50 protein-coding genes, 1 tRNA gene and 1 pseudogene are annotated in these 48,077 nt (G+C 67.1%); 28 read left to right on the forward strand and 24 right to left on the reverse strand.

The window, feature by feature from the left end; genetic code table 11:
* From E3T42_RS05920 to E3T42_RS05960, 10 genes are all read right to left on the reverse strand, one after another.
* A partial coding sequence (locus E3T42_RS05920) for an SRPBCC family protein (protein ID WP_134402647.1) occupies positions 1-559 on the reverse strand: 559 nt, incomplete at its 3' end.
* Entirely contained in the window at positions 559-1,449 is an 891-nt protein-coding gene (locus E3T42_RS05925; protein WP_160141127.1) for a VWA domain-containing protein, read from the reverse strand. The genes E3T42_RS05920 and E3T42_RS05925, both read right to left, overlap by 1 nt.
* A gap of 383 nt (positions 1,450-1,832) precedes the next feature.
* Positions 1,833-2,756, reverse strand: a complete 924-nt coding sequence (locus E3T42_RS05930; RefSeq protein ID WP_134402649.1) for a MoxR family ATPase — start codon at positions 2,754-2,756, stop codon at positions 1,833-1,835.
* Entirely contained in the window at positions 2,753-3,361 is a 609-nt protein-coding gene (locus E3T42_RS05935) for an NTP transferase domain-containing protein (RefSeq protein ID WP_134402650.1), read from the reverse strand. Before E3T42_RS05935 ends, E3T42_RS05930 begins: the two co-directional genes overlap by 4 nt.
* Positions 3,345-4,274 carry an XdhC family protein gene (locus E3T42_RS05940; protein ID WP_241975867.1) on the reverse strand — a complete coding sequence of 310 codons (930 nt, stop codon included), beginning with the start codon at positions 4,272-4,274 and terminating at the stop codon, positions 3,345-3,347. The genes E3T42_RS05935 and E3T42_RS05940 overlap by 17 nt, the downstream gene beginning before the upstream one ends.
* A 9-nt stretch (positions 4,275-4,283) precedes the next feature.
* Positions 4,284-5,417: a molybdopterin cofactor-binding domain-containing protein gene (locus E3T42_RS17250; protein ID WP_241975868.1), complete on the reverse strand. Its 1,134-nt coding sequence runs from the start codon at positions 5,415-5,417 to the stop codon at positions 4,284-4,286.
* A complete protein-coding gene (locus E3T42_RS17255; RefSeq protein WP_241975869.1) occupies positions 5,353-6,285 on the reverse strand; it encodes a molybdopterin cofactor-binding domain-containing protein in 933 nt (310 codons plus the stop codon). Before E3T42_RS17255 ends, E3T42_RS17250 begins: the two co-directional genes overlap by 65 nt.
* On the reverse strand, positions 6,282-6,779 hold the full coding sequence (locus E3T42_RS05950; RefSeq protein WP_134402652.1) for a (2Fe-2S)-binding protein: 498 nt from the start codon (positions 6,777-6,779) through the stop codon (positions 6,282-6,284). Before E3T42_RS05950 ends, E3T42_RS17255 begins: the two co-directional genes overlap by 4 nt.
* Before the next feature lie 5 nt (positions 6,780-6,784).
* The gene (locus tag E3T42_RS05955; RefSeq protein WP_134402653.1) at positions 6,785-7,663 is read right to left on the reverse strand and encodes a xanthine dehydrogenase family protein subunit M; all 879 of its coding nucleotides are present in this window, start codon (positions 7,661-7,663) and stop codon (positions 6,785-6,787) included.
* Positions 7,664-7,937: 274 nt separating this feature from the next.
* Positions 7,938-8,576 (reverse strand): TetR/AcrR family transcriptional regulator, encoded by a 639-nt coding sequence (locus tag E3T42_RS05960; protein WP_134367213.1) that lies wholly within the window; start codon positions 8,574-8,576, stop codon positions 7,938-7,940.
* 94 nt (positions 8,577-8,670) lie between these two features.
* Here E3T42_RS05960 and E3T42_RS05965 point away from each other — a divergent pair, with 94 nt between their 5' ends.
* The 3 genes from E3T42_RS05965 to E3T42_RS05975 all read left to right on the forward strand — a co-directional run bounded on the left by E3T42_RS05965 (position 8,671) and on the right by E3T42_RS05975 (position 11,319).
* Positions 8,671-9,663 (forward strand): nitrilase-related carbon-nitrogen hydrolase, encoded by a 993-nt coding sequence (locus E3T42_RS05965; protein WP_134367211.1) that lies wholly within the window; start codon positions 8,671-8,673, stop codon positions 9,661-9,663.
* Complete coding sequence (locus E3T42_RS05970; RefSeq protein ID WP_134402654.1) at positions 9,660-10,685, forward strand: agmatine/peptidylarginine deiminase; 1,026 nt, start codon at positions 9,660-9,662, stop codon at positions 10,683-10,685. Before E3T42_RS05965 ends, E3T42_RS05970 begins: the two co-directional genes overlap by 4 nt.
* A 133-nt stretch (positions 10,686-10,818) precedes the next feature.
* A complete protein-coding gene (locus tag E3T42_RS05975) occupies positions 10,819-11,319 on the forward strand; it encodes a CarD family transcriptional regulator (RefSeq protein WP_134367207.1) in 501 nt (166 codons plus the stop codon).
* A gap of 107 nt (positions 11,320-11,426) precedes the next feature.
* Here E3T42_RS05975 and E3T42_RS05980 read toward each other — a convergent pair.
* Positions 11,427-12,349, reverse strand: a pseudogene (locus E3T42_RS05980) (5'-3' exonuclease H3TH domain-containing protein).
* 193 nt (positions 12,350-12,542) lie between these two features.
* Between E3T42_RS05980 and E3T42_RS05985 the strand changes: the two are divergent.
* Both E3T42_RS05985 and E3T42_RS05990 read left to right on the forward strand, forming a co-directional pair.
* On the forward strand, positions 12,543-12,662 hold the full coding sequence (locus tag E3T42_RS05985; protein WP_134367205.1) for a VOC family protein: 120 nt from the start codon (positions 12,543-12,545) through the stop codon (positions 12,660-12,662).
* 114 nt (positions 12,663-12,776) lie between these two features.
* Positions 12,777-12,977: a hypothetical protein gene (locus E3T42_RS05990; RefSeq protein WP_134367203.1), complete on the forward strand. Its 201-nt coding sequence runs from the start codon at positions 12,777-12,779 to the stop codon at positions 12,975-12,977.
* Between the two features lie 327 nt (positions 12,978-13,304).
* Here the strand turns inward: E3T42_RS05990 and E3T42_RS05995 are convergent, their stop codons facing one another.
* Positions 13,305-14,918 carry an isocitrate lyase gene (locus tag E3T42_RS05995; RefSeq protein WP_134367201.1) on the reverse strand — a complete coding sequence of 538 codons (1,614 nt, stop codon included), beginning with the start codon at positions 14,916-14,918 and terminating at the stop codon, positions 13,305-13,307.
* A 308-nt stretch (positions 14,919-15,226) separates the two neighbouring features.
* Between E3T42_RS05995 and E3T42_RS06000 the strand changes: the two genes are divergently transcribed.
* The 3 genes from E3T42_RS06000 to E3T42_RS06010 all read left to right on the forward strand — a co-directional run bounded on the left by E3T42_RS06000 (position 15,227) and on the right by E3T42_RS06010 (position 17,867).
* The gene (locus E3T42_RS06000; protein ID WP_134367199.1) at positions 15,227-16,141 is read left to right on the forward strand and encodes a VOC family protein; all 915 of its coding nucleotides are present in this window, start codon (positions 15,227-15,229) and stop codon (positions 16,139-16,141) included.
* A gap of 17 nt (positions 16,142-16,158) precedes the next feature.
* On the forward strand, positions 16,159-16,800 hold the full coding sequence (locus tag E3T42_RS06005) for an alpha/beta hydrolase (protein ID WP_166787174.1): 642 nt from the start codon (positions 16,159-16,161) through the stop codon (positions 16,798-16,800).
* Between the two features lie 758 nt (positions 16,801-17,558).
* The gene (locus E3T42_RS06010; protein WP_134367195.1) at positions 17,559-17,867 is read left to right on the forward strand and encodes a hypothetical protein; all 309 of its coding nucleotides are present in this window, start codon (positions 17,559-17,561) and stop codon (positions 17,865-17,867) included.
* Positions 17,868-18,129: 262 nt separating this feature from the next.
* On the opposite strand, the gene E3T42_RS06015 is transcribed toward E3T42_RS06010, so the two are convergent.
* Positions 18,130-18,212 (reverse strand) — tRNA-Leu (locus E3T42_RS06015).
* Between the two features lie 116 nt (positions 18,213-18,328).
* Here E3T42_RS06015 and E3T42_RS06020 point away from each other — a divergent pair.
* Genes E3T42_RS06020 through mshC form a run of 3 tightly spaced genes read left to right on the forward strand, consistent with a single transcriptional unit; the run spans position 18,329 to position 21,786 of the window.
* Positions 18,329-19,654, forward strand: coding sequence for a M20/M25/M40 family metallo-hydrolase (locus tag E3T42_RS06020; RefSeq protein WP_134402655.1), 1,326 nt, complete (start codon positions 18,329-18,331; stop codon positions 19,652-19,654).
* A gap of 19 nt (positions 19,655-19,673) precedes the next feature.
* Positions 19,674-20,528 carry an undecaprenyl-diphosphate phosphatase gene (locus E3T42_RS06025; protein ID WP_134367191.1) on the forward strand — a complete coding sequence of 285 codons (855 nt, stop codon included), beginning with the start codon at positions 19,674-19,676 and terminating at the stop codon, positions 20,526-20,528.
* 13 nt (positions 20,529-20,541) lie between these two features.
* A complete protein-coding gene (mshC, locus tag E3T42_RS06030) occupies positions 20,542-21,786 on the forward strand; it encodes a cysteine--1-D-myo-inosityl 2-amino-2-deoxy-alpha-D-glucopyranoside ligase (RefSeq protein WP_134367189.1) in 1,245 nt (414 codons plus the stop codon).
* A gap of 54 nt (positions 21,787-21,840) precedes the next feature.
* Here mshC and E3T42_RS06035 read toward each other — a convergent pair whose 3' ends face one another.
* Positions 21,841-22,794: a proteasome assembly chaperone family protein gene (locus tag E3T42_RS06035; RefSeq protein ID WP_134367188.1), complete on the reverse strand. Its 954-nt coding sequence runs from the start codon at positions 22,792-22,794 to the stop codon at positions 21,841-21,843.
* An 84-nt stretch (positions 22,795-22,878) separates the two neighbouring features.
* On the opposite strand from E3T42_RS06035, the gene E3T42_RS06040 reads away from it, so the two are divergent.
* From E3T42_RS06040 to lnt, 10 genes are all read left to right on the forward strand, one after another.
* Entirely contained in the window at positions 22,879-23,598 is a 720-nt protein-coding gene (locus tag E3T42_RS06040; protein WP_255572859.1) for an HAD family phosphatase, read from the forward strand.
* 26 nt (positions 23,599-23,624) lie between these two features.
* A complete protein-coding gene (locus E3T42_RS06045; RefSeq protein ID WP_134367186.1) occupies positions 23,625-24,689 on the forward strand; it encodes a tRNA (adenine-N1)-methyltransferase in 1,065 nt (354 codons plus the stop codon).
* Between the two features lie 82 nt (positions 24,690-24,771).
* Positions 24,772-25,737, forward strand: coding sequence for an FKBP-type peptidyl-prolyl cis-trans isomerase (locus E3T42_RS06050; RefSeq protein ID WP_134367185.1), 966 nt, complete (start codon positions 24,772-24,774; stop codon positions 25,735-25,737).
* 35 nt (positions 25,738-25,772) lie between these two features.
* Entirely contained in the window at positions 25,773-26,867 is a 1,095-nt protein-coding gene (locus E3T42_RS06055) for a YafY family protein (RefSeq protein WP_134367183.1), read from the forward strand.
* Positions 26,864-27,898, forward strand: coding sequence for a YafY family protein (locus E3T42_RS06060; protein WP_134367181.1), 1,035 nt, complete (start codon positions 26,864-26,866; stop codon positions 27,896-27,898). Before E3T42_RS06055 ends, E3T42_RS06060 begins: the two co-directional genes overlap by 4 nt.
* Positions 27,898-28,242 carry a hypothetical protein gene (locus E3T42_RS06065; protein WP_134367179.1) on the forward strand — a complete coding sequence of 115 codons (345 nt, stop codon included), beginning with the start codon at positions 27,898-27,900 and terminating at the stop codon, positions 28,240-28,242. The genes E3T42_RS06060 and E3T42_RS06065 overlap by 1 nt, the downstream gene beginning before the upstream one ends.
* On the forward strand, positions 28,235-28,456 hold the full coding sequence (tatA, locus tag E3T42_RS06070) for a twin-arginine translocase TatA/TatE family subunit (protein ID WP_134367177.1): 222 nt from the start codon (positions 28,235-28,237) through the stop codon (positions 28,454-28,456). Before E3T42_RS06065 ends, tatA begins: the two co-directional genes overlap by 8 nt.
* Positions 28,457-28,501: 45 nt before the next feature.
* Entirely contained in the window at positions 28,502-29,254 is a 753-nt protein-coding gene (gene tatC, locus E3T42_RS06075; protein WP_134402665.1) for a twin-arginine translocase subunit TatC, read from the forward strand.
* Positions 29,255-29,285: 31 nt separating this feature from the next.
* A complete protein-coding gene (locus tag E3T42_RS06080) occupies positions 29,286-31,745 on the forward strand; it encodes an RNA helicase (RefSeq protein WP_134367175.1) in 2,460 nt (819 codons plus the stop codon).
* A gap of 9 nt (positions 31,746-31,754) precedes the next feature.
* The gene (gene lnt, locus E3T42_RS06085; protein ID WP_134402656.1) at positions 31,755-33,344 is read left to right on the forward strand and encodes an apolipoprotein N-acyltransferase; all 1,590 of its coding nucleotides are present in this window, start codon (positions 31,755-31,757) and stop codon (positions 33,342-33,344) included.
* A gap of 22 nt (positions 33,345-33,366) precedes the next feature.
* Here lnt and E3T42_RS06090 read toward each other — a convergent pair whose 3' ends face one another.
* The 4 genes from E3T42_RS06090 to E3T42_RS06105 all read right to left on the reverse strand — a co-directional run bounded on the left by E3T42_RS06090 (position 33,367) and on the right by E3T42_RS06105 (position 36,026).
* Positions 33,367-33,732, reverse strand: coding sequence for an RNA polymerase-binding protein RbpA (locus E3T42_RS06090; protein ID WP_134367171.1), 366 nt, complete (start codon positions 33,730-33,732; stop codon positions 33,367-33,369).
* 90 nt (positions 33,733-33,822) lie between these two features.
* Positions 33,823-34,587, reverse strand: a complete 765-nt coding sequence (locus E3T42_RS06095; RefSeq protein WP_134367169.1) for a glycerophosphodiester phosphodiesterase family protein — start codon at positions 34,585-34,587, stop codon at positions 33,823-33,825.
* Between the two features lie 9 nt (positions 34,588-34,596).
* Positions 34,597-35,556 (reverse strand): SPFH domain-containing protein, encoded by a 960-nt coding sequence (locus E3T42_RS06100; protein WP_134402657.1) that lies wholly within the window; start codon positions 35,554-35,556, stop codon positions 34,597-34,599.
* On the reverse strand, positions 35,553-36,026 hold the full coding sequence (locus E3T42_RS06105; protein ID WP_134367165.1) for an NfeD family protein: 474 nt from the start codon (positions 36,024-36,026) through the stop codon (positions 35,553-35,555). Before E3T42_RS06105 ends, E3T42_RS06100 begins: the two co-directional genes overlap by 4 nt.
* 115 nt (positions 36,027-36,141) lie before the next feature.
* On the opposite strand from E3T42_RS06105, the gene E3T42_RS06110 reads away from it, so the two are divergent.
* Positions 36,142-36,942 carry an SDR family oxidoreductase gene (locus E3T42_RS06110; RefSeq protein WP_134367163.1) on the forward strand — a complete coding sequence of 267 codons (801 nt, stop codon included), beginning with the start codon at positions 36,142-36,144 and terminating at the stop codon, positions 36,940-36,942.
* On the opposite strand, the gene E3T42_RS06115 is transcribed toward E3T42_RS06110, so the two are convergent.
* Positions 36,928-37,542, reverse strand: a complete 615-nt coding sequence (locus E3T42_RS06115) for an HdeD family acid-resistance protein (protein WP_134367161.1) — start codon at positions 37,540-37,542, stop codon at positions 36,928-36,930. The two genes, E3T42_RS06110 and E3T42_RS06115, sit on opposite strands and share 15 nt — an antisense overlap.
* A 524-nt stretch (positions 37,543-38,066) precedes the next feature.
* Between E3T42_RS06115 and E3T42_RS06120 the strand changes: the two genes are divergently transcribed.
* Positions 38,067-39,179 (forward strand): site-specific integrase, encoded by a 1,113-nt coding sequence (locus E3T42_RS06120; protein WP_134402658.1) that lies wholly within the window; start codon positions 38,067-38,069, stop codon positions 39,177-39,179.
* Positions 39,176-39,520 carry a helix-turn-helix transcriptional regulator gene (locus E3T42_RS06125; RefSeq protein ID WP_134402659.1) on the forward strand — a complete coding sequence of 115 codons (345 nt, stop codon included), beginning with the start codon at positions 39,176-39,178 and terminating at the stop codon, positions 39,518-39,520. Before E3T42_RS06120 ends, E3T42_RS06125 begins: the two co-directional genes overlap by 4 nt.
* Before the next feature lie 169 nt (positions 39,521-39,689).
* Here E3T42_RS06125 and E3T42_RS06130 read toward each other — a convergent pair whose 3' ends face one another.
* Positions 39,690-40,001 carry a hypothetical protein gene (locus tag E3T42_RS06130; protein WP_134402660.1) on the reverse strand — a complete coding sequence of 104 codons (312 nt, stop codon included), beginning with the start codon at positions 39,999-40,001 and terminating at the stop codon, positions 39,690-39,692.
* Positions 40,002-40,130: 129 nt separating this feature from the next.
* On the opposite strand from E3T42_RS06130, the gene E3T42_RS06135 reads away from it, so the two are divergent.
* Both E3T42_RS06135 and E3T42_RS06140 read left to right on the forward strand, forming a co-directional pair.
* Positions 40,131-41,027: a hypothetical protein gene (locus E3T42_RS06135; RefSeq protein ID WP_134402661.1), complete on the forward strand. Its 897-nt coding sequence runs from the start codon at positions 40,131-40,133 to the stop codon at positions 41,025-41,027.
* Between the two features lie 566 nt (positions 41,028-41,593).
* Positions 41,594-42,295, forward strand: coding sequence for a hypothetical protein (locus E3T42_RS06140; RefSeq protein WP_134367157.1), 702 nt, complete (start codon positions 41,594-41,596; stop codon positions 42,293-42,295).
* Positions 42,296-42,304: 9 nt separating this feature from the next.
* Here the strand turns inward: E3T42_RS06140 and E3T42_RS06145 are convergent, their stop codons facing one another.
* The 4 genes from E3T42_RS06145 to dhaK all read right to left on the reverse strand — a co-directional run bounded on the left by E3T42_RS06145 (position 42,305) and on the right by dhaK (position 46,861).
* Positions 42,305-44,323, reverse strand: coding sequence for a bifunctional diguanylate cyclase/phosphodiesterase (locus E3T42_RS06145; RefSeq protein WP_134402662.1), 2,019 nt, complete (start codon positions 44,321-44,323; stop codon positions 42,305-42,307).
* 200 nt (positions 44,324-44,523) lie between these two features.
* Positions 44,524-45,216 (reverse strand): dihydroxyacetone kinase phosphoryl donor subunit DhaM, encoded by a 693-nt coding sequence (gene dhaM / locus E3T42_RS06150; RefSeq protein ID WP_370261864.1) that lies wholly within the window; start codon positions 45,214-45,216, stop codon positions 44,524-44,526.
* Positions 45,213-45,848, reverse strand: coding sequence for a dihydroxyacetone kinase subunit DhaL (gene dhaL, locus E3T42_RS06155; RefSeq protein WP_134367153.1), 636 nt, complete (start codon positions 45,846-45,848; stop codon positions 45,213-45,215). The genes dhaM and dhaL overlap by 4 nt, the downstream gene beginning before the upstream one ends.
* Before the next feature lie 11 nt (positions 45,849-45,859).
* A complete protein-coding gene (dhaK, locus tag E3T42_RS06160) occupies positions 45,860-46,861 on the reverse strand; it encodes a dihydroxyacetone kinase subunit DhaK (protein WP_134367151.1) in 1,002 nt (333 codons plus the stop codon).
* 225 nt (positions 46,862-47,086) lie between these two features.
* On the opposite strand from dhaK, the gene E3T42_RS06165 reads away from it, so the two are divergent.
* Positions 47,087-47,851, forward strand: coding sequence for an MIP/aquaporin family protein (locus E3T42_RS06165; protein WP_134402663.1), 765 nt, complete (start codon positions 47,087-47,089; stop codon positions 47,849-47,851).
* Between the two features lie 118 nt (positions 47,852-47,969).
* The coding region (locus E3T42_RS06170; RefSeq protein WP_134402664.1) for an FGGY family carbohydrate kinase at positions 47,970-48,077 on the forward strand (108 nt) is incomplete at its 3' end.

Below are 48,077 nucleotides of genomic sequence, written 5' to 3' on the forward strand. Positions count from 1 at the left end.
CTGCCAGGGGCGTCGCCGCGGGGGGCGCGGCGGGTGCGGCGGCTGGCGGTGCGGCGGGCGGCTGCTCCGTGCTCGTCCCGCCCTCGCCGGCCTTGCCCGCGACCGCCGCGGGACCTTCGCCGACCATCGCCTGGAGGTTCTCCGCGAACAGGGCCATCATCTGGTCGGTGACGCTGCCGATGGTGCTCCGGCCCATGGCGGCGACCTTGCCGGACAGCGCGGCGTCCTCGCTGACCGTGCCCTTGGTCATCCCCGATTCTTCGACCAGGCTGAGGGTGGCCGTGCCCTGCGAGGTGCCCTGGCCGCGGGTCTCCTGCGCGCGCCCCTCGAACACCGCACGGTGGGCCGTCGCATCCCGCTCGAGGACGGTCATCTGCCCCTTGTACTGCATGGTCACCGGACCCAGCTTCACTTTCATACCGACCTGATAGGCGTCATCCGACAGCTTGTTCAGCACCTGCGCCCCCGGGACGCAGCCGGCGACACGTTCGAAGTCCATCAGAGTCTTCCACACCTGGTCGATGGGTGCGACGACGGAAAAAGTGCTGTCTATTTGCATTATCGTGTCCTCTGATTCTCGGGTGGGCGATTCTGGAATGGCTGATTCTGGACTGGCGCCGAGCGGTCGGCGCGGATATCCGCCGCCACTTCTGTCAGCGCCGCGTAGCTGTGCCCGCTGACGAACGCGTCGACGTAGGGCAGCGCCGCCGCCATGCCGCCCACCGCCGGCTGGTGGTCCCGGGCCACCTTCCGGGGGTTGACCCAGACGATGCGGTGGGCCAGGCGAGGCAGGCGTGCCATCTGGGCGCCCACCATCTCCGGCTCGTCCATCGCCCAGCCGTCGGAGATGACCACGACGACGGCTCCGCGGGCGAGGCCGCGCCGGCCGTGCTCGTCGACGAAGCGGCGGAGGCTCTCCGCCAGACGCGTGCCGCCGGCCCAGTCGTCGACCGAGGCGGCGGCGCGTGCCAGCGCCTGGTCCGGGTTCTGCACCGCCAGCTGTCGGGTGAGCCGGGTCAGCCGGGTCGAGAAGACGAAGGCCTCGGCCTGGGCGCCTGAGACGGCGCCCTGCAGCAGCGAGAGGAACACCCTCGTGTACGGTTCCATCGACCCGGACACGTCGCAGAGGAGGATCAGGCGTCGCAGGCGGGTGCGGCGGCGCCGGTAGACGAGCCGGAGGGGCTCGCCGCCGGTGCGCTGCGCCGCGCGGACAGTACGCCGCAGGTCCAGCCGTGGGGTGGTCGTCGAGGTCTTCCGGACGCGGCGGCTGACCCGTTCCGGCGTGGACAGCCTGATTCGCCGCACGAGCGTGCGGATCTGGGCCACCTCGTCGGGGGCCAGTTCCGCGAAGGACGTGTCGTGCAGTCGCTGCTCGGCCGACGCCACCATCAGCACCGACTCCCGCTCCGGCGCCTCGTCGTTCTCGGGGCCGTCCCCGGCGGGAGCCATCGCAGGCTCCTTCCGCTCCGTCTCCCGGCCGGCCGATTCGGTCGGCCGCTGGTCCGCCGGGGGTGGGGCGGGTACGAGGTTCGCCCCCGATCCCCGGGGGTGCGTTCTGGTCTCCGCGGCTGTCGGCCGGATCGAGCCGGCCGCCGAAGACGGCGTCGAAGACCCGGTCGAACACAGGCAGCTGCTCCCGGGAGGAGACGAGCACCACCCGGCAGGTCCAATACAACGCGTCGCGATCGGAGTGCGGAAGGAGGCGGAGGGCCTCGGCCAGGCGGGCGGCACGATCCGGGGAGCCCGGAAGCCCGGCGCGTCGAAGCACCGTGGTGAAGCCCGTGGCCAGGGCTGCGGCCTCGACGCTGGAACGCCCGGCGCGGGCATCCGTTTCAGTCATGTTCGCCCCCCAGCACCCAGGCGGCGCCGCGGCCGACGGCCAGGTCGAGGTCGTCGCGGTTCTTGAGGATGGACCCCCAGGTCTGGTCCACATGCCCGGCTTCGAGCGTCTCCACCCCGAGCACCGTCAACGCGGACACCCAGTCGATGGCCTCGGCGATGCCGGGCGGTTTCGCGAGGTCCAGCGACCGCAGCCGGGTGACGGCCGAGGCTGCCTGCAGGGCGATCGGCCCGGCGCTGTCCGGCACCCGACGGCGCACGATCTCGGCGATGCGCTGGGGGGTGGGGTAATCGATCCAGTGATACAGGCAGCGCCGGGTCAGGGCATCGTGCAGGTCGCGTGTGCGGTTGGAGGTCAGGATGACGATCGGCGGATGCGTGGCCCGCACCGTTCCGAGCTCGGGGATGGTGACGGCCGCCTCGGCCAGCAGCTCGAAGGTGAACGCTTCGAATTCGGCGTCGGCACGGTCGATCTCGTCGAGGAGGAGCATCGCGGGGCGGGGCCCGCGGTGCTCGAGCGCCTGCAGGAGGGGGTGGCGGAGCAGGTACTCGGGGCCGAACAGTTCCGTCTCGTCCAGGTCGGCCTGACGGGCCTCGGCCAGCCTGATGCCCAGCAGCTGGCGCGGGTAGTTCCACTCGTACAGAGCTTCCCCCGCGTCGATCCCTTCGTAGCACTGCAACCGGAACAGGGGCGTGTCCAGCACCCGGGCCAGCGCCTTGGCCGCCTCGGTCTTGCCGACCCCCGGCTCCCCCTCGAGCAGGATCGGCTGGGGCAGGCGCACAGCGAGGAACAACGCCGTGGCCAGCCCGTCGTCGGCCAGGTAGTCGACCCCGTCCAGGGCGGTCAGCAGGCTGGGGACGTCGGGGATCAGCCGCCGGACGTCGTCCTCGGCTCCCGACCGCGCCGCGCCGCTCATCGCGTTCGTTCCCGTTCGGCGAGCGCCCGCTCGTAGTCGGCCTCCGTGTCGATGTCCGGCGGGATCGGTCCGGGCACGACCACCTCCGCCACCTCCGGCGCACGCTGGTCGAGGAGTTTCCAGACCGCCTTGTCGCCGTGCGGCGTGGCCAGGTCCGGCAGCATCGACCGGGCGAAGGCGAACGGATGCCCCACGCCGTCGTCGTAGCGGCAGACGGCGAGGGGCGCGTCACCGCGTCCGTCCAGGAGCGCGCGGACGGCCTCGGGGCGCACCCCGGGCTGATCTCCGAGCAGGAGCACGAGCACGTCGGTCTCCGAGTGCAGCGCCGGGATGGCCGCCGCGATCGAGGACGAGCATCCGGTGCCGAATGCGGGGTTGTCGACCAGGTCGCAGCCTCGGGTGTCGACCCGGCGTCGCACCTGGTCCCCGGCCCCGCCGAGCGTTACGACAATCTGGTCGAAGCCGCAGGCGCGACTCGTGTCGAGTACGGCGTCGAGGACGACCCCGTCGCCGAAGGGGAGGAGCTGCTTGGGTCTGCCCATTCGGCGTGACGCCCCGGCCGCCAGGACGAGTCCGGCGGTGCGCGGTTCACGATGCGTTCGCATACCGCTCCGGATCGGCCAGGAAGGTGCGCCGGCAGGACTCCGAACAGAAGTGGAAGGTCGCCCCGGCGAATTCGGCTGAGGGTGTGGTGTCGCCGACGGTCACGCTCATCCCGCAAACTGGGTCGATCGCGGCCGGGGCGGTGTCTGCGGCGGGGACGCCGTTCGCCGCCTCGGTTTCCGCGGGGTGGGCAGCCGCTCGTTCGGCGACCAGTTGCGCCAGGATCGACAGGGCGATCTCGGCGGGGGAGCGGGCCCCCAGTTGCAGGCCGGCGGGGCTAAGCACGCGGGCGCGCTGCTCGTCGGTGACGTTCAGGGAAGCGAGCACGGCGGCGCCCCGTGCGTGACTGGCGACGAGACCGACGTACGGCACGCCGGCACGCAGGGCGGCCTCGAGGGCAGGCTCCTCGTCCCGCCCGTGCGACGCCACGATGAGCGCGGCATCGTTGGGCCGCGGCTCGATGTCCGCAGAGGCGGCAAGTCCCGCGACGAGTTGCAGGTGCAGGCCGAGCGGCCCGCCCAGCGCCACCAGCGCGTGGGCGATCGGTGTCGAGCCGACGACGAGCACGCGCGGCGACGGCACCGACGGTTGGAGGAAGATCTCGACGGCCCCGCCGCTGAGGCACGGGTTGGACACCTGCACGGCGCCCTCCTCTTGCCGATGGGACGGTTCGCCCGCGACCACCCGGAGCAGGATCGGCTCCCGGGTGGCCAGGCTCTTCAAACCGTATTCGCGCACCGATGACTGCACGCAGGCCCCGCCGACGAACCCCTCCAGCGTTCCGTCCGAAAGCAGCAGGCCCGTGTCCCCGGCCTGGGCGCTCGTCGGATGCTGGGCTCGCACCACGGTGGCGCGCACGAAGGGTTCGCGGCGGCCGGTGAGTTCCTGCGCCCTGGTCGCGAGCGCCTCTCCCATCGCCGACATTTAGATCGGCGGTCGTGGCCGGCCCTGCATGGCCTCCCAGACTCGGGCCGGGGTGCACGGCATGTCCATGTGGGTGATCCCGAAGGGCGCGAGGGCATCGACGACCGCGTTCACGATGGCCGGCGGGGAGCCGACCGTCGCGGATTCGCCGATTCCCTTGGCGCCGATCGGGTGGTGCGGCGACGGGGTCACCGTGAAGCCGGTCTCCCATTCCAGGTCCTCCGGTCTTGTCTCAAGCATGGCCGCGGCGATGAATTTCGCCTTCTCACTCACTTTGCGGGCGACCAGCGCCACGGCCGCGCCGCTGACCGGAGGCGATCGGCTGCCGTAGGTGCCCAGCCCGAACGGCGTCTGGTCGGTGTCGCCGTGAACGACGTCCATATCTTCCGCCGGGATGCCGAGTTCCTCCGCCACAATCTGGGCGAAGGTCGTCTCGTGCCCCTGGCCCTGGCCCTGGCTCTGGCTCTGCACCGAGATGCGCACGACGGCCTTGCCGGTGGGGTGGATGCGCAGCTCAGCCCCGTCGGCCATGCCGAGGCCCACGATGTCCATGTGCTTGCGCGGACCGGCGCCGACGGTCTCGGTTAAGAACGAGATGCCGATCCCCATCAGCTCGCCGCGATCCCGTTTCTCCCGCTGCTCGCGCCGCAGGTCGTCGTAGCCGGCCATCTGCATCGACTTCCGCAGCGCCTGCTCGTAATTGCCGGAGTCGTACTCCCAACCGGTCTTGTTCTTGTACGGGAATTGCTCCGGCTTGATCAGGTTCTTCAGCCGCAACCGGGCGGGGTCCATGTCCAGTTTCCGGGCGAGCATGTCGACGAGCCGTTCGACCAGGTAGACCGCCTCCGTCACCCGGAAGGAGCAGGCGTAGGCGACGCCGCCCGGGGCCTTGTTCGTGTACACCCCGGTCACCTTGCAGTGCGCGGCCTGCAGGTCGTAGCTGCCGGTGAAGATGTGGAAGAAGCCCGCGGGGTACTTCGACGGCTGCGCCGTGGCGTTGAAGGCTCCGTGGTCGGCCAGCACGCTCGACCGCACGGCGAGGATCCTGCCGTCCTTCGTGGCGGCGATCTCACCCTGCATGATGTAGTCGCGGGCGAACGAGGTGGACATCAGGTTCTCGGACCGGTCCTCCATCCACTTCACCGGCCGGCCGGCCGGTGACGATGGATCCGACGACGGCGAGGATGTACCCGGGGTGGATTCCGACCTTGTTCCCGAAGCCGCCGCCGATGTCCGGTGAGACGACGCGGATCTTGTGCTCGGGGATCCCGGATACGATCGCGAACAGCGTGCGGTGGGCATGCGGCGCCTGGCTGGTCTCGTAGAGCGTGAGTGCGCCTTCGATCGGTTCGTAGTCCGCGACCGCCCCGCACGTTTCCATCGGCGCCGGGTGCACCCGGGGATAGACCATCTCCTGGGAGACGACGACGTCCGCCGAGGCGAACACCGCGTCGGTCTCGGCCGCGTCGCCCGCCTCCCAATCGAAGATGTGGTTGTCGGTGCGTCCCTCGATGTCATCCCGGATGACGGGCGCGTCGGGGTCCAGGGCCTTGCGAACGTCGATCACCGGGCGGAGCACGTCGTAGTCGACCTCGATCAGTTCGAGCGCGTCACGGGCGGCGTAGCGGTCCTCCGCGACGACGAACGCCACCTCCTGACCCTGGAAGCGCACCTTGTCGGTGGCGAGCACGGCCTGCACGTCGGCGGACAGGGTCGGCGCCCAGGCGAGCTTGAGTCCGAGCAGGTCCTGGCCGGTGATCACGGCCACCACGCCCGGGTGGGCGAGCGCCGCACTCGTGTCGATCGAGACGATGCGCGCGTGCGCGACGGGGGAGCGCAGGATGGCCCCGTGCAACATCCCGGGCAGCACGATGTCGTCGACGTAGTGTCCTTTGCCGCGCACGAAGCGCGGATCTTCCTTGCGCTGGATGCGGCCGTAGCCGATGGGCCGGTCGTCGTCACCGGCGGCCGGGTTCGCGGCGCGTTCCTCGATGATGCTCATGCGGTCACCTCTTCTCCAGCGGTTTCTTCCTGGGTCGCCGGGTGTTGCGCGGCCCACTGCACGGAGCGAACGATGGTCGCATATCCGGTGCAGCGGCACATCTGGCCGGAGATCGCCTCGCGGATCTCGCCCTCATCCGGATGCGGGTTGTTGTCGAGCAGGGCGCGGGCCGTGAGCATCATCCCCGGCGTGCAGAACCCGCACTGCAGGCCGTGCTCCTCCATGAATCCCTGTTGCACCGGGTCGAGGGTGGCGCCGGAGGCGAGGCCCTCGACGGTCGTGATGGAGTGGCCGTCGGCCATCGCCGCGAGCACCGTGCAGGACTTCACTGACTGGCCGTCCATCAGTACGACGCAGGTGCCGCAGTTGGAGGTGTCGCACCCCCGGTGCGAGCCCGTCAACCGCAACACGTCGCGGATGAAGTGCACGAGCAGCACGCGCGGCTCGGCCTCCTCGGTGATGTCCTTGCCATTGACGGTCATGCTGATCTGCATCGACTTCAGCCTTCCTGTGTTTCGGTTGCGCGCGCGGTCGCACGTCGCAGGACCCGGCGAGTGAGTTCGTCGGCGAGGTGCCGCTTGTAGTCGACCGGACCGCGCTGGTCGGCAACGGGATCGCTGGCCAGGGCGGCAAGCCGGCCGGCCTCCACGAAGAGGTCTTCCCCGGGATGCCGGCCCCGGAGCACGGCCTCGGCTTCGGTGGCTGTTCCCACGATGCCCACGGCGGTGAGCCCGATCCTGACATCGTCGATCGTGCCGTCGGCGGCCAGTGTGACGGATGCCCCGGCGGCCACGACGGCCCAGTCGCCGACTCGGCGTTCGACCTTCTCATAGGCGCTGCCCGAACGCGCGCGGATCGGAATCCGCACTTCGCACAGCAGCTCGTTGTGGGCGACGGCCGTCTCGTACGGTCCGCGGTGGAACTCGCTCATGCTGAGCAGGCGCTCGCCCGCGGGACCGCGGACGACCGCCTGCGCTCCGAGCACCTTGCACACGGTGGAGAGGTCCTTGGCCGGATCGGCCTGGCACAGGGAACCACCGATGGTTCCGCGGTTTCGCACGGTGGGATCGGCGATCACCCGCTCGGCGTCGCCGACGATCGGGAAGAGCCGGGCGATCTCGGCGGACTCGAGAAGCGTTGAGTGCCGGGTCATCGCCCCGATGCGGAGGGTGTCCCCGTCCCGGAGCACGAAGTCGAGTTCGAACACATCGTTGATGTCGACCAGGCACTCGGGCCTGGCCAGCCGAAGCTTCATCATCGGGAGCAGGCTGTGCCCGCCCGCGACGACCCGGGACTCCGGGCCGTGACGTTCGAGGAGGGCGAAAGCATTGTCGACGGTGCTGGCGCGCACGTAGTCGAAGGGAGCCGGGATTTGCACGATTGCCTCCACGTCGAAAGGTGCCTGACCGCAGCGTCAGACACGAATTGAGTCACACATTGCTCCGGGGCAATGCGGTTGTCAACGCGCGTCGCGGGCCGGCCGAGACCCGGAATCGGCTCGTGTCGGGGCGCTCAGAACGGCGGGCCGAAGTGCCGTGGTAACCGCACGAAAGAAGCCCCGGCGAAAATGCCGGGGCTTCGTGCACTGTCTCAACCAGCGCTCGTCCGGTATCAGCAAGGCCGATCCCGGAAGTCTGAGAGTCAGCCTACCGTCAGAGGACCGACCCGTCTGCCGGACCGAGGGCCCCGGAAGGCAAACCCAACTCGTGTTCGGCGACCGTTCGCACGAGTCCGCGCAGCCGTTTTGCGTCGCCGTACCGCACGATCGCGTGTGCGTTCAGCCCGTCGATGATCGCCAACAGCTGCCAGGCCACCGCATCCGGGTCGGCGGTCCGGAACTCCCCACGGGCGCAGCCGGTGGTCAGCAGTCCGGACAGGAAAGCCTGCCAGGCATCCATTTGCACGCCGACCTCAGCCGCCAGCGAGGCGTGGCGACGGCCGAGGCTCCAGGCGTCGAGCCAGACGGCGGTCACAGCGCTGCGTTCGGGACCGAGCAGCGTGTTGATCAGGGCCTGAAGCGTCGCCACCGACGTCTCGCAGGGCGCGAGCTCTTCGGCGACTTCCCCGATCTCGGCCGCGACGATCGCCCCGAATGTCGCCGCGACGAGAACGTCCATGCTCGGCTGGTAGTGGCTGACCAGGGCGGGAGTCACCCCGATCCGGGATGCGACCCCGCGCAGCGTGATGGCCGACAGGCCCTCGACGAGGGCGATCTCCCTCGCGGTGCGGGCGATCTCCGCCGCACGCTCGACCGGCGCCTTCCGGCGGGATGTGCTCTGAACGGTTGACATGAATCCACAGTCTATATATCTTTAGTCATCGTCTATTGATCAGTTGATCAATCAATTGGTGGATCCACACCTAACCTCACCAGGGAGACCCCTCATGCGCCTGATCCTTGCCCCCGGCATCGCCGAACCACTGACCCGCATCACGGACCAGGTCGGCCCGCCCCTCCGGGTCGGACTCGTGCAGCACCGCTGGCACGCCGATGAGGCCGAGCTGCGCGCGGAACTGGCCGAGGGCATCCGTGTGGCCGCCGCCCAGGGGGCCCGGGTCGTCTTCCTGCCCGAATTGACCCTGCGAAAGTACCCCGGCAACGCCCGGGCGGAGGGGGTGCCGAAACGCGGCGCCGAAGACCTGCTGACCGGGCCGACCTTCGCGCTCGCGGCCGAGCAGGCGCGGGTGCACGGGGTCGTCGTGCACGCGTCGCTGTATGAGAAGCCGGCCACGGACGACGCCCCGGACGACCCGCGCGGCTACAACACCGCGATCATGGTGTCGCCCGGCGGGCAGCTGATCGGCCGCACCCGAAAACTGCACATCCCGGTCACCGAGGGCTACTACGAGGACACCTGGTTCCGGCCGGGCCCGGCCGAGGAGGCGTATCCCGTGTACGCGCCGGAGGAGCTGGACGGCGCGCGGATCGGGCTGCCCACCTGCTGGGACGAGTGGTTCCCCGAGGTGTCCCGGCTCTACGGCCTCGCCGGAGCCCAGCTTCTCGTGTACCCCACCGCGATCGGCTCCGAGCCGGGCTTCCCGGCCCTCGACACCCAGCCCATCTGGCAGCAGGTCATCGTCGCCAACGGCATCACCAGCGGGCTGTTCATGGTGGTGCCCAACCGTCACGGCGACGAGGGCGACCTGACCTTCTACGGCTCCTCCTTCATTTCCGACCCCTACGGGCGGGTGCTCGTGCAGGCTCCCCGCGACGAATCCGCGGTGCTCGTCGCCGACCTGGACCTGGCCCAGCGGGAGGAGTGGCTCGCACTGTTCCCCTTTCTCGCCACCCGCCGCCCCGACAGCTATGCGGGGCTCACGGTTCCGGTCGACGCCGGGCATCCGTTCGGGGCGAGCAGCGCCGTGGCGCGCTCATGAGCTGGCGGATGCCGGCGGAGACCGCACCCCAGGACCGCGTGTGGATGGCGTTCCCGGTGGCGGGATACACCCTGGGTGACGGCCCGGAATCAGCCGACGAGGCACGCCGCAGCTGGGCCGCCGTCGCCCACGCGGTGCTCGAATTCGAGCCCGTCACCATGGTCGTCGACCCGTCCGAGCGCGCGTTGGCCGGTCGGTACCTGTCGTCGGAGGTGGAGATCATCGAGGCGCCGCTCGACGACGCCTGGATGCGTGACATCGGCCCGAGCTTCGTTCTGGGCGACGACGGCCGGCTCGGCGCCGTGGACTGGACGTTCAACGGCTGGGGCGCCCAGGACTGGGCGACCTGGGACAACGACGCCGGGATCGGGAGGCGGGTCACGACGGCCGCCGGGGCGACCGCGATCTCCTCGGTGCTCGTGAACGAGGGCGGCGGCATCCACGTCGACGGTGAGGGGACCGTGCTGGCCACCCTCAGCGTTCAACTGGACCCCGGCCGCAACCCCTATGCCGACCGGGCCCGGGTCGAGGCCGAATTCGCCCGCACCATCGGGGCCACCCGCGTGGTCTGGCTGCCCCGCGGGCTGACCCGCGACCAGGAGCGGTATGGCACCCGGGGCCACGTGGATATGGTCGCCGCCATCCCGTCACCGGGCACGGTGCTGGTGCACGCCCAGAACGACCCGGCCCACCCCGACTACGCCGTGACCCGGGAGCTCCGTGCCCTGCTCGCCGCATCGACGGATGCCGCGGGCCGGGCCTTCACCCTCGTCGACCTGCCGGCCCCGGCCGCCCTCACCGACGGCGACGGCTTCGTCGACTACAACTACGTGAACCATCTCGTCGTCAACGGCGGTGTGATCGCCTGCTCGTTCGGGGAGGAGACGGCCGACCGGGCCGCACGGGAGATCCTGGCCTCGGTGTACCCGGGCCGCACGGTCGTCTCCGTCGAAGCGCGGCCGTTGTTCGCCCGTGGCGGCGGCATCCACTGCATCACCCAGCAGCAACCCTCCGCACGCTAGTCTCCCGGCGCTTCGAGCTGCCCGCGGTGCGTCAGGACGGCGTCTGTGAACTGACCGAGTGGCGTAAGGCAGATGTTCAGGGGACTGTGGCAACATTGACAGGTTGGCCACAGCGCTACCGAATCGAGGAAGTTTGAAGTTCATCGTCGGGGAAACCCTCGTCTACCCGCACCACGGTGCGGTCACCCTTACCGAACTCTCCACCATAACCCTGAAAGGCGTCGAGCAACCGGCGATGACGCTCCGCGTTCACTCGTCGCAGCTCACCATTCAGCTGCCGATCGCGAACGCCGCACTCGTTGGAGTCCGCGACGTCATCGACGCTGCCGGGCTGGAAGAGGTGTACAAGGTTCTGCGGGACCCGTTCACCGAAGAAGCCACGAACTGGAGCCGCCGTTTCAAGGCCAACCAGGAAAAGATGGCCAGCGACAGCGTGACCCGCGTCGCCGAGGTCGTCCGCGACCTGTGGCGCCGGGAACAGGACGGCGGCGTATCCGCCGGTGAGAAGCGGATGCTCGCCAAGTCCCGTCAGCTGCTGGAATCCGAGCTGGCACTGGCGCTCGGCACGTCCCCGGAGGACACCGTGGTGGCGTTGAACGAGGTGCTCTCCGGAGCCCTCACCGAGGTCGCCTAGACCTTTCAGGATTCGCCGAACCGTGAGTTAACCCCCTGAACGGTCGTGAAAAGGGGTCGGAGCTCACGGTTCGGCGTGCTTAACGGGGCCTGGTCGGCGGTCGAGGCTTACCCGGCCAGTGCGGCCAGGGCGTCTTGCGCGCGCGTCATCGAGGCGCCGAGCCCCCAGAGGGCAGACAGCCGGTCCAGTTCGGCGGCCTGTTCCCGGCTGCTGACCCGGATGCGCGCATCGAACGGGGTCAGGGGGAGGTCTCGCACCACCTTGACCACCGCCGGGGCGACGCTCAGATAGTCGCCCGCGGCGGCGATCCTGGCGCGCACGGGCGGTGCCATCCCGGACCTCGGTCTGCCGCTGCAGCGACGATGCCGTCAAGGGTCCCGTAGGAGGACAACAGCGTGGCCGCCGTCTTCTCGCCCACGCCGGGCACCCCGGGAAGCCCGTCCGAGGGGTCTTCGCGCAGCGCCGCGAAATCGGCGTACTGCATCGGGGCGACCCCGTACCGGGCCGTGAGCGCGGCATCCGTCAGGACCTCGAGCCGGGCCATGCCGCGACCGGTGTAGATCATCCGCACGTCGCGGGTGTCATCGACCAGCTGGAACAGGTCGCGGTCACCCGTGACGACATCGACGGGAATCCGGGAGTGCGATACCAGTGTGCCGATGACGTCGTCTGCCTCGTGGTGCGGGGAACCGACCACCGGCACGCCGAGTGCGCCCAGTACTTCGCGAATGACCGGTACCTGAGGTATCAGCAGGTCGGGGACTTCCTCGAGCAGAGGACCTCCCCCCGCCGGCTGCACCCCGGCGACCCGGTGGGTCTTGTACGTCGGGATGAGATCAACGCGCCACTGCGGACGCCAGTCGTCGTCCCAGCAGGCCACGATTTCGCTTGGCCGGAACTCGGACGCGAGTCGTGCGATGATGTCGAGCAGACCCCGGACGGCGTTCACCGGTATCCCGTTCGGTGCCCGCACGGTGTCGGGCAGGGCGCGAAACGCCCGAAAGTACAGTGCGGCGGTGTCGAGGAGCATCCCGCGCTCGCGTGGAGCGGTCACGGCGGCATCCTCCCACAGTCGGAACGAAATCGTGCGGCGGCTCAGCTCGGCGACTCTGATCGGCGGCGAATCTGCGCGGATCGGCCGAGGGCAATGCCAGGCTGTACTCGCGTGCGGCAGCTGGAGCGTCGCACTACGGCAGATTTCATCGTGAAAGAAGAAGTGCACTGTGGACATGCGACTCGAACTGGTTCCGTTGCCCCCGACGGACGTGGACGGCATCCGCTACGCCTATTTCAGCGATCCTGACGGCAACCCCAGGGCGCGGCCGCAGCTCGCCCGACGATGAGACCGCGCGTCCGAGCGCTGTCCTGACATCGCCTCGAAGGGGTGTCGGGCCGTGCACACTCCGGCTACCGTTGTGCCCAGCAGTCAGGCGCACCTCGCGGAAACGGAGGATCAGATGAGTACGGATGGTCGTGCACGGGTGATCGTACGAGACGGACCCTGGGGCTTTGCCTTTCTCTTGGCGTATATCGGGGCCGCCATCTACTTCGTCTCTGTCTCGGACGGCTCGTTCTGGGGCGTCATCCTCGGACTGTTGCAGGCGATCGTCTGGCCCGTCTACGTCGTCTACCACGTACTTGTTCTGATCGGGGCCTGACAATTCCCATCTCGGGTGCTCCCTCTACAGCGTGTCGCACGACCAGATCACGTTGATGGCGCCGAGTCTGCAGCGCGCCGAGGACGAGTGCACGATCACGGACGTGTTCGAGGACCTCAAGCGCTGCCTTCGATTGCGGTACGAGACGCGTGATCGTTCCCGCCGGCCCGACCCGGTACCCTGATCGAGATCGAGGCGGGAGCTGCGATCCCTGGTTCCCCATCCCGGCTCGGGTGACCGGGTGACAGCAAACGAAGAAGCCCCAGTCGCAGGACTGGGGCTTCTTCGTTGTCACTTCGACTGCTCAGTCGAGTAGTGGCTGCTGAGTCAGTGGCTCAGGGCCGGTTCCTCGAACTGGTTCATCGTGTTGTTCTTGCCACCGGCCTTCAGCGCGGCCTCGCCGGCGAAGTACTCCTTGTGGTTGTCACCGAGGTCGGATCCAGACATGTTCTGGTGCTTGACCGTTGCGATTCCCTCGCGGATTTCGCGACGCTGCACGCCCTTCACGTAGGCCAGCATGCCCTGGTCGGCGAAGTAGCCCTTGGCCAGATCATCGGTGGAGAGTGCTGCCGTGTGGTACGTCGGCAGGGTGATGAGGTGGTGGAAGATGCCGGCCTCGGCAGAGCCGTCGCGCTGGAACGTGCGGATGCTCTCGTCGGCGATCTGGGCGAGCTCGGTCTCGTCGTAGGCGACGCTCATGAGCTTGGCCCGGTCGTAGGCCGACACGTCCTTGCCCTCGGCGAGGAGGTTGTCGTACGCCTGCTGGCGGAAGTTGAGGGTCCAGTTGAACGACGGGCTGTTGTTGTAGACCAGCTTGGCGTTCGGGATCACCTTACGAACTTCGTTCATCATTCCGGCGATCTGGGCGACGTGCGGCTTCTCGGTCTCGATCCAGAGCAGGTCAGCGCCGTTCTGCAGCGAGGTGATGCTGTCGAGCACGCACCGGGCCTCGCCGGTGCCTTGGCGGAACTGGAACAGGTTGCTGGCCAGACGCTTGGGGCGCAGCAGCTTCCCGTCGCGCTTGATGACGACGTCCCCGTTGCCCAGGTCGGCCTCGGTTATCTCGTCGACGTCGAGGTAGGAGTTGTACTGGTCGCCGAGGTCACCGGGCTGGTACGTCACAGCGAGCTTCTGCGTCAGGCCGGCACCGAGCGAGTCGGTGCGCGAGACGATGATGCCGTTGTCGATGCCCAGCTCGAGGAACGCGTACCGCACGGCGTTGATCTTCGCGATGAAGTCCTCGTGCGGGACGGTGACTTTGCCGTCCTGGTGGCCGCACTGCTTCTCGTCCGAGACCTGGTTCTCGATCTGGATCGCGCAGGCACCGGCCTCGATCATCTTCTTGGCCAGCAGGTACGTCGCCTCGGGGTTGCCGAAGCCGGCGTCGATGTCGGCGATGATCGGCACCACGTGGGTCTCGTAGTTGTCGATCTGGTCCTGAATGGCCGCGATCTTGGCGTCGTCACCGGCGCCGCGGGCCCCATCCAGGGCGGTGAAGAGCAGGTCCAGCTCGCGGGCGTCGGCCTGGCGGAGGAAGGTGTAGAGCTCCTCCACGAGGGCGGGAACGGCCGTCTTCTCGTGCATGGACTGGTCGGGCAGCGGGCCGAACTCGCTCCGCAGGGCGGCTACCATCCAGCCGGAGAGGTACAGGTAGCGCTTGTTCGTGGTCTTCAGGTGCTTCTTGATCGAGATCATCTTCTGCTGGCCGATGAAGCCGTGCCAGACGCCGAGGGACTGCGTGTAGACGGAGGAGTCCGCGTCGTATTCCTCCATGTCTTTGCGCATGATGTCGGCGGTGTACTGGGCGATCTCGAGGCCGGTCTTGAACCGGTTCTGGGCGCGCATCCGCGCAACGGATTCGGGGTTGATGGCATCCCAGCTGCTTCCGAACGCATTCTTGAGGGCTTCGACTGCCTCGGTGTCGTCTTGATAGATGGTCATGTGCATTCCTTCGACGTTGAATTGTGCAGAGCACTGGTCGGCTGTATCGGCGGCCCGATATTGGCTGCTACATGAAGACTGCGGCAATAGCAACAGGTCTTCGTCAAGATTCGGAACAGAACTTTTGCGTTTCTTCTTCGACTGAGAAGAAAAGCGCCGAAAGTCGCCCCATTGGGCAATCTGAGGCCTCTGCCGCGTTTGAGACCCCATCCGAACCGGTGAAGTACTTGAACCTACAAGTAAACCCTGTTAGGTTGAAGCTACAAGTAATTTGCGGGCACGCTCGCATCGATAGACAGGACGCCATCATGACCGTTTCACTTGACGACCGCCTTCTCGCCCCCGAGACCTCGATGGGCGCGGTGACCCTGCGGGTCGCCGACCTCGAGGGGATGTCGAGCTACTACTCACGGGCCTTCGCGATGGAGCCCGTGGCGGAGCGCACCCGGGACCGCGAGGTGCACCGCGTTCTCGGCCGCGGGCTCACGCCGCTCGTGCGCCTGGTCCACACCCCGGATCTGCCCGGTGTCGACCCGCGTCAGGCAGGCCTGTTTCACACCGCCTTCCTCTTCGAGAGCCCCGCCAGTCTCGCCGCGACCGTCTACCGGGCGACGCAGGACCCGCGCAGCCGATTCGTGGGATCGAGTGACCACCTTGTCAGCGAGGCATTCTACTTCACCGACCCCGAGGGCAACGGCGTCGAGCTGTACGTCGACAGGGACCGCGACCAGTGGGTTCGCCACGGCAACGAGATCCGGATGGCCACCGAGTATCTCGACCCCAACGTCTATCTGAAGAGACACCTGACCGAGGAGACGCTGGATGCCGCCGTGTCGCAGGCGGGCACGGTGGGACACGTACACCTGCAGGTGGGGGATCTGCACACCGCCCGCGCCTTCTACGTCGACGCGCTCGGCTTTGAGACGACCCAGACCGAGTACCCCGGGGCGCTCTTCGCGTCGGCGGGCGGCTACCACCACCACATCGCGATGAACGTCTGGAACAGCCGCGGCTCGGGACCGCGCGCGGCCGGCCTCGGACTCGGCGACGTGGCGGTGACCGTTCCGGACACCGCGGATCTGGAGTCCCTCACGGCCCGTCTGCGGGCCCGATCGATCCCGTTCGGCAGCAACGGTCGTTCCGTGACCGTCACCGACCCGTGGGGCACACACGTCACCGTCGCGCTGCCCGACCTGACCACCGACGAGTTGATGGCCCGGTGATCAGTCCGCTGCGTGACGTGCGCTCACCCGGATGGCCCGCCCACGCCACCGCCGAATCCGCCGTCGCTCTCCTGCTGCACGGCTTCGGCTCGAATGAGCGCGACCTGACCGGCCTCATCCCGGCGCTCTGCCTGCGACTGCCGTGGGCGTCCCTGCGCGCGCCGGTCGAACTGGGATCCGGCGGCGCAGCGTGGTTCACGATCACCACGCCGGGAAGCCCCGAGCCTCAACCCGTGGCTGACGCAACGGACGCGATCTGGGCCTGGGTCGACACACATGTGGATGCCCGCACCCGGGTGATCCCCATCGGTTTCTCCCAGGGCGGCCTGATGGCCAGCCAGCTCCTGCGAACACGACCCGAGCGCATACTCGCCACGGTCGTGCTCGGCGGATTCGTGCTGGGGGCAGCACAGCCAGGCGACGGTATCCTCGCAGCGATCCTGCCGCCCGTGTTCTGGGGGCGCGGCGCCCTGGATCGAGTCATCGCGGAACCTGCGATCGCGCGCACGACCGCTTACCTGCCGCGTCACTCGTCCCTCGTGGAACGAGTGTACCCGGGGCTGGCGCACGGCATCGATGGCGCCGAGATCGGCGACGTGCGAGAGTTCCTCACCACCCACGTCGGCGGAGGCGCCGTCAGCCCGCGCGCCCCTGACTGAAGGCCACGAGGCGCGACTGCATCTCACCGTCGGGGGTTGCGACCGGCACCTTCCTATTGTTGCGCAGGGCCCTGGCGACGTTCACAGCGGTGTCCACTGCTGAGCGGTACAGCAGGGAGCCGGAGCTCACACGCCTCACGCCCAACGCCCCAGCTCGGCCACTGTCAGTAAGGGATGTGCGAGAATATTGAGAGGCAGACCGATCCCCGCGGCGATGCTCCGGATGTCCTCCGTGCCGCAATTCCGGGGACGAAGATCCCGTCGGCCCCTGCGCCGGCGTAGGCCCGGGCACGGAGCAGGACTGCATCCACAGAGGCCTGTTCGGCGAACCAAAATTGTCCACCCTCGCATTGATGAACACGTCCGGGCTGTGTCTCTTCGCCACAAGATCCGCGATCTCGACGGGGTCGTCGGAGTAGCCGTCCTCGATGTCCGCCGTGACGTGGACGGGCAGGAGACACATGTGCGCCGCAAGCGCGGATGTTGCCACCATGCGGGCCCGCCCGCCATCGGGCGGGCCCGCCCGCCATCGGGCAGGCCCGCGCTGGCCGCAATGCCAAAGCTGGTGGTGTCGACGGCGGGGACACGGAGGACACCCAGAGCGCGCAAGCTCTTTCCGAATGGATGCCGGAATCTCGAAGAATTTCTTTGCTGGCCGTTGTCCCGCTAGCCTCCCAGGAGTAGTTTCGACCGAAGGTGGGGCGGTGCGCTGGCTCACTCGACGCCAGGCGGGCCGCCTCTTGAGGAAAGGAAGAGTCATGAAACGCATGGCCATTGGGTGCGTCGTCGCACTCGGGCTCGTCTTCGTCGGCGTCAGTTCCGCTCAGGCCGGCGAGACCAGCGGTAACGGGAAACCGGTCCCCGGTGCAGAGAAGGCCAGTTCGGTTTGCGCCTATTCGGGTCGGGACCTGCCCGACGCACAGGAGAACCAGCCGCCCCAGTTCAACGATGACTTCGTCACCGACGGGCGGGTGCAGAGTTACGGGCGGTATGTCAGCCACGGCTTCAAGGACGCCGTACCCAGCCCGGGCGAAGCCTGCCGCGGCAACGTGGAGTTTGCGGAATAACCTGCCGTTCGACGGCGCAACGGCTCCGGATCGGCACCGGAGCAACTCCAGGACCGGGGTGGTTTTCAACCATCTCGGTCCTTCCTCGCTCCAGACTGCGACGAAGAATCGACCCAGCGAGGGCGACCCGGTTCTCCGGGCAGGCCGTTTGGCCACCTGGCGACATCTCGCATCCGGGCATGAAAAAAAGGCCGTGCAACGAATAATCCGATGTCACGACCTATTTCTCAATGAAGCTCGAAGTGCTCCGAACTTCTCTGTGTGCCCGAGGGGGGACTTGAACCCCCACGCCCATAAGGGCACTAGCACCTCAAGCTAGCGCGTCTGCCATTCCGCCACCCGGGCCGGGTGTTTCAGTGGCCGTTCCCGGCCGCCGAATAGACAATCTAGCACGGATTTTCACGCCATCCGGCCGCCGGCACCGTCGCCAGCCGATAGTGCGGCCCGGTAGCGTGAAACCCATGCTTTCCTCCGCTGAAGATGCCCCCGCCGCAGACCGACTGGACCTGACTGCCGAGATCGCTCGCGACCTGATCCGCTTCGACACGACCAACTACGGTGAAGGCCGTTCCAACGGCGAGACGGATGCCGCCGAGTACGTCGCCGCCAACCTCCGCGGCCTCGGTCTCAGCCCCGAGCTTTTCGACCCGGAACCCGGCCGCACGAGCGTCGTCGTGCGGGTCCCCGGCCGCGACCGAAGCCGCGGCGCGCTCGTTGTCCACGGCCACCTGGACGTCGTCCCCGCCGACCCGGACAACTGGTCGGTGGACCCGTTCGCGGGTGTGATCAAGGACGGGCTGCTGTGGGGCCGCGGGGCCGTGGACATGAAGAACATGGACGCCATGATCCTCGCGTCCCTGCAGGACATCCTCGGGGCAGGCAGCGAGCCGGCCCGGGACCTGGTCGTCGCGTTCTTCGCCGACGAGGAAGCCGGGGGAGTGCTGGGCTCACACCACCTCGTCGACACCCGCCCCGAGCTCTTCGCCGGCGCCACCGAGGCCATCAGCGAAGTGGGCGGCTACTCGATCACGCTCGGCGGACGGCGCGCTTACCTGCTGCAGACGGGGGAGAAGGCCCTGATCTGGATCAAGCTGGTCGCCCGGGGTGACGCCGCACACGGATCCCGGCTGATCCACAACAACGCCGTGACCAGGCTTGCCGAGGCCGTTGCCAAGGTGGGCCGTCGCAACTGGCCCATCCGCCTGACCGACACCACCAGCCAGCTGCTGGCCGAGCTGGCCCGGGTTCTGGGGGTCGACCCTCAGCGCGTCGGCCCCGACGAACTGGCCCTGGCCACCGGGACCGCGTCCGGCTTCATCCAGGCGAGCCTGCGCACGACCACCAATCCGACCGTGCTGCAGGCCGGCTACAAGCACAACGTGATCCCTGACCGGGCCGAGGCGCTGATCGACATCCGCACCCTGCCGGGCGACGAAGACGCCGTGCTGGCCGAAGTCGCCGCGCTGGTCGGCCCGGAGATCGAAATCGTGATCATGCACCGCGACATCGGCCTGGAGACCGAGTTCGGCGGGCCGCTCGTCGACGCGGTCGTGGAGACCCTGGGACGGCACGACCCGGGAGCCCCCGTGCTGCCCTACCTGCTCTCGGCCGGCACCGACAACAAGGCCCTCAGCACGCTGGGAATCAAGGGCTACGGATTCGCACCCCTGAAACTGCCCGCGGATCTCGATTTTCCGGCGATGTTCCACGGCGTCGATGAGCGCGTGCCGCTCGACGCGTTAGTGTTTGGCAGGCGGGTTCTGACCGATCTGCTTTCGAACTACTGACCAGCAAAGCGGGCGGCTTGTGAATTTCATCAACGCAATGATCCTTGGACTCGTGCAGGGACTGACCGAGTTTCTCCCGGTCTCGTCGAGTGCGCACATCCGTATCGTCGGGGAGTTCCTGGGCACCGGGGCCGACCCGGGGTCACGGTTCACGGCGATCATCCAGATCGGCACCGAGGCCGCCGTGGTGATCTTCTTCTGGCGCGACATCGTGCGCATCATCGGGCAGTGGGCGAAGTCCCTCGTCGGCAAGGTGCCGCGCATGGATCCCGATGCCCGGATGGGCTGGCTGATCATCTTCGGCTCCCTGCCGATCATCGTTCTCGGGCTGCTGTTCCAGGACCAGATCGAATCATCTCTGCGCAACCTCTGGATCACCGCCACGGTGTTGATCGTCTTCGGCGTCCTGCTGGGTATCGCCGACTTCGTCGGGGCGAAGCGTCGCCGCCTGAAAGACCTCACGGTGCCGCACGGCGTCATCTACGGGTTCGCCCAGGCACTCGCGCTGATCCCCGGGGTCTCCCGTTCCGGCGGCACCATCACCGCGGGCCTGTTCATGGGCTACGAGCGTCGCGCTGCGGCCCGCTACGCCTTCCTGCTGGCGATTCCCGCGGTCCTCGGCAGCGGCTTCTACCAGATGTACAAGTCCATCGCCAAGCCGTGCCTAAAGGGCGCGACCAACTGCACCCCGGAGATATTCGGGCCGTGGGAGACTTTGGTGGCCACGCTGATCGCGTTCGTCGTAGCCCTGTTCGTGATCCGGTTCTTCATGAACTACATCTCCCGACGCAGCTTCCTTCCGTTCGTGATCTACCGCATCGCCCTGGGGTTCCTGCTGATGGGCCTGTTGGCGACGAACACCATCGCGGCGTAGTTAGGCTGGGGGGATGCGCGCCTGGCAACGACCCGAAATCCCCCCACTCCCCGGTCAGTCCGGCGCACCCTGGCTGCACGACACCGCCGCCGACGTGCTGGTCGAGGCACGCCCCACGGATGTCGCGCGCCTCTACGTGTGCGGAATCACCCCCTACGACGCCACCCACCTCGGGCATGCCGCCACCTACCTGGCCTTCGACACCCTGCAGCGGATCTGGCTGGACGGCGGCTACCGGGTGCACTACGCCCAGAACGTCACCGACGTCGACGACCCGCTGCTCGAGCGGGCCGCCGCAACCGGAGTCGACTGGCAAGAGCTCGCGGAATCCCAGGTGGACCTGTTCCGCACCGATATGGAGGCGCTGGGGATACTGCCCCCGAACGACTACGTCGCCGTGACCGAGGTCATCGACGAGATCGCCGATGCGGTCTCCCAGCTCTGGGATTCCGGCGTCGCCTACGCCGTTCCGACTTCCGGCGCGGCTGGCTCAGACATCTACTTCGACATTTCCGCGGCCGAGGGCAAGGCGCCGTGGAAACTCGGCGACGAGAGCAACCTCGCTCGTGGCGATATGCTCGCCCTGTTCGCGGAGCGCGGCGGAGACCCCGACCGCCCGGGCAAGCGGGATGCGCTCGACCCGCTGCTCTGGCGCTCAGCGCGGCCGGACGAGCCGTCCTGGCCGTCCCGGGTCGGGGCCGGCCGGCCCGGCTGGCACATCGAATGCTCGGTGATCGCCCTCAAGGAACTCGGCACGGACTTCACCGTGCAGGGCGGGGGGAGCGACCTGATCTTCCCCCACCACGACATGAGTGCCGGGCACGCGGCAGCCCTGTCGGGTCATCCCCTCGCTGGCGTCTACAGCCACACCGGGATGGTCGCCTACCAGGGCGAGAAAATGAGCAAGTCACTGGGCAACCTGGTGCTCGTGTCGGCGCTGCGCGCGGCCGGCACCGACCCCCGAGCCATCCGCCTGGCCCTGCTGGCAGAGCACTACCGCACCGACTGGGAATGGACCGACCAGCACCTGCTGCGGGCAGAGTCGCGTCTCGCAGCCTGGAGCGTCGCCTTCGGCCCCGGTCACGTGGTCGGCGTCGTGGACACGCAAACGGTCATCGCCCAGCTCAGGCTGACCCTGGGTGCCGATCTGGACACCCCCGGCGCGCTGAGCATCCTGGACGACGCCGTTCTCAGCCCGGTCACCGAACCGGCGCTGCTGGCCGTGGCCATCGACGCCCTGCTCGGCGTGGCGCTCTGACCGCATTGAAGGCCCGCGACCCGCACTGAAGGCCCGGCGACCTTCTGCCTGCGTCTACTGCTGGCGCGGCCCGTCGGGGCCGGAACGACCCTCACGGCCATCCGGGCGGCCGTCGCGCCCGTCGCCGCGCTTACGAAGGTACTTCTCGAATTCCTGCGCGATCGCCTCACCGCTGGCCTCGGGGGAGTCGACCGTGTCTCGGGCCTGTTCGAGCTGCGCGATGTACGCGGCCATCTCGTCGTCTTCCGCGGCGAGGGTGTCGATGCCGCTCTGCCACTCCTCGGCCTCGGTGACGAGGTCACCACGGGGGATCACGACGTCGATGATCTCCTCCAGTTTGTCGATCAGGGCGAGCATCGCCTTGGGGGAGGGCGCGTTGTGCACGTAGTGGGGAACGGATGCCCAAATCGAGAGAGTCGGAATCCCGACCTCCTCCGCAGCGATCGCAAGCACGCTCAGGATGCCGACGGGGCCCTCGTAGGTGCTGCGTTCGATCTGCAGTTCCATCCGCACCTGCGGGTTGTCGCTGGAGACGAAGATGGAGATCGGCCGGGTGTGGGGCACATCCGCCAGCATCGCGCCGAGGAAGACGATGCCTCCGACGTCGGCCGCGAGGGCCGCATCCAGGATCTCCGCGGCGAAGCTCTTCCAACTGCGGGACGGCTCCGTACCGAGGAGCAGGTAAATGTTGCCCGCGTTCGTGCCGCTCACCCGCAGTTCGGCGTCGGCGGCCAGGGGCGCCCCGGCCTCGGCGGGGGTGGTCGGCCCGTAGAGCACGGCGCCCGGCCACTCGAGCTTGCGGCGGCCGTCTTCTCCACCTGCGGAAATCGTGGGCCGGTTGAACTGGTAGTCGAAATAGGTTTCCGGGTCGATCTCCATCAGCGGAGCGACATCGAGCAGGTCTTTCAGGGTGTCCACAGCGCCGGTCGCCGCCTCACCGGCGTCATTCCAGCCTTCGAACGCCACCACCAGGAGTCGCCCGTTGAGGAACCCATTAGCCTCTGTCACTGTCTGAAACCCCGTTCGACTGGTGGTGCCCCGCGCGGCGCACCATCAGTCAAGGATAGGCCGTGCCCCTTACACTTGAACCCCGTGAACCTGATCCGAACGAATTCCGTCCTGCCCGCGGCCGTGCTCTGGGATATGGACGGGACCATCGTCGACTCCGAGCCATACTGGATGCGCGCCGAGACGGAGCTGGTGGAGTCCTTCGGGGGAGTCTGGACCCACGACGACGGGATGCTGCTGGTCGGGGCCGGGCTCTGGGGTTCGGCATCCATCCTGCAGGGACGCGGCGTCGAACTCGACGCCGAGGTGATCGTGCAGACGCTGACCGACCGGGTTCAGGAACTCCTCCAGGAGCTCGGCGCCCCCTGGCGCCCCGGCGCGCTGGAGATGCTGACCGCGCTCAAGGGTGCGGGGATACCGATGGCCCTCGTGACCTCGTCGGTGGAACGGATGGCGCGCCAGGTCGCCGACTTCGTCGGCTTCCCCGCCTTCGATGCCATCGTCGCCGGGGACATGGTTGCCAACAGCAAGCCGCACCCCGAGGCCTATCTGTCCGCTGCCGGGCGGCTGCGCGTCGACGCGGGCCGGTGCATGGCCGTGGAAGACTCCGTGCCGGGCATCGCCGCGGCGGTGGCCTCCGGGGCGGTCGTCCTCGGGGTACCGCACATGGTCACCCTGCCGGAAAGCGCGCACTACGACCTCTGGTCGACCCTGTCCGGCCGTTCCCTCGACGGGTTCACCGACCTGTTCGGCGCCCGCCGCGGCTCCGCCGCACTGCCACTGACTGTGACCGATTCTGAATGAGCCAAGAACAAGGACGTAATCCACGCATGAGCGACAACCAGGTCATCCAGAACAGCGGACCCTTTCGGATCGGTGACCGGGTGCAGCTGACCGGCCCCAAGAACAAACTGAACACGATCACCCTGGAACCGGGGAAGGTGTTCCACACTCACCGCGGCATCCTGGCCCACGACGACATCATCGGCCTCCCAGACGGGTCGGTCGTCACGAACAACGTCGGGGTGGAGCACCTGGCCCTGCGCCCGCTGCTGAACGACTTCGTGATGTCGATGCCGCGCGGCGCGGCGATCATCTACCCCAAGGACGCCGCCCAGATCATCGCCCAGGCGGACATCTTCCCCGGCGCGACGGTGGTCGAAGCCGGCGTCGGTTCCGGGGCGCTGTCGCTGTGGCTGCTGCGCGCCATCGGCCCGGCGGGCCGGCTGGCGTCGTTTGAACGACGCGGCGAGTTCGCGGATGTCGCGCGCGATAACATCGCCACCTTCCTCGGGCACGACCCGTTGAACTGGTCGATCACCCTCGGTGACCTCGCGGACACCCTGCCGGGCACCATGCCCTCTCAGAGTGTGGACCGGGTCGTGCTCGACATGCTCGCCCCATGGGAGTGCCTCGAGGCGGTCTCCGAGGCCCTCAAGCCCGGGGGAGTGCTGCTCTGCTACGTGGCCACCGTGACCCAGCTCTCCCGGGTGGCCGAGGCCATCCGCGGCACCGGGCTCTACACCAACCCGGACTCCAACGAGACGATGGTGCGGGGCTGGCACGTCGAGGGTCTCGCCGTACGCCCGGATCACCGCATGATCGGCCACACCGGTTTTCTGATCACCGCCCGACGCCTCGCGCCGGACACGATTCTGCCCGAACTCAAACGCCGGCCGTCCAAGACCGACTTCTCCGACGCGGACGTGGAGGCCTGGACTCCGGGCGCCCTCGGCGAACGCAGCGTGAGCTCGAAGGTCATGCGCAAACGCGTGCGGATCGCGGAGTCGGGCGCGGCCATCTCCAAGGCCAGGGACCTCAACCCGGGCGAGCCCGCGACCGTGCCCTCTGGCGTGGCCTCGGACGCCGACGAGGCCACCCCCGACGCCGGATAGGATTATATCGGCCTGCCATCGGGCCCCGGCACTTTCCCGCACCATCCAGCACTTATTGCGCCCCAGACTGAAATGAGAACTCGTGCGTAGAGCTTCTGCCCTCATCGCCTCGGCAGGACTGCTGGTCGCGGCCCTCACCGGCTGCAGCACCACCGGTTCGGCCGCGGACTGCGACGCTCCCGTTTCGGCGGGTGCCGCAACGAAGCTCGTCACGGTAGACGGCGACTTCGGCAAGGCCCCCACGGTCGACTTCCCCACGCCGGTGAAGACCACGACCACCCAGGCCAGCGAGGTCATCGACGGCAGCGGGGCGGGCCTCGTTCACGGCCAGCAGGTCACGCTCGAACTCAGCATCTACAACGGAACCACGGGCGCCGTGATCGAAAAGAGCGCGTATGACGGCACCTCGCAGACGAACTATGTTCTGGCCGATGCCCCGCTCAAGGGCCTGACGGACGGCCTCCTCTGCGCCCAGGTGGGATCGAGAATGGTCGTCGTCGTCGCTCCGGAAGACGCTTTCGGGCCGCAGGGCGGCAGCGAACAGTTCGGTGTGGGCAAGGACGATTCCTTGATCTTCGTCGCCGATGTCGTCAAGGCCTACCTGCCGCGCGCCGACGGCGCCAGCCAGCCCGTGGCGAACGGTCTCCCGGCCGTCGTGCTGGCCGAGGACGGCACGCCCGGCATCACCATCCCGTCCGGTGCTCCGCCGGCGAAACTGCAGATCGGTGTCCTCAAGAAGGGGAACGGCGCGGAGGCGGCCGAGGGTGACAACGTCACCGTGCACTACACCGGAGTCGTCTGGGACCAGAAGACCGTCTTCGACTCGAGCTGGGCCAACGGCGCACCGGCCACTCTCGTGGCGGCGGTCGGATCAGCGACGCAGGCCGGGGTCATCCCCGGGTTCGCGAAGGCTCTCATCGGGCAGACGGTCGGCTCCCAGATCGTCGCGGTCATCCCTCCGGACGAGGGGTACGGCGACTCGGCACAGGGCTCGATCCCGGCCGGATCGACGCTGGTCTTCGTCGTCGACATCCTCGGCATCGGCTAAACCCCGCGACGGGGACGGGCCGATAGACTCGCAGCGTGCCGCCCATTCCCGATCAACCCAGCCGTGTTTCGGTCGAAGAACGCCTGTTCAGCCTCGTACTCGCGCTGATCGCGACCGAGATCGGGCTGACGAAGGCCGACATCCTGTCCAATGTCCAGGGCTACCGCCAGCGGTATGCCCCGGGCGGGGACAACGCCAGCCTCGAGCGCCAGTTTGAGCGGGACAAGGACGACATCCGCGAACTGGGCATCCCGCTCGAGACCGTGGAGCCGCCTGACGACCCCGGCAGCAACCACCATCTGCGCTACCGGATCCCCAAAGGCCTCTACGACCTCCCGGCGGACGTGTCCTTCAGCGCCGAAGAGCTGACCCTGCTCAAGCTCGCGTCGACCGTGTGGCGGGAAGGGTCGCTGTCCGCGGAATCGAGGCGAGCCCTGACCAAGCTCCACTCGCTGGGCGTTGACGCGAGCGATCCCGTGCTCGGCTATTCCCCCTCCCTCCGCGTGAGGGAGGCCTCGTTCGAACCGCTCAGCAAAGCCATGGACCGCGGCCACGTGGTCTCCTTCCTCTACCTCAAACCGGGCGAGGAATCGCCGCGCCGACGCCGGGTCGCCCCGCAGGCCGTCGTGCTGCACGACGGTCGCTGGCATCTCTTCGGCCGGGACACGGAGGCCGACGCGACCCGCACGTTCCTGCTGTCGCGCATCGTCGGTCCGGTGGTCACCGTGCCCGGTGAATCCTTCGTGCCGGACGGCGACGGCAAAGGGCAGGAAGCCCTGCGGGAACTCGACGCGCTGTGGCACGCGCAGGTCGCCGAGGTCACGGTGCGTCCCGGCAGCGATGCCGCGGTCCGGCTCTCCAAACGAAGCTCCGGGAACACCGATCCCGCCGCCGTGTCGGCCATCGCGCTGCACTATACGGATCTCAATGTGCTCGCGGACGAATTGGCCGGTTACGGACCCGAGGTGCTCGTGCGTTCTCCGGCGTCGCTCCGGGACGCGGTCCTGACTCGCCTCATCGGTGTGAGGGACGCCCACACCGACCCGTCCAGCACCGACCCGTCCAGCACCGACCCGTCCAGCACCGACCCCGCCGGCACCGACCCGTCCAGCGAGGGAGAACCGAGATGAGCGCCCTCGTCATGCCCGGAGCATCCGACAAGCTGACTTTCCTCCTGTCGCTGGTTCCCTACCTGATGGACCGAGACAGCATCAGTGTCACGGATGTCGCCGATCACTTCGGTGTGGCGCCGCAACTCGTCCGCGACGCGGTGAGTCTGATTGCGGTGTCGGGCGTCCCCGGAGAGAGCCGGCAGTACCAGCACGGCGACCTCTTCGACATCCACTGGGAGGAGTTCGAGACCAACGACACCATCGCCCTCACCCACCTCGTGGCCATCGACGACTCCCCGCGATTCTCGGCCCGCGAGGCCGCCGCTTTGATCGCAGGACTCCAATATCTGTCCTCGCTGCCGGAGAACGCCGACAGCGAGGCGATCGCCTCACTGATGGCGAAGCTCACCCGCAGCGCTTCCGCCGCTCCCACCCAGGTCGCCGTAGCCCGCACCGATTCGGGCACCGCGATCACGATCATCCAGTCCGCGGTCCGCGACGGGGTGCAAGTCGAATTCGATTACCTCAACGCCCGGGGCACGCAGGAGAAGCGGCGGGTCGATCCGTGGCGCGTCGAATCCGTTGACCGTGACTGGTACCTGCGCGGCTGGTGCCACCTGCGCGGCGCCATCCGCACCTTCCGGCTTGACCGGATGAGCGACCTGCAGACCACTACGCTGCCGACCACCCCGCGCCCCGATGATGTCGTCCTTCCGGAGAACCTGTTCGAGGGGTCTGCCTCCGACCTCGACGTCGTGGTCGAACTGCCGATATCGGCCGTGCCCCTGCTGGCCGACTTCTCCCCGCAGAGGGCTGAAACGGATAGCGGCCTCCCCGCCGAGCAGGTGCGCCTGACCGTCAGGGTGGCGCACTATCACGGGCTGAAGCGGCTCGTCTCCGGGCTTGCCGGAGTCGTGACCGTCGTCGGCCCGGCCGAGGCGCGGAAAGCGGTGCGGGACTGGGCCGGTGCGGGCGTACAGGCCTACGACGAGGCGCCTGACTGGGCCACTGGCGACGACAATGCCCCGCCAGTCGGGGGGATCCGCTGATGCCTTGGTGGTCATGGGCCCTGATCTGGAGCGGGCTGATTCTCGGCCTCCTCGGCACACTGGCCTGGTTCGGCTTCAGCCTGTTCAAGAAGCTGATGGCCACGGTGGACGCGCTCAGGGACCTGGGCGACCAGGTGGCCGCGTTGGGCCGGGACCAGGCCCCGCCGGAGCAGGCTCAATTCCGGCCGGGAATCTTCCAGAACCGTGAGGACCTCCAGCTCGCCGTCGAGCTCCTCCGCGATGAGCGGCAGCACCGCCGACAGGCGCGTCGGGACTCCTTGATCGCCAGAGGTAAACTGTTGCAACATGTTCCCTTGAACCGAAGGACAGACCCTGATGCTTAACAACCTGACCGGATGGCACTTCCTGATCATCCTCGTCATCGTTCTGCTTCTGTTCGGCGCCCCCAAGCTTCCCGGCCTCGCCCGCAGCCTCGGTCAGTCGATGAAGATCTTCAAGAACGAGATCAAGAGCGACAAGGACGAAACCGACCTGGCGCCCCACGCTGACGGTTCCACGAAGGCCGCGGGGCCGTCGGACCCCACGACGAAGTCGTAGTCCGTGGCGGGGCGTACTCCTCGGCGTGAGACCAACGACGGCAAGATGTCGCTCGGGCAGCATCTGCTCGAGTTGCGCAAGCGTCTGTTCTGGGCTGCGGCCGGTATCGCGGTCGGGACGGTCATCGGCTGGTTCCTGTCCGATTTCGTGTGGGACTCGCTGCGCGAACCGATCTACGCGATCGTTGAGGCGCAAAACCGCAACGCCCAGCTCAACTACCCGGACATCACCTCGGCTTTCGATCTCAAGCTGAAGATCTCCTTCTATGTCGGCCTGATCGTGTCCAGCCCGGTCTGGCTCTACCAGATCTTCGCTTTCCTCACGCCAGGGCTGACCCGCAAGGAGAAGCAGTACACCTTCGGCTTCCTGTTCACCGCTATTCCGCTGTTCCTGGCCGGATGCGCGGCCGGCTGGTACGTGCTGCCGAACGTCGTCGGGCTGATGACCAGTTTCGCGCCGAAGGAAGACGCCGCGCTGATCGTGGCGCAGAACTATTTGGACTTCGTTCTCAAGCTCATGATCGCCATCGGCGTCGCCTTCGTCCTGCCCGTTTTCATCGTGCTGCTCAACCTGGCCGGCGTGATCAGCGCCGCGTCGATCATCAAGTCCTGGCGCGTGGCCATCCTCGTGATCGTCCTGTTCACGGCCATCGCCACTCCCGCCGCGGACGTGGTCTCCATGTTCCTGCTGGCCATCCCGATGGTCGTTCTCTACTTCGCCGCTTACGGCATCGCTTTCCTTCACGACCGCCGCGCCGCTAGGCGCGCCCGTGCCCTCGATCAGGAGCTGGCGCTCTAGGGCGCCCCACTATGACAATTCCGTGCATCCGATGACCTCCCTGCAGTCACCGGCCGAGCGCTACGCCTCCGCCCGGGCCCGCGCTGGCCGTCCGCAATTGGAGCTGTTCCGGTCCGGCCTCCGGTTCGAGCTGGATCCCTTCCAGCTGGCGGCCTGCGCGTCCCTCGAAGACGGGAACAGCGTGCTGGTCGCCGCGCCCACCGGTGCGGGAAAGACCCTGATCGCGGAGTTCGCGATCTACCTGGCGATGCAGAGCCCGGCGAAAAAGGTCTTCTACACGGCGCCGATGAAGGCGCTGAGCAACCAGAAATTCCAGGAACTCGTCGCGGAGTACGGGGCGGATGAGGTGGGCCTTCTCACGGGCGACACGAACGTCAACCCGCAGGCCCGCATCGTCGTCATGACCACCGAAGTGCTGCGCAACATGCTCTACGCGGATTCCGACCTGCTCACCAACCTGGCCTTCGTCGTCCTGGACGAGGTTCACTTCCTGGCGGATCGTTTCCGCGGAGCAGTGTGGGAGGAAGTCATCATCCACCTGCCGCAGCAGGTGCGGATGGTGTCCTTGAGCGCCACGGTCTCCAACGCCGAGGAGTTCGGTGACTGGCTGCAGGCGGTGCGGGGCGAGACGGATGTGATCGTGTCCGAGGAGCGGCCGGTCCCGCTCGAGCAGCACGTGCTGGTCAAGAGCAAGATGCTCGACCTGTTCGACGCCGCCGGGCTGGCCGGCACCCACCGGGTGAACCCGGAGCTGGTCCGCCTGTCCCAGTCCGGCGGGCGCGGCGCCGCGCTCCGGTCCCCGAACGGCCGCCGGGGTGGTGACCGGGCCGGCGACCGGGGAAGGGGGCCCCAGCATCAGCGGGGCGGATTCGAGGCCGGCCGGATGGATCGCTCCGAGATCGTGCGCCTGCTCGAGGGCAAGCACCTGCTTCCGGCGATCTTCTTTATTTTCAGCCGGGTCGGCTGCGACCAGGCCGTGCGCCAGGTTCTGCGCGCCGGGGTCCGGCTCACCGACGCGCAGGAGCGTGAGGAGATCCGCCAGATCGTCGATGAACGCTGCCGCACCTTGCTCGACGAGGACCTGGGCGTCCTGGGCTACTTCGAATGGCTCGACGGCCTGGAGCGCGGCGTCGCCGCGCACCACGCCGGGCTGCTGCCGGCGTTCAAGGAGGTGGTCGAGGAGCTCTTCCAGAAGAAGCTGGTGAAGGCGGTCTTCGCAACGGAGACGCTCGCCCTGGGCATCAACATGCCCGCACGCACGGTCGTGCTCGACAAGCTGGAGAAGTTCAACGGCGAAGCCAGGGTCCCGATCACGCCGGGGGAGTACACGCAACTCACCGGGCGGGCGGGCCGCCGCGGCATCGACGTCGAAGGACACTCGGTGATTCAGTGGGCGCAGGGCCTCGACCCGCAGACCGTGGCATCCCTCGCGTCTCGGCGCACCTACCCGCTCAACTCCAGTTTCAAGCCCACCTACAACATGGCGGTCAACCTGATCGAGCAGTTCGGCCGGGAACACACCCGCGACGTGCTCGAATCCTCGTTCGCCCAGTTCCAGGCCGACCGCGCCGTCGTCGACCTGGCCCGCAAGGTGCGCCAACAGGAGCAGTCCCTGGCCGGGTTCGCGACGGCCATGGAGTGCCATCTGGGTGACTTCACCGCCTACTCGGCCATCCGGCGCCGGCTGACCAAGGTGGAGCGGGAAACCGCGGCCGGGGAGACCGGTGCCCGTGCCGCGCGGGAACGTCGCCAGCACGAGCTGGCCGGCCTGCGCAAGCGGATGCGCGCCCACCCGTGCCACAATTGCCCGGAGCGCGAGCAGCACGCGCGGTGGGCCCAGCGGTGGTGGAAGCTCAGACGCGACACGGATGCGCTCACCCATCAGATCACGACCCGCACCGGCGCCGTCGCCCGCATCTTCGACCGGGTGACCGATGTGCTCCTCGGGTACGGTTACCTCGTAGAAGTCCCCACCGGGGTCGGCCTCAGCCCGAGCGGGCTCATCCTGCGGCGCATCTACGCGGACCGGGACCTGCTGGTCGCCGAATCGCTGCGCCGTGGACTCTGGTCCGGCCTGGACCCGGCCGGTCTGGCCGCGATGGCGTGCGCGCTCGTCTTCGAGCCCCGCCGCGACGAAGGCCTGATCGACGAACGGTACCTGCCGAAGGGGCCCTTCCGGGAGGCCCTCCACGATACGCAGGACCTCTGGAGCCGGCTCGACGACCTCGAACGTGAGAACAAGCTCCCCGGGAGCAACCCACTGGCAGTGGGACTGAGTCTCGCCATCTGGAAGTGGGCGCGGGGAGGCTCCCTCGTCGACGTGCTCGACGAGGCGGAAATGGCCGCCGGGGATTTCGTGCGGTGGACGAAGCAGACGATCGATCTACTAGACCAGCTCTCCGTCGTCGCCGACGACCCGGTCGGCCGCACCGCCCGGCAGGCCATGGACGCGATCCGGCGCGGCATCGTCGCCTATTCCTCCGTCGTTTAGGCTGGTCAGGTGATCCAGGGGACCGAACGGCGGCTGGCCCTGCCGCTGCAGGCATCCATTCCGCTCGCTGCCGCCGCCGGCGCGATTCTCGACGCGGGCTTCCCGGACCGGTCGTGGTGGATTCTGGCGCCCGTCGGGGTGACCCTCATGTTCGTGGCCCTGCTCGGCCGGGGTCCCTGGGCCGGGCTCCTGGTCGGCATGGTCGCGGGATCGTCGTTCTGGATGATCCACATCAGCTGGCTCACGCTCTACCTCGGACCGGTGCCGTGGCTGGCCCTGGCCGGTCTCGAATCGATCTTCTTCGGGCTCAGCCTGGCGATGATCGGCATCGTCCTCCGGGTCGGCCCGCGGGTCTGGCCCGGGGTCGCCGGCCGCCTCTTCGTCGTTCCCATGGTCGTGGCCGGCCTGTGGACGGCGCGGGAGGCGATCTCGGCGGTCTGGCCGTATGGCGGGTTCGCGTGGGGACGGGTGGCCCTGTCCCAGTCAGAGAGCCCCTTCAATGGGCTCGTCGCCTGGGTGGGCATGTCAGGTCTGAGCTTCCTCCTGGTCTGGCTCAGCGCCCTGGTGGTCCAGCTCCTGCGGGAGGTCGACGTCGATGCCCCTGTGCGTGCGGGCATCGCGGTCGGCGCCATCGCCGTGCTCCTGGTGATCCCGGCGTTTCCCGTCATCCAATCCGGTACCACCCGTCTCGCTGCGGTGCAGGGCGCCTCCGACGCCGGGCTCTTCGCGCAGTACTCCCCGGGCCAGATCCTGGCCGATCACACCTCGGCGACCCTGCCGCTGATCGGCCAGAAGGTCGACTTCGTGGTCTGGCCAGAGAACGGCAGCGACATCGATCCGCTCCGATCGCCGGTTGCGGCGCGTGTCCTGGACTATCTCAGCCGGGAAATGGGGGTGCCGATCATCACCGGCACCATCACCGCTCGAGGGGACCGGTTCTACAACAGCTCGCTGCTCTGGAAAAACGGTGAGGGTGCCGTGGACATCTACGACAAGGTGCACCCCGTTCCGTTCGCCGAGTACATGCCCGACCGGGCATTCTGGCGACCGTTCGCCCCGGAGCTGATCGACCTGATCTCCCGCGACTACGCCATCGGCACCCGGGACAACGTCTTCGACATCAATGGGATCATCGCCGGCATCGCAATCTGCTTCGATATCGCCGACGATCAGCTCGTGCACGAGATGATCGACGACAAAGCCCAGATCATCCTGGCGCAGACCAACAATGCCGATTTCGGACACACCGACGAGAGCGTCCAGCAGCTGGCCATCGCCCGTCTCCGCGCCATCGAGGCCGGCCGCACCGTCGTCAACATCTCGACCGTCGGCACCAGCGCGATCATCGGCCCCGACGGACGCACGATCGACAGGCTGCCGACCTGGACCCCGGGCGCGATGGTGCAGGAAGTCCCGCTCAGCACCGTGGTGACCCCGGCCATGGCCGCGGGACGGGGCGTCGAGTGGCTCGTCGCCGGACTCGGCCTGGCCGGATTGGCCCTGTGTATTCTGCACGCGCATCCCGTGAACGCCCGACGTGGCGTCCGGCCGCCGGTTAACGCACTACGCACCCGACGGAATCGGGTGCGTAGCAGGTGAGATGAGAAGAAGAGGGATGCGGTCAGGCACCGATTTTCTGCTGGCCGCGGCGTTGCCGCAGGAACGTCAGGCGCTCTTCGAGCAGTTCCTCGAGTTCGGCCCGGGTGCGGCGCTCCAGGAGCATGTCCCAGTGCGTGCGGGGGACCTTCTCGTCGGAGTGGTCGACGATCACCGGCTTGGAATCAACCAGCCTGGTAGCGGTCTGTGAACAGAAGCGGCATTCCCACTCGTCGGGGGCTTCCGCCTCTGCCGAGAAGATCATGACTGTCTCCCGTGCGCATGTCGCACACAGATACGTGTGACTAACTCGTGGTGAAAAGGTGACACCCTCTTCGCTCTGAAGGCTTTGTGCGCCTAACCTCATGCCACGCAAACTGCGGTCCGCCATCGTGTGGTCTCCTCTCGCGATGCAACTACTAGTTCTAAACCATGAAGCTGGACGTTATCTTTCCGTTACGGAATTTCTCGGTGACAACTCTCAGGTTCGGTCCGCGATCACGGCTGCGGCGAGGTCGCACCGGTCGGTGACGAGGCCTTCGATTCCCAGGTCCAGCAGCCGGCTCATGTCGGCGGGGTCGTTGACGGTCCACACGTGCACCTCCACGCCGGCGGCGTGCACGGCGCGGATGAAGCGGGGGGTCAGAATCCGCAGGAAGCGCACCGTTTCCGGGACCTGCACGGCGGTGAACCCGTGCAGGGAACGCCGCAGCGACGCACCGAGTCCGAGTTCGGCCGCCGCGAACGCACTCGCGACGATGGATGCCGACGGCGAGGTCGCGACCCCGGGGAGGAGCGCCGCCGTGCGGCGCCGCCGGTCCTCGGAGAAGGACGTGATCAGCACCCGGCCCGTCGCGTTCGCGTCCCGCACCGCGAAAGCGGTCGCCTCGATCGCGGCCTCCGATTTCACGTCGATGTTGAACCGGGCGTCCGGGAAGGCGTCCAGCCCCTCACCCAGGGAGGAGAACGACTGGCCGTGCCCCCGGTTGATCCGGTGGAGCTCGGCCATGGTGAGGCTGTCGACCCGGATTCTCGTGCCCGGGATCACGAAGTCGGCGTCGTGGCTGATCACGGCGATGCCGTCGTCGGTGGCGCGAACATCCGTCTCGATGTGGGTAGCGCCGGCCGCCAGCGCATGAGCGAAGGCCAGCAGCGTGTTCTCGGGCGCATCGAGAGCCAGGCCGCGGTGGGCGAACACGCGGGGGGAGGCGCCGTCCAGGAAACGCGACGTGGCGCCAGGGGTCATGCCGGTTGCCTACACTTCGGGGGCGCTGGGGGCGGAAGCGGCACCCGCCGGGCCGGCGGGGGAGCCGGGGGCCGGGTTCTGTCCGAAGGCACGGCCGATGCCCTTCATGGCTTCCGTGAGCTCGCTGGGAACGATCCAGAGCTTGTTCGCGCTGCCTTCGGCCAGCTTGGGAAGGGTCAGCAGGTACTGGTAGGCCAGGAGCTTCGGATCGGGGTCACCGTCGTGGATCGCCTTAAAGACCGTGGTGATGGCCTCGGCCTCGCCCTGCGCGCGCAGGACCGCGGCCTTCGCGTCACCTTCGGCCGAGAGGATGGCGGCCTGACGGGCGCCCTCCGCGGTCAGGATCGCGGACTGCTTGGTTCCCTCCGCGGTGAGGATGACCGCACGGCGGTCGCGCTCGGCCCGCATCTGCTTCTCCATCGAATCCTGGATGGACAGGGGCGGGTCGATGGCTTTCAGTTCCACCCGTCCGACCCGGATGCCCCATTTGCCGGTCGCCTCATCGAGCACGATGCGCAGCTGCCCGTTGATGTTGTCCCGGCTGGTCAGAGCCTCTTCGAGGTTGAGCCCGCCGACCACGTTGCGCAGCGTCGTCGTGGTGAGCTGCTCGACCGCGCCGAGGTAGTTGGCGATCTCATAGGTCGCCGCCCGGGCATCCGTCACCTGGAAATAGACGACCGTGTCAATGGAGACCACCAGATTGTCCTCGGTGATCACCGGCTGGGGCGGGAACGACACGACCTGCTCGCGCATGTCGATCAGGGGCCGGAGGCGGTCGACGAACGGGATCAGGATGTTCAGTCCCGGCATCAGCGTCTTGTGGTACCGCCCGAGCCGTTCCACGACGCCGGCGCTGGCCTGCGGGATGATCCGGATGGATTTGATCAGCGTGACGATGACGAAGATGACCAGCACCGCGATGGCGATGCCGATCACGACCTGCACAATGAGGGGGACCAGACCGCTCATGACGGCTTCCTTTCCGCGGGGATGACCACTGCGGTCGCCCCGTCGATTGCAGTGACGAGAACTCGTTCGCCCGGTTCGACGACCTGTCGGTCGAGACCGGGGGAGAGCCGCGACGTCCACGTCTCGCCGTTGGCGAGTCGCACCTGGCCGCCGGACGTCCCCACGGTGCTGACGACGCGCCCGTCCATGCCCAGTAAGGCGTCGACGTTGGTTCGGGCCGGGTCTCCGCCACGCCTGAGCACGCGCAACAACGGCGGTCTGATGCCGAACAGGAGTGCCATGGACACCACGGCGGCGATGATCAGCTGCAGCCACCACGGGGCCCAGATCAGGGCGGAGGCGAGGCCGCCGACGCTGCCGGCGGCGATCATCAGGAACGTCAGGTCGAGGGTGACCATTTCCATCGTCACGAACAGCAGGATGAGTACCAGCCACACGATCCACGCGAACTCCGACGCAAAGGCGTCCATGGCGTCCCCTCCAGGTTGTTCTCCACTTCGAAACTAGCAGGTGGCTGAACCGGGGGAGGGAGGCTTCTTGGTAAGGTCTTCTGCTAGGCCCAGTTCGTTATTCTTAGGAGTTCTCGTGACCAATCCACTTGCAGCAGGTTCGCTCAACGGCAAGCGCGTTCTCGTCACCGGGTCCTCTCGCGGCGTGGGTGCGGCGACAGTCGGGTACTTCGCCGACGCGGGAGCCGGCGTCGTGATCAATTTCCGCAACAAGGAGGCGCGCGCCATCAAGGTGGCCGACGCGATCCGCGCGGCGGGCGGCACGGCGATCACGGTCGGCGCCGATCTGACGGATGCCGATTCGGTCTCGGCCATGTTCGAGGCCATCAAGACGGAGTTCGGGGGACTGGACATCCTGGTGATGAATGCTTCCGGCGGTATGGAGAGCGGCATGGAAGCCGATTACGCCATGAAGTTGAACCGGGACGCCCAGGCGAACCTCCTGGCGACGGCCCGTCCGCTGCTGGCTCCGGGCGCTCGAGTCGTCTTCGTCACGAGCCACCAGGCGCACTTCGTCGCGACGACGGAAACGATGCCGGAGTACGAGCCGGTGGCCCGCAGCAAGCGCGCCGGCGAGGACGCCCTTCGCGCCCAGATCCCGGAACTGGCCGAGGCCGGAATCGGTTTCGTCGTCGTCTCCGGTGACATCATCGAGGGCACTGTGACTGCCGTGCTGCTCGAGCGCGCCAGCCCGGGCACGATGGACGCCCGCAAGGACGCCGCCGGCCGGTTGTACAACGTCAACGAATTCGCGGCCGAGGTGGCCCTCGCCGCCGTCGAGCCGGTCCCGGAGAACAACACCCGTTACGTCGGGGACATCGCCGACTACGTCGGGGAAGTCGCCGCCCAGGCCGTCATCGGGTCAGACGGTATCTGACGTCGCCCTTCGGCCACTGCCCCGGCCGAACATGAACGCCTGAACAATCTGAAAAAAACCTGATAGAACCAGGAATATTCCGCCGACGATGACCAGGAAACTGATCGACTCGACGGGCGCGAACAACACGACCGTTCCGGCGATGATGGCGATGGCACCGAAGATCGTGCCGATCCAACGGCTGGAGTCGGGCGCCGTCTCGACCAGGCCCGCGACGCCCTCCACGATCCAGGAGATGCCGATGAGCATGCCCAGGATGACCAGGGAATTCAGCGGATTCTTGATGGCGACGATTCCTCCGACTCCGAGCAGGACACCGAGCAGAATGTTCAGTACCCGGCTCCCGCCGGAGGCGCCCTTGGTGAAGAGCCCCCTGGCGATATGGACGATCCCGCTGATGAGGAAATAGAGTCCGAAGAGAACGCCGAGGATGGCCACCGTCGCGTCGGGCCAGACGAGGACAATAACGCCGAGCGCCAGGGCGATCAGGCCGCTCACGCCGAGCGCGACCCGGACACCCGTGGTCTCGGGTTTGCTCAGAGTCCTCGCATCCATCGACAGATCAAAAACCGTTCTGGTGTTTGTTGTGGTGTTGGACATGTCACTCACCCCTCGAATCTTGTGAGGCTGTGGCACCCGGTCCGGGCGTCACCACGGGCGAAACGATGCAGCACAAAGCCGGTGCAGCACGGCGCCTGTGCAGCACAGATTAGTCGCGCCGATGCACGGCGTCCAGACCCTCGGAACCCTCGCGGAATATGACCGATAATGCACATTATGTCAAGTTGTATTGCATCTATTGCATCTATTGCATCTATTGCATCTATTGCATCTATTGCATCTATTGCATCTATTGCATCTATTGCATCTATTGCAGGATTTGCAGAATAGGACTCCCCTGGTATTTGTCCGGCGGAGTGCCGGCGTCGTCAGGAACTTCCGCTGTTTCTCTGGGATGCGGGGCGCTATATCTGCACTGGGCAAGGTCTGAGCGCTCTGAGTCAACGTGGGGAATTTTGAGGCGCATATCCTCTCGGGATCCCCGTATTTCCGCGGTTTGACCTGGCGTGTTTTGCATGTTTTGCATTTGAAGAGCATAATTCGCAGACAGGTTGAGGGTACTTATGAGCGTTGCATCGGGCCGAGTTACCCATCTGCCTCTGCGCCCGGAGGCGAGCAGCCCGGATGCCGTTTTCACCGACATGGTCGACAGCTGGCGCCGCCAACAGCTCTCCCGCAATTTCCGGCACGAGACCATTTCTGGACGTGAACGGACGATCCGTCAGTTCGCGGACTTCACCGGGCACTTCCCGTGGGAATGGACGTTCGCGGATGTCGAGGACTACTTCGCGTACACCCGCTCGGTATCAAATCTGTCCCAGGCCACCGTCCGGGCGTATCAAACAAACCTCAAACTGTTTTGCGACTTCCTGACCGATCCGGCCTACGACTGGAGCGAGGTCTGCGGGCGTTCGTTTGGCCGGCCGGTCACTCAGATCATCACTGAGTTCAACCGCGCCACCCACACTCAACGGAATGAACAGCAGGCGACGAAACGACCGTTCTCGCGTCGTGAGCTGCAGGACTTCTTCGATCTGGCCGACGTCGAGGTCGAGCGTGTCATCAATTCGGGTCGCAAGGGCGCCATCGCCGCCTACCGCGATGCCATCGCGTTCAAGACCGCCTACGCCTGGGGACTTCGCGCCAATGAGGTGACCCACCTGCAGCTGGTCGATTTCTCCCGCAACCCGCACTCGCCCCAGTTCGGCGACTTCGGTGTCCTCCACGTCCGTTACGGGAAGGCCCAGAAGGGGTCTGCGCCCAAGCGCCGCTCCGTTCTGACCGTGTTCGAGTGGTCGCCTGAGGCCGTTCACCGGTGGATCCGCACTGGACTGCCTCACCTTGCCGCTCAACCGACCGACCTGTTCCCCACCAGCCAGGGCCTTGTCGTGCCGAAGTCGAATCTGCGTCGACGCTTCCGCGCCTACGTCAACGAGCTGGGCTTCCCGGCTGGCCTGGACATGCATTCCCTTCGCCGGTCCTACGTCACCCACCTGTTCGAGTTCCACGGCTTCGAGCACACGTTCGTCCAACAACAAGTTGGCCACCTCCATGCGTCGACCACATCCATCTACACGGCAGTCTCCAGCGACTACCAAACCCGGGCGTTGAACCGCGTCCTCGATTGCACGATCAACGCGACAACCAGCAGCACCCCGTGGGAGGAAAAACCATGAAACGAGAAATCGAGTACCGCTGGCGCGCCCGCGAGCTCATGGCGCGCCACGGCATGAAGAACAGCCGAGAACTCGTTGCCCCGCTCCGAGAACGCGGCATCACGCTCTCGGAGTCGCAGATCTATCGACTCGTCGCCCAGGATCCCGAACGGATCTCCTTCAAAGTCCTGACCGCTCTCTGCGACATCTTCAACGTTGAAGCGAACGAGCTCGTCACCTTCACCGCAGCGAACGCCAAGAGCCAACGTCAAGAACGAGCGATCGCCTCCGGTGAGAATATCGTCAACTTCGCCGACGCATACAAACCCGTCCGCGCCCGAATCCTCGACGATGAGGACTGAGCACCGGCCCCGCGGACGACCCCGAACCCCAGGCACCCTGCTCTGCGACCGCTGCGGCCGCCAGGTGCCAAAGATTCGAGTGCATTGGCCAGACGGCGCCATTTGCGGGATCTGTTTCACCACAGCGACACACACCCGCGGCCCTTGCGCCACCTGCGGCGACACACGCCTACTGCCTGGCAAAGACGCGGACAGCGCCAATACCTGCCGTGACTGAGCGGGCATCACCACACTCCTGCACTGCGACAACTGCGGCGATGAAGCCGAACGATTTCGCAACGGCAACTGCATTCGCTGCGTCCTCCGCGCCGACCTCACCGCAACCCTCCAACCGAACACTCCCCCGGACCTCCGGCTCAAACGCCTGGTCGCTGTCTTCGCCGACGCCGAGCGCCCCGAGAGCATCTATGCCTGAAAACGCGGCATCAGCGCCAGTGCGCTTCTCACCCGACTGGGCACCAGGGAACTGGCCATCAGCCACGAGGCCTTCGACGCGCTGCCCGCGTCAAACGCCGTCGAGCACCTTCGCGAAACTCTCACCCATCACGGCATGCTGCCTCCCCGGGACCGCCAACTGGCGGCGTTCGAACGCTGGCTCGAGGAGAGAATCGTGTCTCTTGCCGACCATCGCGAGATCCAAGCACCGATCGAACGCTTCGGCCGCTGGTATCACTTGAAACGACTCCGGGCGAGGTCGCTGCCCGGCAAGAACATGAACTTCGCCGTCCGGTCAGCGAAGCAGGAAATCACCGAGTCGGGACGATTCCTCGCCTGGCTCCTATCCGAGCACGACGCCACCCACACCGACATCCGTCAGTCGCACCTCGACGACTACCTCGCCTCCGGACCATCCACTCGCCATGCCATCAACACCTTCATCGCGTGGCTCGTCACATCACGCGATATCGCGAAAGTCCGGGTCCCCCGTCGTGAGGCACGATCGACCCCGATCTTGACGCAGGCAGCCAGAGTCGACCACATCCGCGTCTGCCTCACCGCCGGAGAAATGCCCGCCGCAGACCGCTTCGCCGCACTCATCCTGCTGCTCTACGCACACCCTGTCGGAAAGATCACAGCCCTGAAAACCAGCGCACTCGAAGCCCGACCCGATGGCCTCTACCTGCGCCTGGGATCGGTGCCCGCCCTACTGCCCGCGCAAGTCGCGGCAACCTTCTGGGACTACGTCCACAACCGCCCCAACCAGCAAACTGTCAACACCGACAGCCCTTGGCTCTTTCCCGGCAACCTGCCTGGCCAACACACCCATCCAGAAACCATGCTGAACCGACTTCGCAACTGGGGCATCGACCTCAACGGCGTCAGAAACACCGCCCTGCGCGACCTCGCCAGAGAACTCAATCCCACCGCCTTAGCCAACTCGCTCGGCTACAGCAGCAAGATAATCCACCAGCACTCCGCCGCCGCCGGAGCGCCACACGCCGACTACATCAACCTCAAATCATCACAGCTGCAGACCTCACCCAGGCTCAGCTCCGTGAAGGATTAGGACTCTTTCGGATAAGTCCAGTTCCCGCTTGCGGATACTGCGCCACTATTGGACCCCCGGACGCGGCTGTAGTGTGACGCCACGCGCCACGCGCCACGCGCCACGCCAACTTCGGGAACGCAGCGTTGAAAGGTGAGGATCCGTGACCGACCAGCGACCCGACCGGAGAGCCGAGTCCTTCGAACGACTGTTTTCGGAGTACGTCGCCCACCACCAATCGCCGACCACAGAGTTTGTGATGCCCCGGCTGGCCGACCTGATTCTGAAGCGACGTGGGATCTCACTGCTGAGCAGCCGGGGCGCCATCCTGACGGCGGCCTTCAGCGCCTCGGTCGCACTGGGGATCCCGCTGGTCCTGACCGCCTTTGCCGGCCAATGGGCGGAGGCTCCGGTCATGCGCTGGGCACTGATCGCCCTCGCGATGGGACTTCTCGACGGATGGACCGTGGCCGGATGGGCCGAACCGACACGGAGCCTGAACGCCGTGCTGCACACGATCGCGCGCGACTGCGATCTGCGATCTGCGACAAGTGCTGACATTCTGCCGCCGCTGGTACCGGCCGCGGGTGAGCACGCTGGCCGCGTCGGCACTGACGGTGTTCGTCGTCCTGCTCGCCGGTCTGGTCGCCCCGGTCCCCCTCAGCCGGCTTCAGATCGGAAGCACCGCGCTCCTGATGATCATTTTTTACTACGCCGGCGAAATGATGTTCGCCAGCGTGATCCCCTGGCCCGTGATAAGTTTGCAGGCTCGTTTCGATCATCGTCTATTCTGGCCCAGCCCAGCGGACTCGATGGCCGTCCAGGAGCAGCTCCGTGCTCTGGCGAGGGTGGATTTCGCCCGCGGACTGGGAGTCACCGCCTACCTGGTTCTGGTTGGAGTTCTGCTGTCGGTGACATCACCGTTGCTTCTGCCCATCGCGTTCGCTCTCATCGTGACCGGTTATGTCGCGACGCTGGTCTCCATCGTCAGTTCGCGTTCCGCTGTTCGGAAGATCATCCGCCGCGGTGTGGATAACAACCTGGCACTTCTGCAGTTCCGGATCGAGTCTTTCGGCGCGGTGCTCAGCGAGCTCCCCGCGACTGCTCTGGAACGGGTCCGGCAGCTGATCGCCGTGCACGACCTGATCCGCGACTCCCCCACCAGTCCGAAACGGAGGCAGGCGCTGAGCCATGCGGTGGGATCGTTGTTCATCCCGACGATCACGTTCCTGGCCGCGGTGTTCGCCCAGGAATACTCGGGACGAATCCTGGACAACCTGCTCCCGTAGCTCCTCCAGCTACTCGCCCAGGGGGCCATCCCGGACGAGGTCGACCAGCCAATCCGCCAGCATCTGTCCGTACACCGGATCGGGAGCCTGGCCATGCTGGTGCGCGTGCCAGCGTGCGGCCGCGGCTGTCGTCGAATGGAGCGAGATGAAGTCGGTCAGAGGACAGCCGGCGAGCACAGTCGGGTGGGGCGAGGCCCAGCGCAGAAACTGCCAGTGGTACGCAAGGGCCCCGAGGGCGCTCTGTACCGCGTCGGCACGAAGCGGGAAGGTGAACCCGGCCACCCATCCGGGCACCTCATCCGCCGGCATCGGACGGGCGAAGAAGTATCCCTGCCCCAGTGGAACTCCCAGGACGCTCGCTGCCTCGGCCATCCCGGCGTCCTCGAGTCCTTCGATCACCACGCTGACGCCGAAGTCACGACCCATTTGGGTCAGGGCCGAGACCAGGCTCAACGTCTCCACCGGTCTGGACCGGATCTCGACGAGTAGACCGCGGTCGAGTTTGATCGTGTCGAAGGGCAGCGCGAACAGTCGCTGCAGGCTGCTGTACCCCGAGCCCAGATCGTCCAGGGCGAGCCCCACTCCCAGACGGAGGAGACGATCGATCGCCTCGATCTGCACCTCCGATTCGACCGCCAGCGTCTCCAGCAATTCCAGACCGAGCCGGTCCGGCGCGATGCCGTGGCGCCGCATCGCATTGCTGACCCACCGCGGACAATCCGGGTTCCGAAGCGTCGACGGGGAGATATTCACTGAGACACTGGTCGACAGGCCCCCGTCGTCCCAGCGAGCGAGGCAGCGGAGTGCCTCGTTCAGGCCCCGCCGGAACAACTCGTCGAGGTCGGCATCATCCAGGGCGGGAAGGAACCGGGCCGGTGGAATCACCGTGCCGTCCGAGAGGGTCAGCCGGGCCAGGGCTTCGACTCGACTGAGTCGGCCGGTTCGCAGATCCAGCACGGGCTGCATGAACATGGACAGTCCCCCGGCGAACAACTGCTCCCGATCGGACCTGCCGGTAGACAGGTCCCCCACGTCCGGCAGGTCCCCCACGCCGTCGACGTCCCGATCCACCGCTTCCTCGGGAACGTCCGGCGCCAGCGTCCACCACGGGCCCGCGGGGCGGCCCTCCCTGGCCCGGCGGAGCGCAGCATCCGCTTGATGAAAAAGGAAACCGGTCGTGCCGTCACCCGTGATGCGGGCCAATCCCATGCTCAGATCGATGGTGCAGTCCTGGTTCAGGTCCGTGAACGAGAAGGGCGTTTGCACAGCCTCGTGCAGGCGCGCCAGCTCATCCTCCAACCGGGTTCCTCCGTCGATGTTCTCGAGGACGACGGCGAACAGATCGCCGCCGAGGCACGCCAGGAAGTCACCGTCCGCCAGCAGCTCCCGCATCCGGCGTCCGAGTTGTTTGAGCAGACTGTCGCCCGCCTCGTACCCGAAGGTGCTGTTGATCGAGCGGAGCGCGACGACGTCGATCATGGCCAGCACTGCGCCCTCGGCGGGGCGACGGGAGGACAGGTGCTGATCCAGTGCCCGGCGGTTCGGCAGGCCGGTCACCGGGTCGTGCCCGGCCTGGAACCGCAATTGCTCCTGGTGTGCCATTCGCGCGGTGACGTCACGCTGGACGCTGACGAAGTGGGTGATCGTTCCTGCCTCGTCGCGCAGCGGCCTGATGCTCAGGCTGTTCCAGAACGGGGAACCGTCTTTTCGGTAGTTGAGGATATCTCCCTCATACGATTCCCCATAACTGAGTGCCCGCCGGATTGCTGCCGTGACGCCGGGGTCGGATCCGGGCCCCTGCAGAATACGGCAGTCCTGGCCCAGGAGTTCGGCTTCGTCATAGCCCGTGATGGCGGTGAAGGATCCGCTGACGTGAAGGATCCGCTGCCGGGCATCGGTGATCAGGGAGGCCTGGGATGTGGCGGAGAATGCCCGAGCCAGGAGCCTTTTCACCTCGCTGCGTGCGGCGGCGGTTGTCGGATGGTCAGGGAATGTCGCCCGCAGTCCGAATTCGGACGCGACCGACATTCGCGCGCGCGCCGGCCATTGATGGGTCACGCTGACAGACCACGGTCGGGGGAAGAACTCAAGGTGCCGGCCTTCGAATCGCGAGAGGATGCAGGCCGGAAACCGAGCTTCGCGACCCTGTCGACACGGGACCGGTGCCGGTCATGCCCACAGCTCCCCATCCTACTGAAGGGGGCGCGCGTGCTCGGGAACGCCGTCCCCTATTCCTCGCCGAATCCTGATTCCAGCAGATTGGCCAGGGCCTCGACCGCTTCCGCTCCGTGCTCGTCGGAGGACGAGATCTCGGCGGTCATGCCCCGGATCAGGCCCAGGCCCATGATGGCCAGCAGACTGGACGCATCCTTGCCGTTCACCGTCACGCGTGCGTTGAGGGTGCTGGCCAGCTTGACGAAGTCGGCGGCGGGCCGAGCGTGCAGGCCGTCCCTGTTGACGAGTGTCACCCTGCGGGTGACAACAGGAGCAACGGGAGGTGCTGCCTCCACGGCCGGCGATAGGTGAACGGCCGAGCGGGCGGCCTTCTCCACGGCATCGAGATCTCCCCCGACCTCGGCTGCCACGGCGGCTGCGACGCCGCCTTCGACCAGGGGCGCGTCAACGATGCGCACGCGCGCTCGCACGTCTTCGGCCAGGAAGTCGAGCGCCGTCTCTGCGGTAAGAATGGCGGAGCCCAGATCGCAGAGCAGTGCGACGCCGGCACCCGCATCCGCCTGCACGATGCCGGTGGCCACTTTCTCGAAACTCGTCCCGATATCGCCTTCGTCGGTTCCCCCCGCCGGGATGAGGGCGGTGTTCGGCGCCATTTGGCGCGCCAGATCCACCAAACCTTCCGCGATTTTGGCGCTGTGCGAGACGAAGACCAGGCCGACCCGACCTTTCCTAGCGTCCACTTTCACGCCGCCGCCGTGTCTGCGGCCGCACGCAGCAGCAGGGCCGACGACTGGGCGCCGGGATCTCGATGGCCGATGGCCCTCTCCCCCAGGTAGCTCGCCCGGCCCTTACGCGCCACCCAGGGTTCCGTCGCGACCGCTCCCGCCTCCGCGGCGTTCGCTGCCGCAATCAGGATGTCCAGATCGTTGGCCCCTGCCTCGTGGGCGGCGGCGGCCGCGTCGACGGCCGGAGTCCAGGCGTCAACCATGGTCTTGTCTCGTAATTCCGCCTTGCCGCGCAGGACGATGCCGTCCCTGGCGGCCGTGAGCAGCGCCACCAGCGCGGCGCCGTCAAGCTCGAGCGCACCGGCCACGGCCACGGCGGCCTTCAGGAACGCCGTGCCGTACAGCGGACCGGCGGCGCCACCCACCGTGGAGATCAGTGTGGTCGCGACGAGCTTGAAAACGTCCCCGGGGGCGGCATCCGCCGGTAGATCGTCGAGCTTCCCGAGCACCGCTTGAAAACCCCTGTCCATGTTCTCGCCGTGGTCACCGTCGCCGATCTCGCGGTCCAGGTTGATCAGCTCCACCCGGTGTTCGCTCATGACATCCGCGCTGGTCCTGATCCAGGCCTTCGCCCAGGTGGCACCCAAGTTCATTCGATCTCCCTCTACCGTCCCCACCGTAGCGCCGCCGTCTGGACCGGCGCATCCCACAGGGTGGTCAATTCCTGGTCCAGTTTCAGTACCGTGATCGACATGCCCTGCATTTCGAGTGAGGTCGTGAAATTCCCGACCAGGGTCCGAGTGACCGTGAGGCCCTTCGCCGCAAGGACCTCGGCGGCGTGCCGGAAGACGATGTAGAGCTCGATCTGCGGCGTCCCGCCCATGCCGTTGACCATGAGGAGAACCTCGTCGCCGCTTACGAAGGGGATGTCGTCGAGGATGGGGCCGAGCAGCCGGTCGACGATGGCATCAGCGGGTTCAAGCTTGATTCGTTCCCGTCCCGGCTCACCGTGGATGCCGATTCCGATCTCGATCTCGTCCTCAGCCAGGGTGAAGCTCGGTTCGCCGGCATGCGGCACGACGCACGGCGTCAGAGCCACCCCCATCGACCGCACCCGCGCGATGACCTTCTCCGCCACCGTCGCCACCGCATCCAGGTTGTCCCCCCGGTCTGCGGCCGCCCCGGCAATCTTCTCGACCAGCACCGTTCCGGCGACGCCGCGTCGGCCGGCCGTATAGAGGGAGTCCTTCACCGCGACGTCGTCGTTGACGAGCACCGAGCGCACCTCGATGCCGTCCGCGGCGGCCAAATCGGCCGCCGTCTCGAAGTTGAGGACGTCGCCGGTGTAGTTCTTGACGATGTGAAGCACTCCCGCTCCCCCGTCAACGGCCTTCGTCGCGGCGAGGATGGGGTCCGGTGTCGGGGATGTGAACACGGCGCCGGGAACAGCGGCGTCGAGCATTCCGAATCCAACGAAACCACCGTGCATCGGTTCGTGACCGCTGCCTCCTCCGCTGACCAGTCCGACCTTCCCCGCCACCGGTGCGTCCTTGCGCACGATGAAGTTGGGATCCTGGTGCACGCTCACCAGGTCGGCGTGGGCTGCCCCGAACCCGGCAACAGCCTCATCCACCACGTTCTTTGGATCATTGACGAGTTTCTTCATGGCTCTTCCTTCGATCGGGATGACAGGACGGCACGACCGCGGTGCCGTGCCGTAGGAACTTCGCCTACCCGCTTCAATCTACGCGTGGGCGCAACGGCTGATAAGGGCCAAAATCAGCGGGAAAGTCTTCCCATTCCCCTCCGGAAAGCACCGGGCTATGGTGATGCAAACCGCACACCAACATGGGATCGCTCCGGCATCTCCCGCCCGGCAAGGAAGGTCAACGTGGACAATATCGGAGTTGTGTTTTTGTCGGAGGTCGTGGGGACGGCGCTGCTGGTCCTCCTCGGAACCGGCGTGGTCGCCAACGTCGCTCTGGCCAAGAACAAGGGCCTCGGCGGCGGGTTCCTGATGGTCACCATCGGCTGGGGCTTCGCGGTCTTCGTCGGTGTGATCGCTGCCTATAATTCCGGCGCACACCTGAACCCGGCCGTCACTCTCGGCCTCGTCGCGTCGGGCGCCACCGAGTTCGGATCCGGCGTCCCCGTCAATTTCCTCTCGGTCCTGACATACATCGCAGCCCAGTTCCTGGGTGCTTTCATCGGGGCGGTCTTCTGCTGGCTGGCCTACCGGCAGCACTTCGATGCGGAGCCGAACCCGGCCAACAAGCTGGGCGTGTTCTCGACCGGCCCGGCCATCCGTTCCTACGGCTGGAACATGGTCACCGAGATCATCGGCACCTTCGTGCTCGTGTTCGTGGTTCTGGCCTTCGGCGGCGGCCGCCAGGGCGAAAGCGGTGGCCTCGCGGCCCTCGGCGCACTGCCGGTGGCCCTGCTAGTTCTCGTGATCGGCACCTCCCTCGGCGGACCGACCGGCTACGCCATCAACCCGGCCCGTGACCTTGGGCCGCGGATCGCGCACTTCGTGCTTCCGATCAAGGGCAAGGGTTCCTCAGACTGGGCCTACTCCTGGGTTCCGGTCGTCGGGCCGGTGATCGGCGGGGTGCTGGCCGGCTGGGCGTCCCTGGTCCTGCTCCCCATCCTCACCTAGCGCTGAAGGGTGGGCCGATTCGACATCTGAATCGGCCCATTTTTTTGCTGTCCGCCCGGTTTCACCGCAACTCTGTTTTCCGCTCCGACTTCCCGCACCACCCACTAGGAGGAATTCCATGGCCAAGCACGTCATCGCAATCGACCAGGGCACCACCAGTACCCGCGCGATCATCTTCGACAAGGCCGGGACGATCATTTCCGCCGGTCAGCTCGAGCACGAGCAG

Origin of the sequence: Cryobacterium sp. TMT4-10 (assembly GCF_004403275.1) — a bacterium.
Taxonomy (GTDB): Bacteria; Actinomycetota; Actinomycetes; order Actinomycetales; family Microbacteriaceae; genus Cryobacterium; species Cryobacterium shii.

Excerpts from the sequence above, each read along its gene's own strand:
- E3T42_RS06125 (WP_134402659.1), top strand. The coding sequence starts at position 39,176 with ATGAAACGAGAAATCGAGTACCGCTGGCGCGCCCGCGAGCTCATGGCG.
- E3T42_RS17255 (WP_241975869.1), bottom strand. The coding sequence starts at position 6,285 with ATGAGCATCATCGAGGAACGCGCCGCGAACCCGGCCGCCGGTGACGAC.
- E3T42_RS06120 (WP_134402658.1), top strand. The coding sequence starts at position 38,067 with ATGAGCGTTGCATCGGGCCGAGTTACCCATCTGCCTCTGCGCCCGGAG.
- E3T42_RS05995 (WP_134367201.1), bottom strand. The coding sequence starts at position 14,918 with ATGACCATCTATCAAGACGACACCGAGGCAGTCGAAGCCCTCAAGAAT.
- E3T42_RS05935 (WP_134402650.1), bottom strand. The coding sequence starts at position 3,361 with ATGCGAACGCATCGTGAACCGCGCACCGCCGGACTCGTCCTGGCGGCC.
- tatC (WP_134402665.1), top strand. The coding sequence starts at position 28,502 with ATGTCGCTCGGGCAGCATCTGCTCGAGTTGCGCAAGCGTCTGTTCTGG.
- E3T42_RS06045 (WP_134367186.1), top strand. The coding sequence starts at position 23,625 with ATGAGCGACAACCAGGTCATCCAGAACAGCGGACCCTTTCGGATCGGT.
- E3T42_RS06105 (WP_134367165.1), bottom strand. The coding sequence starts at position 36,026 with ATGGACGCCTTTGCGTCGGAGTTCGCGTGGATCGTGTGGCTGGTACTC.
- E3T42_RS17250 (WP_241975868.1), bottom strand. The coding sequence starts at position 5,417 with ATGGAGGACCGGTCCGAGAACCTGATGTCCACCTCGTTCGCCCGCGAC.
- E3T42_RS06020 (WP_134402655.1), top strand. The coding sequence starts at position 18,329 with ATGCTTTCCTCCGCTGAAGATGCCCCCGCCGCAGACCGACTGGACCTG.
- E3T42_RS06000 (WP_134367199.1), top strand. The coding sequence starts at position 15,227 with ATGACCGTTTCACTTGACGACCGCCTTCTCGCCCCCGAGACCTCGATG.
- E3T42_RS06090 (WP_134367171.1), bottom strand. The coding sequence starts at position 33,732 with ATGGCGGACCGCAGTTTGCGTGGCATGAGGTTAGGCGCACAAAGCCTT.
- E3T42_RS05925 (WP_160141127.1), bottom strand. The coding sequence starts at position 1,449 with ATGGCTCCCGCCGGGGACGGCCCCGAGAACGACGAGGCGCCGGAGCGG.
- tatA (WP_134367177.1), top strand. The coding sequence starts at position 28,235 with ATGCTTAACAACCTGACCGGATGGCACTTCCTGATCATCCTCGTCATC.
- E3T42_RS06100 (WP_134402657.1), bottom strand. The coding sequence starts at position 35,556 with ATGAGCGGTCTGGTCCCCCTCATTGTGCAGGTCGTGATCGGCATCGCC.
- mshC (WP_134367189.1), top strand. The coding sequence starts at position 20,542 with ATGCGCGCCTGGCAACGACCCGAAATCCCCCCACTCCCCGGTCAGTCC.
- E3T42_RS06115 (WP_134367161.1), bottom strand. The coding sequence starts at position 37,542 with ATGTCCAACACCACAACAAACACCAGAACGGTTTTTGATCTGTCGATG.
- E3T42_RS05965 (WP_134367211.1), top strand. The coding sequence starts at position 8,671 with ATGCGCCTGATCCTTGCCCCCGGCATCGCCGAACCACTGACCCGCATC.
- E3T42_RS05990 (WP_134367203.1), top strand. The coding sequence starts at position 12,777 with ATGAGTACGGATGGTCGTGCACGGGTGATCGTACGAGACGGACCCTGG.
- E3T42_RS05960 (WP_134367213.1), bottom strand. The coding sequence starts at position 8,576 with ATGTCAACCGTTCAGAGCACATCCCGCCGGAAGGCGCCGGTCGAGCGT.
- E3T42_RS05970 (WP_134402654.1), top strand. The coding sequence starts at position 9,660 with ATGAGCTGGCGGATGCCGGCGGAGACCGCACCCCAGGACCGCGTGTGG.
- E3T42_RS05950 (WP_134402652.1), bottom strand. The coding sequence starts at position 6,779 with ATGCAGATCAGCATGACCGTCAATGGCAAGGACATCACCGAGGAGGCC.
- E3T42_RS06080 (WP_134367175.1), top strand. The coding sequence starts at position 29,286 with ATGACCTCCCTGCAGTCACCGGCCGAGCGCTACGCCTCCGCCCGGGCC.
- E3T42_RS06060 (WP_134367181.1), top strand. The coding sequence starts at position 26,864 with ATGAGCGCCCTCGTCATGCCCGGAGCATCCGACAAGCTGACTTTCCTC.
- E3T42_RS06010 (WP_134367195.1), top strand. The coding sequence starts at position 17,559 with ATGAAACGCATGGCCATTGGGTGCGTCGTCGCACTCGGGCTCGTCTTC.
- dhaK (WP_134367151.1), bottom strand. The coding sequence starts at position 46,861 with ATGAAGAAACTCGTCAATGATCCAAAGAACGTGGTGGATGAGGCTGTT.
- E3T42_RS05940 (WP_241975867.1), bottom strand. The coding sequence starts at position 4,274 with ATGGGAGAGGCGCTCGCGACCAGGGCGCAGGAACTCACCGGCCGCCGC.
- dhaL (WP_134367153.1), bottom strand. The coding sequence starts at position 45,848 with ATGAACTTGGGTGCCACCTGGGCGAAGGCCTGGATCAGGACCAGCGCG.
- E3T42_RS05930 (WP_134402649.1), bottom strand. The coding sequence starts at position 2,756 with ATGAGCGGCGCGGCGCGGTCGGGAGCCGAGGACGACGTCCGGCGGCTG.
- E3T42_RS06145 (WP_134402662.1), bottom strand. The coding sequence starts at position 44,323 with ATGTCGGTCGCGTCCGAATTCGGACTGCGGGCGACATTCCCTGACCAT.
- E3T42_RS06065 (WP_134367179.1), top strand. The coding sequence starts at position 27,898 with ATGCCTTGGTGGTCATGGGCCCTGATCTGGAGCGGGCTGATTCTCGGC.
- E3T42_RS06095 (WP_134367169.1), bottom strand. The coding sequence starts at position 34,587 with ATGACCCCTGGCGCCACGTCGCGTTTCCTGGACGGCGCCTCCCCCCGC.